57 protein-coding genes (1 of these 57 cut by a window edge) are annotated in these 55,120 nt (G+C 68.7%); 24 read left to right on the top strand and 33 right to left on the bottom strand.

Annotated elements, in window-relative coordinates:
• Positions 1-445: the 5' portion of a hypothetical protein gene (locus ACL9RL_RS19320; protein ID WP_422781919.1), read on the bottom strand. Its footprint begins 836 nt before the window's first position; the window shows 445 of its 1,281 coding nt (coding positions 1-445); the start codon lies at positions 443-445; the stop codon falls past the left edge of the window.
• 228 nt (positions 446-673) lie between these two features.
• Between ACL9RL_RS19320 and ACL9RL_RS19315 the strand changes: the two genes are divergently transcribed.
• On the top strand, positions 674-979 hold the full coding sequence (locus tag ACL9RL_RS19315) for a hypothetical protein (RefSeq protein WP_422781918.1): 306 nt from the start codon (positions 674-676) through the stop codon (positions 977-979).
• Between the two features lie 232 nt (positions 980-1,211).
• Entirely contained in the window at positions 1,212-1,355 is a 144-nt protein-coding gene (locus tag ACL9RL_RS19310) for a hypothetical protein (RefSeq protein WP_422781917.1), read from the top strand.
• A gap of 116 nt (positions 1,356-1,471) precedes the next feature.
• Here the strand turns inward: ACL9RL_RS19310 and ACL9RL_RS19305 are convergent, their stop codons facing one another.
• Positions 1,472-2,341, bottom strand: a complete 870-nt coding sequence (locus tag ACL9RL_RS19305) for a C40 family peptidase (protein WP_422781916.1) — start codon at positions 2,339-2,341, stop codon at positions 1,472-1,474.
• A gap of 321 nt (positions 2,342-2,662) precedes the next feature.
• Entirely contained in the window at positions 2,663-3,535 is an 873-nt protein-coding gene (locus ACL9RL_RS19300; RefSeq protein WP_422781915.1) for a hypothetical protein, read from the bottom strand.
• 152 nt (positions 3,536-3,687) lie between these two features.
• Between ACL9RL_RS19300 and ACL9RL_RS19295 the strand changes: the two genes are divergently transcribed.
• Entirely contained in the window at positions 3,688-4,617 is a 930-nt protein-coding gene (locus tag ACL9RL_RS19295; RefSeq protein ID WP_422781914.1) for an aldo/keto reductase, read from the top strand.
• Positions 4,618-4,654: 37 nt separating this feature from the next.
• On the opposite strand, the gene ACL9RL_RS19290 is transcribed toward ACL9RL_RS19295, so the two are convergent.
• The 3 genes from ACL9RL_RS19290 to ACL9RL_RS19280 all read right to left on the bottom strand — a co-directional run bounded on the left by ACL9RL_RS19290 (position 4,655) and on the right by ACL9RL_RS19280 (position 6,807).
• Positions 4,655-4,939: a PLD nuclease N-terminal domain-containing protein gene (locus ACL9RL_RS19290; RefSeq protein WP_422781913.1), complete on the bottom strand. Its 285-nt coding sequence runs from the start codon at positions 4,937-4,939 to the stop codon at positions 4,655-4,657.
• A 223-nt stretch (positions 4,940-5,162) separates the two neighbouring features.
• A complete protein-coding gene (locus ACL9RL_RS19285) occupies positions 5,163-5,843 on the bottom strand; it encodes a DNA alkylation repair protein (RefSeq protein WP_422781912.1) in 681 nt (226 codons plus the stop codon).
• A gap of 130 nt (positions 5,844-5,973) precedes the next feature.
• On the bottom strand, positions 5,974-6,807 hold the full coding sequence (locus ACL9RL_RS19280) for an alpha/beta fold hydrolase (protein WP_422781911.1): 834 nt from the start codon (positions 6,805-6,807) through the stop codon (positions 5,974-5,976).
• 137 nt (positions 6,808-6,944) lie between these two features.
• On the opposite strand from ACL9RL_RS19280, the gene ACL9RL_RS19275 reads away from it, so the two are divergent.
• Together ACL9RL_RS19275 and ACL9RL_RS19270 are read left to right on the top strand one after the other, a co-directional pair.
• Complete coding sequence (locus tag ACL9RL_RS19275) at positions 6,945-7,538, top strand: TetR/AcrR family transcriptional regulator (protein WP_422781910.1); 594 nt, start codon at positions 6,945-6,947, stop codon at positions 7,536-7,538.
• Between the two features lie 145 nt (positions 7,539-7,683).
• Positions 7,684-8,646, top strand: a complete 963-nt coding sequence (locus ACL9RL_RS19270; RefSeq protein ID WP_422781909.1) for a 2-hydroxyacid dehydrogenase — start codon at positions 7,684-7,686, stop codon at positions 8,644-8,646.
• A 72-nt stretch (positions 8,647-8,718) separates the two neighbouring features.
• On the opposite strand, the gene ACL9RL_RS19265 is transcribed toward ACL9RL_RS19270, so the two are convergent.
• Together ACL9RL_RS19265 and ACL9RL_RS19260 are read right to left on the bottom strand one after the other, a co-directional pair.
• Positions 8,719-9,096 (bottom strand): SgcJ/EcaC family oxidoreductase, encoded by a 378-nt coding sequence (locus ACL9RL_RS19265; protein WP_422781908.1) that lies wholly within the window; start codon positions 9,094-9,096, stop codon positions 8,719-8,721.
• On the bottom strand, positions 9,096-9,803 hold the full coding sequence (locus ACL9RL_RS19260; protein WP_422781907.1) for an SDR family NAD(P)-dependent oxidoreductase: 708 nt from the start codon (positions 9,801-9,803) through the stop codon (positions 9,096-9,098). The genes ACL9RL_RS19265 and ACL9RL_RS19260 overlap by 1 nt, the downstream gene beginning before the upstream one ends.
• A gap of 78 nt (positions 9,804-9,881) precedes the next feature.
• Here ACL9RL_RS19260 and ACL9RL_RS19255 point away from each other — a divergent pair, with 78 nt between their 5' ends.
• From ACL9RL_RS19255 to ACL9RL_RS19245, 3 genes are all read left to right on the top strand, one after another.
• Positions 9,882-10,517, top strand: a complete 636-nt coding sequence (locus tag ACL9RL_RS19255; protein WP_422781906.1) for a TetR/AcrR family transcriptional regulator — start codon at positions 9,882-9,884, stop codon at positions 10,515-10,517.
• 22 nt (positions 10,518-10,539) lie between these two features.
• Positions 10,540-11,118, top strand: coding sequence for a uracil-DNA glycosylase family protein (locus ACL9RL_RS19250; protein ID WP_422781905.1), 579 nt, complete (start codon positions 10,540-10,542; stop codon positions 11,116-11,118).
• Positions 11,119-11,179: 61 nt separating this feature from the next.
• The gene (locus tag ACL9RL_RS19245) at positions 11,180-12,127 is read left to right on the top strand and encodes an amidohydrolase family protein (RefSeq protein ID WP_422781904.1); all 948 of its coding nucleotides are present in this window, start codon (positions 11,180-11,182) and stop codon (positions 12,125-12,127) included.
• Positions 12,128-12,153: 26 nt separating this feature from the next.
• On the opposite strand, the gene ACL9RL_RS19240 is transcribed toward ACL9RL_RS19245, so the two are convergent.
• Positions 12,154-12,858, bottom strand: coding sequence for a GntR family transcriptional regulator (locus tag ACL9RL_RS19240; protein ID WP_422781903.1), 705 nt, complete (start codon positions 12,856-12,858; stop codon positions 12,154-12,156).
• A 91-nt stretch (positions 12,859-12,949) separates the two neighbouring features.
• Here ACL9RL_RS19240 and ACL9RL_RS19235 point away from each other — a divergent pair, with 91 nt between their 5' ends.
• The 3 genes from ACL9RL_RS19235 to ACL9RL_RS19225 all read left to right on the top strand — a co-directional run bounded on the left by ACL9RL_RS19235 (position 12,950) and on the right by ACL9RL_RS19225 (position 16,587).
• The gene (locus ACL9RL_RS19235; protein WP_422781902.1) at positions 12,950-14,173 is read left to right on the top strand and encodes an MFS transporter; all 1,224 of its coding nucleotides are present in this window, start codon (positions 12,950-12,952) and stop codon (positions 14,171-14,173) included.
• Between the two features lie 97 nt (positions 14,174-14,270).
• Positions 14,271-15,107 carry a FadR/GntR family transcriptional regulator gene (locus tag ACL9RL_RS19230; RefSeq protein ID WP_422781901.1) on the top strand — a complete coding sequence of 279 codons (837 nt, stop codon included), beginning with the start codon at positions 14,271-14,273 and terminating at the stop codon, positions 15,105-15,107.
• 61 nt (positions 15,108-15,168) lie between these two features.
• The gene (locus ACL9RL_RS19225) at positions 15,169-16,587 is read left to right on the top strand and encodes an alpha-hydroxy acid oxidase (RefSeq protein WP_422781900.1); all 1,419 of its coding nucleotides are present in this window, start codon (positions 15,169-15,171) and stop codon (positions 16,585-16,587) included.
• A 91-nt stretch (positions 16,588-16,678) separates the two neighbouring features.
• Here the strand turns inward: ACL9RL_RS19225 and ACL9RL_RS19220 are convergent, their stop codons facing one another.
• Positions 16,679-17,047 carry a VOC family protein gene (locus ACL9RL_RS19220; protein WP_422781899.1) on the bottom strand — a complete coding sequence of 123 codons (369 nt, stop codon included), beginning with the start codon at positions 17,045-17,047 and terminating at the stop codon, positions 16,679-16,681.
• Between the two features lie 107 nt (positions 17,048-17,154).
• Here ACL9RL_RS19220 and ACL9RL_RS19215 point away from each other — a divergent pair, with 107 nt between their 5' ends.
• Positions 17,155-17,610, top strand: a complete 456-nt coding sequence (locus ACL9RL_RS19215) for a MarR family winged helix-turn-helix transcriptional regulator (protein WP_422781898.1) — start codon at positions 17,155-17,157, stop codon at positions 17,608-17,610.
• 201 nt (positions 17,611-17,811) lie between these two features.
• The gene (locus ACL9RL_RS19210) at positions 17,812-18,474 is read left to right on the top strand and encodes an NAD(P)-dependent oxidoreductase (RefSeq protein ID WP_422781897.1); all 663 of its coding nucleotides are present in this window, start codon (positions 17,812-17,814) and stop codon (positions 18,472-18,474) included.
• Here ACL9RL_RS19210 and ACL9RL_RS19205 read toward each other — a convergent pair.
• The 5 genes from ACL9RL_RS19205 to ddaH form a co-directional block, all read right to left on the bottom strand.
• Positions 18,471-19,250: a polyprenol monophosphomannose synthase gene (locus tag ACL9RL_RS19205; protein ID WP_422781896.1), complete on the bottom strand. Its 780-nt coding sequence runs from the start codon at positions 19,248-19,250 to the stop codon at positions 18,471-18,473. The two genes, ACL9RL_RS19210 and ACL9RL_RS19205, sit on opposite strands and share 4 nt — an antisense overlap.
• Complete coding sequence (locus ACL9RL_RS19200; protein WP_422781895.1) at positions 19,247-20,884, bottom strand: glycosyltransferase family 39 protein; 1,638 nt, start codon at positions 20,882-20,884, stop codon at positions 19,247-19,249. The genes ACL9RL_RS19205 and ACL9RL_RS19200 overlap by 4 nt, the downstream gene beginning before the upstream one ends.
• Before the next feature lie 346 nt (positions 20,885-21,230).
• Complete coding sequence (locus ACL9RL_RS19195; protein WP_422781894.1) at positions 21,231-23,591, bottom strand: glycoside hydrolase family 3 C-terminal domain-containing protein; 2,361 nt, start codon at positions 23,589-23,591, stop codon at positions 21,231-21,233.
• Positions 23,592-23,721: 130 nt separating this feature from the next.
• A complete protein-coding gene (gene rocD / locus ACL9RL_RS19190) occupies positions 23,722-24,954 on the bottom strand; it encodes an ornithine--oxo-acid transaminase (RefSeq protein ID WP_422781893.1) in 1,233 nt (410 codons plus the stop codon).
• A complete protein-coding gene (gene ddaH, locus ACL9RL_RS19185; protein ID WP_422781928.1) occupies positions 24,951-25,841 on the bottom strand; it encodes a dimethylargininase in 891 nt (296 codons plus the stop codon). Before ddaH ends, rocD begins: the two co-directional genes overlap by 4 nt.
• Before the next feature lie 207 nt (positions 25,842-26,048).
• Between ddaH and ACL9RL_RS19180 the strand changes: the two genes are divergently transcribed.
• A complete protein-coding gene (locus ACL9RL_RS19180) occupies positions 26,049-26,486 on the top strand; it encodes an Lrp/AsnC family transcriptional regulator (RefSeq protein WP_422781892.1) in 438 nt (145 codons plus the stop codon).
• A 55-nt stretch (positions 26,487-26,541) separates the two neighbouring features.
• Positions 26,542-26,904, top strand: coding sequence for a GntR family transcriptional regulator (locus ACL9RL_RS19175; protein WP_422781891.1), 363 nt, complete (start codon positions 26,542-26,544; stop codon positions 26,902-26,904).
• A 57-nt stretch (positions 26,905-26,961) separates the two neighbouring features.
• Here ACL9RL_RS19175 and ACL9RL_RS19170 read toward each other — a convergent pair whose 3' ends face one another.
• From ACL9RL_RS19170 to ACL9RL_RS19125, 10 genes are all read right to left on the bottom strand, one after another.
• Positions 26,962-30,852: a bifunctional proline dehydrogenase/L-glutamate gamma-semialdehyde dehydrogenase gene (locus ACL9RL_RS19170; protein ID WP_422781890.1), complete on the bottom strand. Its 3,891-nt coding sequence runs from the start codon at positions 30,850-30,852 to the stop codon at positions 26,962-26,964.
• Between the two features lie 103 nt (positions 30,853-30,955).
• Positions 30,956-31,903: a DNA-3-methyladenine glycosylase family protein gene (locus tag ACL9RL_RS19165; RefSeq protein ID WP_422781889.1), complete on the bottom strand. Its 948-nt coding sequence runs from the start codon at positions 31,901-31,903 to the stop codon at positions 30,956-30,958.
• Positions 31,904-32,015: 112 nt separating this feature from the next.
• A complete protein-coding gene (locus ACL9RL_RS19160) occupies positions 32,016-32,573 on the bottom strand; it encodes an acyl-CoA thioesterase (protein ID WP_422781888.1) in 558 nt (185 codons plus the stop codon).
• 262 nt (positions 32,574-32,835) lie between these two features.
• Positions 32,836-33,492 carry a GntR family transcriptional regulator gene (locus ACL9RL_RS19155; protein WP_422781887.1) on the bottom strand — a complete coding sequence of 219 codons (657 nt, stop codon included), beginning with the start codon at positions 33,490-33,492 and terminating at the stop codon, positions 32,836-32,838.
• 94 nt (positions 33,493-33,586) lie between these two features.
• On the bottom strand, positions 33,587-34,723 hold the full coding sequence (locus ACL9RL_RS19150; protein WP_422781886.1) for a bifunctional 2-methylcitrate synthase/citrate synthase: 1,137 nt from the start codon (positions 34,721-34,723) through the stop codon (positions 33,587-33,589).
• A 188-nt stretch (positions 34,724-34,911) separates the two neighbouring features.
• Positions 34,912-35,811, bottom strand: coding sequence for a methylisocitrate lyase (gene prpB / locus ACL9RL_RS19145; RefSeq protein WP_422781885.1), 900 nt, complete (start codon positions 35,809-35,811; stop codon positions 34,912-34,914).
• Positions 35,811-37,412, bottom strand: coding sequence for an MmgE/PrpD family protein (locus tag ACL9RL_RS19140; protein ID WP_422781884.1), 1,602 nt, complete (start codon positions 37,410-37,412; stop codon positions 35,811-35,813). Before ACL9RL_RS19140 ends, prpB begins: the two co-directional genes overlap by 1 nt.
• Complete coding sequence (locus ACL9RL_RS19135) at positions 37,409-38,059, bottom strand: GntR family transcriptional regulator (RefSeq protein WP_422781883.1); 651 nt, start codon at positions 38,057-38,059, stop codon at positions 37,409-37,411. The genes ACL9RL_RS19140 and ACL9RL_RS19135 overlap by 4 nt, the downstream gene beginning before the upstream one ends.
• 145 nt (positions 38,060-38,204) lie before the next feature.
• On the bottom strand, positions 38,205-38,588 hold the full coding sequence (locus ACL9RL_RS19130) for a helix-turn-helix domain-containing protein (protein WP_422781882.1): 384 nt from the start codon (positions 38,586-38,588) through the stop codon (positions 38,205-38,207).
• Between the two features lie 165 nt (positions 38,589-38,753).
• Positions 38,754-39,764 (bottom strand): zinc-binding alcohol dehydrogenase family protein, encoded by a 1,011-nt coding sequence (locus ACL9RL_RS19125; protein WP_422781881.1) that lies wholly within the window; start codon positions 39,762-39,764, stop codon positions 38,754-38,756.
• A 74-nt stretch (positions 39,765-39,838) separates the two neighbouring features.
• Here ACL9RL_RS19125 and ACL9RL_RS19120 point away from each other — a divergent pair, with 74 nt between their 5' ends.
• The gene (locus ACL9RL_RS19120) at positions 39,839-40,276 is read left to right on the top strand and encodes a winged helix-turn-helix transcriptional regulator (protein ID WP_422781880.1); all 438 of its coding nucleotides are present in this window, start codon (positions 39,839-39,841) and stop codon (positions 40,274-40,276) included.
• Positions 40,277-40,468: 192 nt separating this feature from the next.
• Positions 40,469-40,798, top strand: coding sequence for a DHCW motif cupin fold protein (locus ACL9RL_RS19115; RefSeq protein WP_422781879.1), 330 nt, complete (start codon positions 40,469-40,471; stop codon positions 40,796-40,798).
• 186 nt (positions 40,799-40,984) lie between these two features.
• On the opposite strand, the gene ACL9RL_RS19110 is transcribed toward ACL9RL_RS19115, so the two are convergent.
• The 5 genes from ACL9RL_RS19110 to ACL9RL_RS19090 form a co-directional block, all read right to left on the bottom strand.
• On the bottom strand, positions 40,985-41,809 hold the full coding sequence (locus tag ACL9RL_RS19110; RefSeq protein WP_422781878.1) for an SDR family oxidoreductase: 825 nt from the start codon (positions 41,807-41,809) through the stop codon (positions 40,985-40,987).
• Complete coding sequence (locus ACL9RL_RS19105; protein ID WP_422781877.1) at positions 41,806-42,723, bottom strand: enoyl-CoA hydratase/isomerase family protein; 918 nt, start codon at positions 42,721-42,723, stop codon at positions 41,806-41,808. The genes ACL9RL_RS19110 and ACL9RL_RS19105 overlap by 4 nt, the downstream gene beginning before the upstream one ends.
• 299 nt (positions 42,724-43,022) lie before the next feature.
• On the bottom strand, positions 43,023-43,802 hold the full coding sequence (locus ACL9RL_RS19100) for an SDR family NAD(P)-dependent oxidoreductase (RefSeq protein WP_422781876.1): 780 nt from the start codon (positions 43,800-43,802) through the stop codon (positions 43,023-43,025).
• 80 nt (positions 43,803-43,882) lie between these two features.
• Positions 43,883-45,064: a thiolase family protein gene (locus tag ACL9RL_RS19095; RefSeq protein ID WP_422781927.1), complete on the bottom strand. Its 1,182-nt coding sequence runs from the start codon at positions 45,062-45,064 to the stop codon at positions 43,883-43,885.
• Between the two features lie 122 nt (positions 45,065-45,186).
• On the bottom strand, positions 45,187-46,671 hold the full coding sequence (locus tag ACL9RL_RS19090; RefSeq protein WP_422781875.1) for a DHA2 family efflux MFS transporter permease subunit: 1,485 nt from the start codon (positions 46,669-46,671) through the stop codon (positions 45,187-45,189).
• 88 nt (positions 46,672-46,759) lie between these two features.
• Between ACL9RL_RS19090 and ACL9RL_RS19085 the strand changes: the two genes are divergently transcribed.
• Together ACL9RL_RS19085 and ACL9RL_RS19080 are read left to right on the top strand one after the other, a co-directional pair.
• Entirely contained in the window at positions 46,760-47,365 is a 606-nt protein-coding gene (locus ACL9RL_RS19085) for a TetR/AcrR family transcriptional regulator (protein WP_422781874.1), read from the top strand.
• Positions 47,366-47,403: 38 nt separating this feature from the next.
• Positions 47,404-49,131 carry a hypothetical protein gene (locus ACL9RL_RS19080; RefSeq protein WP_422781873.1) on the top strand — a complete coding sequence of 576 codons (1,728 nt, stop codon included), beginning with the start codon at positions 47,404-47,406 and terminating at the stop codon, positions 49,129-49,131.
• A gap of 45 nt (positions 49,132-49,176) precedes the next feature.
• Here the strand turns inward: ACL9RL_RS19080 and ACL9RL_RS19075 are convergent, their stop codons facing one another.
• A complete protein-coding gene (locus tag ACL9RL_RS19075; protein WP_422781872.1) occupies positions 49,177-49,722 on the bottom strand; it encodes a YbhB/YbcL family Raf kinase inhibitor-like protein in 546 nt (181 codons plus the stop codon).
• Between the two features lie 150 nt (positions 49,723-49,872).
• On the opposite strand from ACL9RL_RS19075, the gene ACL9RL_RS19070 reads away from it, so the two are divergent.
• The 4 genes from ACL9RL_RS19070 (at position 49,873) to ACL9RL_RS19055 (ending at position 53,602) form a co-directional block, all read left to right on the top strand.
• Positions 49,873-50,871 carry a rhodanese-related sulfurtransferase gene (locus tag ACL9RL_RS19070; RefSeq protein ID WP_422781871.1) on the top strand — a complete coding sequence of 333 codons (999 nt, stop codon included), beginning with the start codon at positions 49,873-49,875 and terminating at the stop codon, positions 50,869-50,871.
• Positions 50,868-51,416, top strand: a complete 549-nt coding sequence (locus ACL9RL_RS19065; protein ID WP_422781870.1) for an SRPBCC family protein — start codon at positions 50,868-50,870, stop codon at positions 51,414-51,416. Before ACL9RL_RS19070 ends, ACL9RL_RS19065 begins: the two co-directional genes overlap by 4 nt.
• A 109-nt stretch (positions 51,417-51,525) precedes the next feature.
• Entirely contained in the window at positions 51,526-52,479 is a 954-nt protein-coding gene (locus ACL9RL_RS19060) for an L-lactate dehydrogenase (protein ID WP_422781869.1), read from the top strand.
• A 121-nt stretch (positions 52,480-52,600) separates the two neighbouring features.
• Positions 52,601-53,602, top strand: coding sequence for an MDR family oxidoreductase (locus tag ACL9RL_RS19055; RefSeq protein WP_422781868.1), 1,002 nt, complete (start codon positions 52,601-52,603; stop codon positions 53,600-53,602).
• Positions 53,603-53,784: 182 nt separating this feature from the next.
• On the opposite strand, the gene ACL9RL_RS19050 is transcribed toward ACL9RL_RS19055, so the two are convergent.
• Positions 53,785-54,093, bottom strand: coding sequence for a hypothetical protein (locus ACL9RL_RS19050; protein ID WP_422781867.1), 309 nt, complete (start codon positions 54,091-54,093; stop codon positions 53,785-53,787).
• A gap of 21 nt (positions 54,094-54,114) precedes the next feature.
• On the opposite strand from ACL9RL_RS19050, the gene ACL9RL_RS19045 reads away from it, so the two are divergent.
• On the top strand, positions 54,115-54,258 hold the full coding sequence (locus ACL9RL_RS19045) for a hypothetical protein (RefSeq protein ID WP_422781866.1): 144 nt from the start codon (positions 54,115-54,117) through the stop codon (positions 54,256-54,258).
• A gap of 139 nt (positions 54,259-54,397) precedes the next feature.
• Here ACL9RL_RS19045 and ACL9RL_RS19040 read toward each other — a convergent pair whose 3' ends face one another.
• On the bottom strand, positions 54,398-54,745 hold the full coding sequence (locus ACL9RL_RS19040) for a hypothetical protein (protein ID WP_422781865.1): 348 nt from the start codon (positions 54,743-54,745) through the stop codon (positions 54,398-54,400).
• Positions 54,746-55,120 lie beyond the last annotated feature (375 nt).

The raw sequence follows: 55,120 nt of genomic DNA, 5'->3' as shown, positions 1-55,120 counted from the left end.
AGTACCGCTCGTCCTGATAATCGCGCCACGCAGCATCCAGTAGCGCGGCGTACGGCCGCAACTCTGGAACAGCTTTCGCGCGCATGAGAGCAAAGCGCATTCGCTCAGCGTCCTGATACTGCTCGATCAGATTCTTCTCAACCTCCTCACCGGAGCCGGTGTCGAGTGCGGTGACGAGACGTTCGAGGTTGAGCGAACCGTGGAACACCCAGTGGCGGTCACCGACCAGCTCGTAAAACCGATCAACAGCACCCACGATCCGATGCATCTCCTTTTTCAAGGCCGACAGTTGCTGCCGAAGTGAAGGACGGAACACAAGCAGGAGCGTCATGGCGCTCATCTGCACCTTCATCTCCTTGAACTGCGGCACATCCCAGGCGCTCGGGTATCCATCCTCGGGCGGCGGATCGAGTTCACCTTGCCCAGGCTTCTTGACACGCGCCATCGGTGTTCCCTTCGTCCTATCCATCGTCGCAGTAACCGCCGACAGGATCAGTACGCAAAGCACCGCAGGTCGTCGTAGCGCGCATGATGGGGTCACTTACGCCGCGCTTTTGGGTGGAGGAACCTCGCGGTGACCTAAGCTTCGCTCATGAAATGTGTCACCGCCGGTGACCAACAGCAGACGCTCAACGAGGAGAACCGCATGCAACTGTCCAACCACGATGAGATCATGGCCGCGATCGAGAATCTGCAAGAGGTGCGTGTCACGTTCCGCTCGAAGGAAGACGGCGGAGCGGTGCTGATCCGGCGATGCGCTCCGATGGACTACGCGCCTGGCAGCCGCGCCCTCGACAAGACACCGCGATACCACTTTTGGGATTGGGAGAGCGACAGCTCTCGTACGCACACGCTGTCGTTGCTCGCGTCGCAGATCCTTTCGGTCGAGGTTCTGGATTCCTCTTTCGATCCGGCCTCGTTCGTCACTTGGACGACGAAGTGGTCCATCCCGCGCAGCACCTGGGGACCGTTCAACTGATCGTAGAAACCTGGGAAAAAAAGAAACAACTCTGCGACGTGGGCCGACTGTCAACCACTCACCTCCACCACCGGAGTTGGACTTGGAGTCCAAGAGGGTTTCCAAAACCCTTTTAGTGCCTGCTACATACTGATACGTCGGTCTGCGCGGCCGGATCGAGGGTAAAGATCAGGTCCGTAACCTTGACAGCGGTCTCGCCCGCTTCGGGCGCAGCTACATCGGAGAGCCCGATGTGATTTCGGCCGAATTGGCTCGGGATGTCGCGGTGCAGGCCGCCGACACGGTGTTGGTCACCGTGCCGAACCAACTCGGCGTCGCATTCAACGCCCGCATCCTGGAGTCGATCCACCGCGACATCCGCGCATCCCTCGGCTGACATCCGCCCCGCTCCGGCTCGCGAGCTGTCAGTCATGGCTGGTCTGGCGGGCTGAGAGCAGCCACGAGTGACAGTTCGCGGGCTGAGGATGGGACGGGGCGGGTGAACGAACGCGACTACGGGATACGGATGTACTCGGGGTCTCCCCAGATGGAGAGACGGTGCTGGACCATCCGGCCCCAGTCCGGCGAGTCGTACATGCCGCCGTTGCCGTCGTAGATGCCGATGTGGCCCTCCGGCCAGTAGAGCAGGTCACCGGCAACCGCCTCGGACGCCGAGATCTGCACACCGGTCCGCGCCTGCGCCCCGGCGCCACGCGGCAGGTTCACGCCGAACGCCTTGAAGACGTACTGCACGTACCCGTCGCAGGAGAAGCTGTCCGACGGATCGTTGCCGTTGCCGTACGGGACGACGCCGACGAACTCCGACGCGTACGCCAGGATCGCGGCACCAGAGCGCGCGACCGCCGGGGCGGCGAACGTCGCAGACGACGCGGTCGAACCCCCGGACGAGGAGGACGATGCGGACTCGGCCGCTGCGGAAGCGGCAGCCGCGGCAGCAGCGTTCGCAGCATCGACGTCGGACTGCGAGGTCGCGGTATACGCGTCACGCTGGATCTGCGGCGAAGCCGTACCTGGCGCGACCTCGTACGAGACGGACGCCATCGTCGCCGCGGACGGGATCGCCCCTCCGGTCGCAGCATCGGGATCGACGGTCGCAGCCGCGGCCGGCAACGACACGGACACCATCAGGCCGGTGGAGATCGCCATCACCCCGAGGATCGCGAGCGGGCGACCGAGCTTGCGAGTGGAGCGGGTGGCCGGACCGGGGCGCTGGGGTCGCGTGCCGGAACGGACCGCGACGGATTTGAGCGCGCTGGCACGCTCGGCGATCGCGTCTTCGGTGAACTCCGCATCGCGTCTGGCCGCCTGCCTCCGCAGTTCTCTGGGAGAGACGGCTGCGTGCCGTCCGGGCTGATGTGGCATGGGGGAACCGCCTCGGGTCTTCTTCGGGTGTGGCCGGAGCTGAGTGCCATCGGTCGTGGGTCGCCGCCCCGGGGCGTCGATGGGGGTCGTTCCCGAGGCGGCGAAGCTGCCACTTTACGTTTGCTTTACTGTGAGGAACCTCCACTTGGAAGAACCCGAGAATCACATGTCCGGAAGCTGAATGCGGCTGGTCACACGAGAAAAGCGCGCACATCGATCCGGGAACTCTGCCCCGGAGGGATGAACGCGCTTCACTGCGGAAGGGGTTCCGACTGCGATGTCCGACCCGTCAGCGTGTGATCACCGACGGGTCGGCGACACTCAGTTGTTGTGGTCGTTGGCGGTCGCGTGCGTGGCGTATCCGCCACAGCCCGCCTCTTCCCAGTGGTAGTCGGCAGCGGTGCCGGTGTTGCCGTAGACCGCCGCCGTGTAGCCGTGATACTGGTCGACGGTCCACCCCACCGCCGCTGCGGCAGCCGCCTCACCGTCGCTCTCGAGCGTCTTGAACAGGGTCTTCTGCTGCGCGCGCGTCAACGGGAATCCGCGGTCCGCAGCGCAGGCGAGCTGGATCGCTTGAAAATTATCCCCGTCCGACCCCAAACCGGCACTCTGGTTCGCCCTGACCGCCTGATCGGAGCACGCGGACGGATCATTCGCGAAGTCCCCCGTCAGTGCGGAGCGGAACGCGGGATACGCATCGGCCGAGACTCCGGCGGCCGCAGCGGCTGCCGCATTCTCCGCGGTCCTCGTCTGCGCATCGGTGAGGGCGTAACCCGCCTGGGCCGATGCTGCGACGGCCGCGAGTTCCGCATTCGCGATCTGGATCCCGAGCGCGTTGGACCAGGTGTAGCCGCGGATCGCCATGCAGTCCGAGGTCGCGATTTCGATGGGCCCTGGCATGAGGTTCAGCGAAGCGGTCCCTGGCGTGCCGGCGCCGACGTTCGCCCCGGTCGGGTTCGTGCCGTTGTCGTTGTTCGCCGTGATGCGCACCGGCACCGGGGTGGCGCTCGGCGTCGCCGTTGCCGATGGAGAAGCCGAGGGTCCCGGGGACGCGCTGGTCCCGACATCGCTCGCGGTCGAGGCGAGACGCGGCGTCGCGGTGACGGCGAACGACGCCGCCCCGATGACGACGGTGAGTGCAACGGCGGCCGCGAAGCCTGCTCCGATGGCGATGGTCGTGGTGCGTCGCTTCATGGTGATTCCCCCGAGAGTCCTGTGGTTGCTCAACTATAGGAAGGTAGCTTCCGGAGCGCAAGCATCGTTTCGATTCCTTCGAAATCCCGGAGATCCGAGACAGGTGATGGCAAACCGTTGACCAGCGCCCCGCGCTCCACCAGGCTTGCAGGATGAAGACCCTCGCACTCCCCCAGACGAACATCGAAGCATCGAACATCATCCTCGGACTCATGCGCATCGGCACCCTCGACGACGAGGCGATCCGCACCCTCATCGGAGCCGCCCGCGACGCCGGCGTCAATGTCTTCGACCACGCCGACATCTACGGCTCGGACCGCCACCAGTGCGAAGAACGCTTCGGCGACGCGATCCGGTTCACGGCCGCCGAACGCGAGCAGGTCGTCATCCAGTCCAAGGTCGGCATCCGGAAGGGCTACTTCGACTTCTCGGCAGAGCACATCCTCACAACGGTCGATGAGTCACTCGCGGCCCTCCGCACCGACTACCTCGACTTCCTCCTCCTCCACCGCCCGGACACGCTCGTCGAGCCGGACGAGGTCGCCACGGCCTTCGACGCGCTCCAGGCCTCCGGGAAGGTCCGCAACTTCGGCGTCTCGAACCACACGCCAGGTCAGGTCCAGCTCCTCAAGCGTTCAGTGACGCAGCCGCTCGCGATCAACCAGGTGCAGCTCAGCATCACGCACGCACCGATCATCGCGTCCGGGATTGCGACGAACATGGCCGGCCTCGACCAGTCGATCGACCGCGACAACGGCATCCTCGACTACAGCCGTCTCAACGACATGACCCTGCAGGCGTGGTCACCGTTCCAGAAGGGCTTCTTCAACGGCGTCTTCCTGGGCGACCGCGAGCACTTCGCGGAGCTCAACGACGTGATCGACGAGCTCGCCGCAGCCTACGATGTGACACCCACGGGCATCGCGACGGCCTGGATCACGCGCCACCCGGCGAACATCCAGGTGGTCCTCGGCACCACGAACCCCGGCCGGGTGCGCGATGCAGCGGCCGGCTCCGACCTGCGTCTCACGCGCGAGGAGTGGTACCGCCTCTTCACGGCGGCCGGGTACATCCTGCCGTAGGGGTCGGCACCGGTCAGGCGCCGGCGCCAGGCGTCGGTCAGGCGTCGCCGTCGCGTCGGGGGTCCTCGAACTCCGCTTCGAGACGCTTCAGCTTGCGGTCCTGCTCGGCGCGCTCGATCTCCCGTTCGAGCGCGGCGAGCTGCTCCTCGGTGCTCCGTTCATCGCGCCGCGGGGTCGACGGCGACGCATACGCGGACGAGGACGGCGACGACGGACGTGATCGTCTGGCCGGCCTCCACGTGGACGTGGAATAGTCGCGCCCGAGCGTGAACCACACGATGACGCCGACGAGGGGGATGAAGACGACGAGCAGTACCCACATGATCTTCGGGAGTCCGCGGAGCTCATCGTCGGCCGCCTGATGATGTCCACCAACGCGGCGATGCTGGCGATCAGCAACAACAGGGACAGCACGGCGAGCATGCGGGCAAGTCTAGGGACCACCGCCCGATCCGGCTAGTCGCCCGGCCCGTCGCTCGCCCGGCCCGTCGCTCAGCCGGCCCACCGTATCGGCGCGTTCGCAACCCAGCAGCGCCCGGCGACGCTCAGCGTGGGAACGGGACGTCCGGCGACCGTTTCGCGAGCGCCGCACGCACGGCGTCGACCGCCTCATCGACGACCGGATCCGTCCCGAACGCGACCACCGCGCGCAGCCGCCGCACCACGCGCGGCCACCCGTCGCCCTCCGCGCCGCTCGCACGCACCATCGGGACACTCGACAGGATGGCCGCACGCCGCAGCCACCGGTCGGGATCCTCGCCCCAACGGTCCACCGCGACGTCGGCGTGCCCACGAGCACCAGGGGCGAGTCGCTCCAGCAGCGGCCCCGTCACATCCGTCGCGAGCGGATCGACGAGCGCACGCAGTCCGGCCGTGCGCACAAATCCCTCGATGCGCGTCAGGTCGGAATTGCGCAGCATCGCGACCCGCGACTGCAGCAGTACAACAGCCGCGAGCCGCCGCTCGAAGACGGGCTCATGCCACAACTCGGACGCGAGTGCCGTGACGTCGTCGTGCGTGAGCTTCGGATACTTGTTGCCGATGTCGCGGATCGCCCCGCGGACCGCGCCGACCGACGCACCGGTGAACCGCAGCTCCGGCGCGGACTGGTGCGGGAACCCGGTCGGCGCCGGCTCACCCACCCGGTCGCGGGTTGCATCGGCCCGGTACCAGTCGCCTTCACGTTCGAGGACGAGGTCCACGTAGTCGGCGGCATCGGTCACCATTCCATTCTCCTCGAACCGATGCGCTCCGACCCACCGCAGCCGACGGGCCCGCCGGCGACCCAGCGGTCGGCGGGGGCGCGGGCCGCCGGGCACGCGGGCGCGAGCGGGTGGGCGCGGGTGGGCGCTGCCGCTACTTCGCGAGGAAGGCGAGCAGCACCTCGTTGACCTCGCGGTGGTGCGTCCAGAGCATGCCGTGAGGGGCGCCGTCGATCTCGACGTATTCCGCAGCCGGCAGCGCCGCGGCGAACACGCGACCCGTCGCATCGATCGGGAGGATCCGGTCGGCCGTGCCGTGCACGATGAGCGCGGGCACGTCGATCGCGGCGACATCGCTCCGGAAATCGGTGAGCCAGCTCGGCTGCGCCCACACGGAGGCGTAGGGCGATGCGTTGTAGGCGAGTTGCTGGTTCGCGCGCAGCGCTTCATCGCTCAGCCTGCTGCCGAGGTTCTCGTCGGTGTTGAAGAAGTTCTCGAAGAAGCCGGTGAAGAAGGCGTAGCGGTCGTCGGTGACGGCGGCGAAGAGCCCGTCGAACACCGCCTGCGGAACGCCCGTCGGGTTGTCGTCGGTCTGGAGGAGGTAGGGCTCGAGCGATCCGAGGAAGACGGCCTTGGCGATGCGGTCGGACCCGTAGCGACCGAGGTAGCGGCCCACTTCACCCGTCCCCATCGAGAAGCCGACGAGCACGACGTCACGGAGGTCGAGCTGGTCGATCACGGCCTTCAGGTCGGCGGCGAAGGTGTCGTAGTCATAGCCGACGGTTGGCTTGCTCGATGCGCCGAAGCCGCGACGGTCGTAGGTGATCACGCGATAGCCGGCATCGAGAAGCGCTGCGGTCTGCTTCTCCCACGACGAGCCGTCGAGCGGGTAGCCGTGGATCAGGATGACGGGCTGTCCGGATCCGTGGTCTTCGACGTACAGCTCGATGGGCGTGCTGTTCTCGGTTCCGACGGTGATGGTGGACATGGTGGATTCCTCTCAAAGGTGATTCCTGTTGGTCCGGTCCAGGTCGCTCGGCCTGGGTCGACCTACGAGAACGATCGTTCTCATCGGTGATCCCCACTCTAGAGAACGATCGTTCCCAATGCAAGTACACTGGTCCCATGAGCACAACACCCGTTGCGGATGAAGTCGCAGTCTCGCCCCTGCGGAACACGATCATCGACGCGGCAGATCGCCTCTACTACGCCCGCGGCATCCAGGCGGTCGGGATGGACGAACTCCGCGCCGCCGCCGGCGTGTCACTCAAGCGCCTCTACGCGGAATTCCCGGGCAAGGAGGAGATCGTGCTCGCCGTGATGCGACGCCGCCACGACCTCTGGACCGCCGGCATCGGGGCGGCCGTGGACGAAGCAGACTCACCGCGCGAGCGCCTGCTCGCGATCTACGACTACCTCTCCGGCTGGTTCAGCGAGGACTCCTTCCGCGGCTGCGGATTCATCAACGCGTTCGGTGAGATGGGGTCCGTCTCCCCCGCGGTCGCGGCAATCACCCGGGAGCACAAGGCGTCGTTCCAGGCGTTCGTCGCCGGGCTCGCGGCCGATGCGGGCGCCGATCCGGAACTCGCGCCGCAATTGTCGATCCTCGCGGAGGGCGCCCAGACGACGGCCGCGATCACCGGAACGCCCGAGGCCGCGACGCAGGCCCGTCGCGCCGCCGAGATCCTCATCGACGCCGCGACCGCCGCCCGCCACTAGCTGCTGTTCGCAACTCAGGAGCGACTCGGCGCGTCGCCCGCGACACGCCGAGGCCCGGCGGCGACACGCCCAGGCCGTCCTGAATTGCGAACACCCGTGTCAGCGCTACGGCGGGAAGACGCGGGCGGAACGGTAGCGTCGTCCCATGGCAGAACCGCAGACCTCGCGCACATCCAGCTCGAATCCGGCCCCGCGTCTGGTGGTGAGCGTGCCGTCCGAAGCGTTGCGCGATGCCGTCGGCACGGTTCCGGACGGCGTCGAACTCCTCGTGTGGGATCTGAGCACCGCGGCCCCGCGCGACGCCATCGACCTCGTCGTCCCGCCGTACATGACGAGCGAGAACCCGCTCGCGAGGCTCGACGGCGTGCGGACCAGGCTCGTGCAGTCGCAGTCGATCGGCTACGACGGCGTCGAACCGCACCTGCCGCGCGGCACGGTGTTCGCGAACGCGGCGACCGTCCATGAGGCGTCGACGGCTGAGCTCACCCTCGCGTTGATCCTCGCCTCCCAGCGCGGCATCGACGACTACGTCCGGGCGGCGGAGACGGGCACCTGGCTGTTCAGCCAACGCCCGAGCCTCGCCGATCGACGCGTCCTCCTCATCGGGTACGGCGGCGTCGGGGCCGCGATCGAGGACCGCCTCCTGCCGTTCGAGGTGGACGTCACCCGCGTCGCCTCCCGCGCCAGGTCCGACGAACGCGGCCCGATCCACGGCATCGACGAGCTGCCCGAGCTACTGCCCGACGCGGAGATCGTGGTCGTCGTCGTCCCACTGACCGAGCACACGAGGGGCCTGATCGACGACGCCTTCCTCACCGCCCTGCCGGACGGCGCACTGGTGGTGAACGTCGCCCGCGGCCCCGTGGCCGACACCGATGCGCTCGTCCGGCACGCGGCATCGGGCCGCATCCGCCTCGCGCTCGACGTGACCGACCCAGAGCCGCTGCCGGCCGACCACCCCCTGTGGAGCCTGCCGAACGTGCTCGTCTCGCCCCACATCGGCGGTGCGACGAGCGCGATGCTGCCGCGGATGGGCCGGCTCGTCAACCGCCAGATCACGGCACTCCTGGCCGGTGAGGAACCGGAGAACATCGTGCTGCGGACGTGACACGGACCCTCCGGATGGCGCATGGACGCCGATGGCGCGCGACGGACGACCCGCGCGCACCATCGGCGATCGTCACCCGATCTTCGACACGTGATAGTGCGCGATGCGCCACTCGGCGCCGTCACGCACGAGCACGACCGTCAGGTGCACGGGGATGACCACACCCTCCGGACGCACGAAATCCACGTCGACGTACGCGATGACCACACCATCCGCGAGTGTGCGGTGGTCTCGGATCTCGAACCGGGGATCCAGCCCGACCGGCTGCTTGTCGTAGTACGCCGCGATGCCTGGGCGGCCGATGCCGTGGGCCGGATCGAAGCCCTGGAACAGCGCATCCTCGGTGAAGGACCGCGCAACGGCTTCTGGATCGTGCGCGCGGATGTCGCGAGCCCAGGCGGCCAGGACCTGCGTGACGACGCGTTCGCGCTCCTGCTCCTGCTCACCCATCAGTGACCCGCGCTCTGGCCGCCGTCGACGTGCAGGAACTCGCCCGTCACGAACCCGGCCTGCTCGAGGTACAGGACGCCGTGCACGACCTCGTCGACCTCGCCGATGCGCCCGACCGGGTGGATCGACGCGAGCGCGCGATACGCCTCCTCCGTCTGGAGCGGCGTGCGGATGATGCCGGGTGAGACGGCGTTCACGCGGATGCCCCGATGCGCGTATTCGATCGCGAGCGATTTGGTCGCGGACGCGATCCCGCCCTTGGTGATCGAGGCGAGCACCGATGGGATCACGGAGTTCGCCTGTTCGACGAGCGTCGTCGTGATGCTCACGATGTGGCCGGCGCCCTGCTCGATCATGTGCGGGATGACGAGGCGCGTCAGCTGGAAGAAGCCGCCGAGGTTGGTGTGCAGCATCGCGGCGAAGTCGTCCTGCGTGTAGTCGGTGAACGGCTTGGCGATGAAGATGCCGGCGTTGTTGACGAGGCTGTCGATGCGACCGAATCGCTCGATGGCGGTGGCCACGATGCGCTCGGCGACGGCCGGATCGCCGATGTCGCCCTGCACGGTGACGAGGTCGGGTTCGGTGCTCGGCGCGATCGATCGCGAGTTGGCGACGACGGCGTATCCGAGTCGTCGATATCCCTCGACGACGCCGGCTCCGATGCCCTGCGAGCCACCGGTGACGATGGCGACCTTGCGTTGTTCCATGTTCAGAATTCCTTACTAGATGATCGGTCTACTACTCGGGGTTCCCAGTTATAGCCGACCGGTCGTATAATTGCAAACATGGGACGGACATCAGACGCTCGCGAACGCATCCTCGAAGCCGGCGCGGAGCTCTTCGGGCAGCGCGCGTACAGCGCCATCGGCGTCTCCGAGATCTGCACGGCGGCCGGTGTGCCGAAGGGCAGCTTCTACTACTTCTTCCCTTCCAAACAGGCACTCGTCCTGGAGGTCGTCAACGTGCACTGGGTCGGACAGCGCAGCGAGTGGACCTCGATGCTGTCCGAACCGATCCCCCTCATCGCGCGACTGCGGAACCTCTTCGAAGCGACCGCGCAGGTGCAGCGTGACGCCCTCGCCGGCGTCGGCTCGGTGACGGGCTGCCTCTTCGGCAACCTCGCACTGGAGGTCGGCGGGCAGGACGTCCCGGTCCGCGAACGCGTGCAGGAGATCTTCGAGGAGCAGATCGACCTGATCGATGCCTCCCTGCGGGCCGCGATCGAGACCGGCGAGCTTCCAGAACACATCGGTGGCGACAGCAGCGACGACGACGGTGGCGGCACCCGGTCGACCGCGAAGGCGATCGTCGCCCAACTGGAGGGGCTCGTCCTGTTCGCCCGGCTCTTCAACGACCCTGCCCAGCTGGATCAGCTCTGGCGGAACAGCCTCAACCTGCTGCGCCTGGAACCCGCGGTCTGAACACCCGGCCGCCGGACATCCGATGACTGACCCGCTTGCCGACATCCGCGCGGAGATGATCGCCGACCCGGACAACGCGTGGGCCCTGGACCTCGGCTATGCCCCGGTCCTCCGGGTGTCCCCGGCCGCGCGAGTGCTCGTCATCGGGCAGGCCCCCGGACAGAAGGCGCAGGCGAGCGGCGCACCGTTCACCGATGCGAGCGGCGACACCCTGCGGTCGTGGATGGGCATCGACGAGACGACTTTCAGGTCGGCCAGTGTCGGCGTCCTCCCCATGGACGCGTTCTATCCGGGCCGTGGAACAACCGGAGATCTCCCGCCACGACCGGAATTCGCAGCGAAATGGCATCCGCGGATCCTCGCCGAGATGCCCCACGTGCGACTCACGCTGCTGGTGGGTCGATACGCGCAGCGACACTACCTCGGGCTTAGATCCTCCGTGTCGCTGACCGAGGCGGTGCGGAGCTACCGAGATCACCTGCCACTGTTCCCGATCGTGCATCCGTCGCCCTTGAACTTCCGCTGGCAGGCGAAGAATCCGTGGTTCCTGAGCGAGGTCGTCCCGGAGCTCCGGGCGCTCGTCGCCGCGGCGCTCACCTGATTCGGGCCGAGCTCCCCAAGCTGCGCACGACAGAGATCGGATGATTCGCTAGCCTGAGGGCATGAGCTTCATCGTCGATGCACACCTGCACGTCTGGGACCCTGAACACCTGCACTACGACTGGCTGCGCGATGTGCCGCCGCTGAACCGTCGGATGGTGTTCGAGGAGCTCGCGGCAGCGCGAGCCACGGAGCGTGCAGGTGCAGATGCCGCCGCAGCCCCAGCCCCGGCCTCAGCCGCAACCCCTGCGCCGGCCGTCGACGGCTACGTCTTCGTGCAGGCCGCCTGCCGCGACGACGAGGCGATGGCGGAGGTCGACTGGGTGACGTCGCTCGCTGCCGACGCCCCCATCCTCGGCATCGTCGCACACGCCCAGCTCGAGGACGGCGATGGCGTCGCATCACAGCTGGACGCACTCCGCGAACGCGAGCTCGTGGTCGGCGTCCGCCGCCTCCTGCAGTCCGAGCCGGTCGGTTTCGGCGCGTCCGCATCGTTCATCGTCGGCGCGCGCGCCCTCGCGGACCGCGGGCTGAGCTTCGACGCGACCGTCGTCCCCTCGCAGCTCGCCGATGTCGTGACGCTCGCCGATGCCGCTCCCGAGCTGCGCATCGTGCTCGATCATCTGGGCAAGCCCGTCATCCATCACGGCGCCACCGGCGCCGCCGACGCCGCACTCGCCGCCTGGCGCACCCAGCTCACCGAGCTCGCCGCCCGCCCGAACACCTGGTGCAAACTCTCCGGGGTGCCTGCGCTCTGGCCCGATGCCGGCTGGACTCCGGCCGACCTCACCCCGTGGCTCGACACCGCACTCGAGGTCTTCGGCGCAGACCGATGCCTGTGGGGCAGCGACTGGCCGGCATCGTCCCTGCAGACCGGGTATGACCGCTGGCTGGCCTTCATCGCCGACTGGACTGCGACGCTCTCCCCCACTGAACGCGACGCGATCCTCGGCGGCAGCGCTGCACGCGTCTACCGGCTGAGCGCAGCCGAGCCCGCTAGCGCCCCCTAGCGCCGCGCCGGATCCGCCATCGCGGATCAGACGACGTCGAGGCGCGGAACCGCCGGGTCGCTCTCGACGATCGCGAAGCCCCGCCCCCGGAGGCGACGACGCTCCTCGGACAGGAACCCCAGGGTGCGCTCCGTGGTTCCGCGGTTGTGGGCGATCACGAGCGCTGCCGCACCGTCGGCATCGCGACGCTGCAGCGCGGCGACGATCGCCCGGTGCTCCTCGTTGGCATGGGCGCGGGAGGCCGGCGTCCGCACCTCGAGCCAGCGGGTGCGCAGCAGTCTCGTCATCACACCGCGGATGGACTCGGCCATAAACGGGTTCCCGGAGAGCTGGGCGAGGATGGCGTGGAAGTCGCTGCCAGAGCGGATCCCCTCCTCCTCGCTCGTGGCCTGACTCGGAGTGTCGAGCGATGCGCCGAGCGCGAGGAGATCGCTGTCGGACGCGCGCTCGACTGCCAGGCGGACGGCTGCGGCCTCGACCGCCTCGCGGTACTCCGACAGGGCGCGGATCTCGGTCAGGTCGATCGGGGAGACGCTCCAGCCCCGTCCCTCCCGTCGGACGAGCCCGTCGGCCTCCAGGCGCAGGAGGGCGGCCCTGATCGGTGTGCGGGAGGCGTCGAGGTCGACCTCCAGGCCGCGCTCGGTGAGTTTCTCACCCGGCACGTAGTCGAGGGACAGGATCGCGGCGCGGAGCCGGTCGTACAACGCGACGCCGGTGACGGGGACCGCCATCGAACACCTCCGGAAGTTTGGGATACCAAGTTGGTACGCGTTATCGTATACCGTTGCGGGATTCGCCATCAAGCGTCGCCGGGAGCCGATCATGGACACCATCACCACCACCCAGACCACCACGGTCATTCCGGCGCGCGCCTGGCGGATGCTGACGCTCGGCGTCGCCGCACAGGCCGCCGGAACCGTCTTCGTGAGCACTCCGGCGTTCCTCATCCCGCTCCTCCACACCGAACGAGGCGTCCCGCTCGCGCAGGCCGGCCTCCTCGCCTCGATGCCCACGATCGGCATGGTGCTCACGCTCGTCGCGTGGGGCGCCCTTGCCGACCGCTTCGGGGAACGGTGGATCATCTCGATCGGGCTGGCACTGACCGCCGCCGCAGCGATCGGCGCCGTCTACGCAGACAACGCGATCGCACTCGGGGTCGCATTCCTGCTGGGCGGAGCGGCATCGGCGAGCACCAATGCGGCCAGTGGCCGCGTCGTCGTCGGCTGGTTCCCCAGGGAGCGTCGAGGCCTGGCGATGGGCATCAGACAGATGTCGCAGCCGCTCGGCGTCACCGTCGCGGCCCTCGCCGTCCCCGGTCTCGCGTCGTCCAGCGGCATCGGCGCGGCCGTCACCCTCTCGCTCGTCCTGAACGCGGTGCTCGCCGTCCTGTGCGCCATCGGCATCGTCAACCCGGCGCGACCGACCGCTGCGCCGGGAACCACTCCGGCCCCGACCGCGAACCCGTACCGGTCGAGCGCATTCCTGTGGCGCATCCACCTCGCCTCGGCACTCCTCGTCGCGCCGCAGTTCGCGCTCTCGATCTTCGGCATCGTGTGGCTCGTCTCGGAGATGCACTGGAACGCGACCGCCGCCGGCGTCCTGATCGGCGTCGCGCAGTTCATCGGGGCGATCGGCCGCATCGGGATCGGTGTGCTGAGCGACCGCGTCGGCAGTCGTGTCAGAGTGCTGCGCTGGGTGACCGCGGCGGGATCGGTCGCGATGCTCGCCGTCGCGGGGACGGACTTCGCCGGCTGGGGCGCCGTCGCGGCGGCGGCATTCATCATCGCCACCACCATCAGCGTCGCCGACAACGGGCTCGCGTTCACCTCCGTCGCGGAAGCGGCCGGGACCAAGTGGTCCGGCAAGGCGCTCGGGATCCAGAACACCGGCCAGTTCATCATGGCGTCGGCCGTCGGGCCGCTCGTCGGCGGGCTCATCACGGTGATCGGCTACCCCCTGACCTTCGCGGCCCTCGCGCTCGCGCCCGCGCTGTCCTCCCCGCTCGTCCCGGCCGAGGACCAGGAGCATCCGCTGCATCGAGGCTGAACCTCCGCGTGAAATCGGGGTTGCGGCCGCGATCAAACAGGATATGATATGTGGTCTGACCACAGGTCGGGCCACGCCAACGACGGAGGGAACCACCATGAACGCGGAACCGCGCGCCTGGGAGACGGTCCTCGCCAGCATCGAATCCGATCTCCTGTCCGGCGCCCTCCGCCCGGGCGACCGCCTGCCGGGCGAACGCCAGCTCGCAGCCGATCTCGGCGTCGGCCGGTCGAGCGTCCGCGAGGCCATCCGCGCGCTCGAAGTCCTCGGCCTCATCCGCACCCACACCGGATCGGGTCCAACGGCGGGCGCCATCATCGTCGCAACACCGTCCGGCGGCATGGCGACGCTTATGCGACTGCAGGTCGCAGCGCAGGGGTTCGCGGTGCGCGACGTCGTCGACACCCGGCTCATCCTGGAGACCGGGGTCGCCCACGCGCTCGCGGCGGCGCATCGGGTCGGGACCGACGGCGCGGACACCGCGGACGACCCAGGCTTCCCCGATGACGAACTCACCGGATCGGCGACGAGCGTCCTCGGCTCCCGCTCCAACGGCGAACTGCCGGACATGACCCGGCCGATGGAGCTCCTCGCCGCCATGGACCAGCCGAATCTCACCGAGGCCGAGTTCCTCGCACTCGACGCCCAGTTCCACGTGTCCCTCGCGGAGGCGGGCGGCAACCAGGTCATCGTCGCGACGATGTCCGGGCTCCGGAACTCGATCGAGAGCTACGTCCTCGACGCCGTCCCCCGCCTCGCCTCCTGGTCCGACGCCGTCGAGCGCCTGCGACGCGAGCACCACGGCATCATCGCTGCGATCGAGGCCGGCGACACCGTCCTCGCCCGTTCCAGCGTCCGAGACCACATCACCGGCTACTACACGGCCGCAAACCTCCCCACCCCAGCCCGCGAGGGGTCGCAAATGGCGGGTTGAGCTCGCTCACACCCGCCATTTGCGACCCCTCGCCGGAATTTATAGAGAGAGTCAGAAGAAGATGAGCGTCGAACGTCGCGTACCGAAGCTGCACGACCTGTTGCCGTTGATGCAATTCAAGAAGCCGGAGTTCAACGCTCGGCGGCGCCGACTGGCGGCCGCCACGACGATCGCGGACCTCCGCACGATCGCGAAGCGGATCACCCCGACGGCGCCGTTCGACTACACCGATGGCGCGGCAGAGGGCGAGATCTCCCTCGCCCGTGCACGCCAGGCGTTCCAGGACATCGAGTTCCACCCGTCGGTGCTCAAGAACGTGGCGCACGTCGACACCGGCTGGGACGTCCTCGGCGAGCGCGTCGAGCTGCCGTTCGGCATCGCCCCGACGGGCTTCACCCGCATGATGCAGACGGAGGGTGAACGCGCCGGTGCGTCCGCGGCTGCCGCAGCCGGCATCCCCTTCACCCTCTCCACGATGGGCACGACCTCGATCGAGGATGTCAAGGCAGCAGCCCCGGGCGGACGCAACTGGTTCCAGCTCTACATGTGGAGCGAGCGCGAGCGATCGATGGCGCTCGTCGACCGTGCAGCGGCCGCCGGCTACGACACGCTCGTCGTCACGGTCGACACCCCCGTCGGCGGCGCACGCCTCCGCGACGTGCGCAACGGCATGACGATCCCGCCGTCGCTCACCCCGAAGACGATCATCGACGCACTCCCCCGCCCGGCCTGGTGGATCAACTTCCTCACCACGGAGCCCCTCGCCTTCGCGAGCCTCGACCGCTGGTCCGGCACCGTCGCCGCCCTCATCGACACGATGTTCGACCCAACGGTGGGACCGGACGAGGTCGCGTACATCCGCGAGCAGTGGAAGGGCAAGCTCATCGTCAAGGGCGTGCAGTCCGTGGCCGACGCGAAGCTCGCCGTCGATCTCGGCGCCGACGCCGTGCAGCTCTCGAACCACGGCGGCCGCCAGCTCGACCGCGCGCCCATCCCGTTCCACCTGCTCCCGCACGTGGTCCGCGAGATTGGCAAGGACGCGGAGGTCCACCTTGACACGGGCATCATGAACGGTGCCGATGTCGTCGCTTCCGTCGCACTCGGCGCCCGCTTCACGTTCATCGGACGCGCGTACCTCTACGGCCTGATGGCCGGCGGCCGCGAAGGCGTCGACCGGACGATCCAGATCCTGTCCTCGGAGATCACGCGCACGATGAAGCTCCTCGGCGTCTCCTCCTTGGAGGAGCTCGAACCGCGTCACGTCACGCAGCTGTCGCGTTTTACGACGCTGCAGCCACTGCCGGAGTCCTCGTCGCTCGCATCGAGCGGTCGTTCGACAGCAGCTGCGCCGAAGACCGCCACACCGAAGGCCGCCGCGAAGCCGAGCGCCGCGAAGCCCGCAGCGGCCAAGACGGCCGCCGCGGCCAAGACGGCCTCCACCCGCAAGGCTCCCGCTCGGACCACGTCGGCGAAGTCCTAGCGATATGCCGCAACCGCACCGGCACCGCAGACGCCTCGGGCCCGACCTCCACGCATCGTGCGCGGCGGTCGGGCCCGAGGTGTATCCGGCGCTACGCGCGGTCGTGGAGCGTGATCCGGTAGCCGTCCGGGTCTGCGAAGGTGAAGGTCCGGCCGAACGGGCCGTCGATCGGTGCTGCGACGATCGTGTGCCCGTCGGCGACGAGTGCGTCGTGGATGGCCTGGACGTCGGTGGCGTGCAGCCAGATCGCGGCGCCGATGCCCGGGTGGGCTGCCGATGCGAGGTCGGTGCCCGGAACGATGTCGCGGAGCGCGAAGGCGATCGGGGTCGTCTCGAAGACCACGGCGTGCGGCGGACCCGCCTGCGATCGGACGAGACCGAGGTACTGCTCGTAGAACGCCTGCGACGCGTCGAGATCGCTGGTCTGGATGGAGATGAAGTCTGGGCCGGTTACGGGCATGGTGGTGCTCCTCAGTGCTGCTGTGACGCTGCTTCCAGCACGCTTCGGCGACGCGTCGATTTCGTGTCAGTTTTCTGACACGCATTAATCTATGTCAGAATACTGACATGAGTCAAGACCGCGCCGGCGTCGATCTCGAAACCTCGCTCGGGTACCTCCTGAAAGAGGCCTCCAGTGCTCTCCGGGCCGCGATGGAGGCGGTCCTGCGCCCGCTCGGGATGACCGTGACGCACTACTCCTGCCTCGAACTGCTCTCCCAGCGCCCCGGCCTGTCGAACTCGGACCTCGCGAGGGGGACCTTCGTCACTCGGCAGTCGATGAACGTGCTGCTCCAGGCCCTCGAACGCGACGGTGCCGTGACCCGCCCATCCGAAGCCGCCGTCGGAAAGATCCTGCCGACCCGGCTCACCCCGCTCGGTCGGGCTCAGCTCGCCGAGGCGACCGCCGCGGTCCGTTCCGTCGAGCTCAGGATGCTCGCCGGCATAACGCCCGAGGAACAGGCCGGCGCGTTCGCGATCCTCCAGCGCATGACCCGGAGCCTGCGGGACGACTCCGGAAACTGACGCGCACGATCGACCGGCCTTACCCGGAAGGCCGGCCTGGACGACTATCCGGACGCAGAAATGGGGCTAGCCCGCACACGCCTGAGGGTTTGCCCCGATGCCGGGAAACCGATGCCACGCGACGATTGAAGCAGTGACGCCGAGTGGCGTCGCGGAACCGAATGTGCCCGTGTTCGCACCGGAAGAACAGGGAGGCAACCTGTGGCACATCTCCTCGTCCTCGGTGGCAGCGGCCGAACCGGACGACTCGTGATCACGGAAGCGCTGCGTCGCGGCCACACGGTGACGGCCCTCGTCCGAGACGCCGATCGTGTCGTCCCAGGCGAACGCCTCACCGTACTGCAGGGCTCCCCCCTCGATCCGGAAGCGGTCGATGCCGCCAGTCGCGGCGCGCAGGCCGTCATCGTCGCGCTCAGCAACTCCGCCCCGGACGTCTCACCGGACCAAGCGGCTGCCGCCGGTCTCGTCAGCTCCGCCGTGCAGACGGTGACGGACACGATGCGCTCCCGCGGCATCCGTCGCATCGTCCTGTTGTCCGCGCTCGGCTCCACGGACTCCATCCGGAGTGTGCCGTGGGCGCTGCGCTGGACGACGCGTGTTCCCAGTCTGCGGCCCGTGTTCCGCGACCTCGGACAGGCCGATGCCGAGCTCAGGCGCTCCGGCCTCGATTGGACGATCGTCCGCCCGACCCTGCTGTCGACGCGGACGAGGCGCCGCCCCGTCTACGCGACCGCTCCCGGCCCGTGGCCGAGGTCGCTCACGATCGGACGCACCGATGTCGCCGATTACATCGTGAACGCCGTCGAGAGCGAGGCGCTCATCGGCGAGGCTCCCGTGATCTCGTCCGGGACCGCTGCCGACTAGTTCAGTTCTTCTGCTGCGCCGCCAGCGGTACCGGCCACAGCCGTCCGCGGCTCGCCCCTGAATCGCGCCGGCAACCCGCGGACGCCCCACCCGGTGACACGGACCATCGCCTCGACGACGATGCCGGTGGACATCTTGGACTCGCCGTGGACGCGCTCAGTGAACGTGATGGGCACCTCGACGATCCGCAGACCCGAGGTGTACGCGTGCCACAGCATGTCCACCTGGAAGCCGTACCCGTGGCTGTGCACGGTGGCGAGGTCGATGCGCTCCAGAGCGTCGGCCGTGAACACGCGGTACCCGCCCGTGATGTCCTTGACCGGCACACCGAGGACGACTCTGGCATAGGCGCTGCCGCAGCGGGAGATGGCCTTGCGGTGCAGGGGCCAGTTGACGACCTCGCCGCCCGGCACCCATCGCGAACCGAGCACCACGTCTGCACGGCCCGAGGCGTCGAGCAGGGCCGGCAGCTGTTCCGGCGCGTGCGAGCCGTCGGCGTCCATCTCGACGAGGCGGACGTAACCGCGTTCGAGTCCCCAGGCGAACCCGGCCTTGTAGGCGGCGCCGAGGCCGTCCTTGCCGGTGCGGTGGAGGACGTGGATGGCGGAGTCGGTCGATGCCAGGTCGTCGGCGATCGCACCGGTGCCGTCCGGCGAGTTGTCGTCCACCACGAGGATGTCGACGTCCGGGGTCGCCCGGCGGACCCGTCCGACGATCGTCGCGATGTTCTCGCGCTCGTTGTAGGTCGGGATGATGACCACGGTTGTACTCGTCATTGCTGTCCTCGTGTCATTTTGTACAGTACCGTCCGGTGCAAGTGGACTTCATCGCTGATGGTGAATCCGGCTTCCTCGAACGCAGGCAGGACCTTAGCCTGCGACTCTGGCGCGTTGGTGAACGACGGGGTCGCCAGGACCACCCAGACCGTGTGGTAGTCGTCGACGAGCGCCGGGGAATCGGCTGCCGGCACCACAACGTCCCAGAGGCCGTCCGTCTCGTCGAACGGCGTGATCAGGCCGACGTCGTCGAGCTTCGTGAACGCCTCGGGGTACAGGCGCAATGCCAGGCGCGGCTTCCTGGACGGGCGGGTGTTGTCGTCGAATACGACGGCCTCGCCCGGCGCAGCACGCTTCTCGATGGCCGCTGCGACCGTCCCCCAGTCCGTCCCGCCGTTCTTCGCGTACGGCCCGCGCTGGCCGTACCAGGTCGGGAGCGATGCTGCGATGACGGCGACGGCGAGGATCGGGACGAGCCACTTCGCCCGGACGGTCCTCGCGATGGCGACGATCCCGATCGCCACGAGGATCACGATCGCTGGCGAGGTGGACGACAGGTAGCGCGGTGAGTACAGCGGGGTCACGCGGTCGCCGATCCAGAGGAGCACGCCCGGGATGAACAGCCACGCCGACGCGACGACGAGGAGCGAGGGCAGACGACGGGCGGCCGGCCGGTACAGCGCGACGAGCTTCGACGGCGTCGTGAGCCCCCGACACTGCCGGACGGTGACGGCGATCCCGATCACGATGCCGGCGACGATGAGCGTCCAGCTGAGGATCGCGAGCGTGAGGTTGTCGAACCACGGGCTCACGAACAGCCCGGTCGGGTTGTTGTTGCTCCGGGAGGCGAGGAACGCGATCTGGTTGCGTTCGAGGTACGAGATGACGATCACGGGGAGCGCGATGACACCGCCGGATCCGAGCGCGATGCCCGCCCGCCAGAGCGTCGGCCGGTCGGCACGCATGTTCCAAGCGATCACGGCGTAGACCAGGACGAACAGGCTCGTGTAGATGAAGAGGACGCACGCGAACGCGAAGAGTGCGCCGAAGGCGACCCACGGCATGACCCGCTTCTCACGTGAGGACGCGAGCGCGATGAACGCGACGGTCAGCCAGACGACGAGCGCGATGGTGAGCGCATACGACCGCGCCTCCTCGCCCATGTAGGTGACGCGGGGCAGCACGATGAACATGGCTGCTGCGATGATGCCGACGGTTCGACCGGCGAGTTTGGTGCCGAGGAGTGCGACGCCGGCGGTGGCGATGCCGATCGCGATGGCGCTCGGCAGGCGCACCGAGAACGTGGAGGCGCCGAAGAGGTCGATCCACACGTGCAAGAGTGCGTAGTAGAGGCCGTGGACGGCGTCGACGGTGCCGAGCATCGGGAGGAGGGACGCCCAGGAGCGTTCAGCCGACATGATGCTGGCGGCTTCATCGCCCCACAGTGACGGGATCCAGGAGCCGATGGCCGATGCGGCGAAGCCGAGCAGCCCGAACAGGGCGAGCACCCGGATCGGCAGGCTGCGGGCGGCGCCCCAGGCCGTTGCCGGGACGCGCGGCGTGCTGGGATCGCCGGCGACCGCTGGTCTGCCCACCACGATGCCCCTCGTGTCGGTGCCTCTCGAATCACTCACAGCTCATCACACGCCATTCATCTGTGCGTTCTCTGTATGAACGCAGTGAAGAAATCGTCGTTCAGGTGACGGCCATCAACACGTCATCGATCGGTTCCCTCTCCGCACCGACGCGCGCATCGAACATCGCGCACAGCATCGGCTGCCGAGGAATCCGACGTCCTGTCGAGTCCACCCCTGAGCTCGACATCGAACCGGAACCCGCCTGCCCGCATCCGACGGTGGTCGGGAGGGCGCAAGTTCCGTCGAGAAGCCTACCAGCGGCTCGCGCACCGCGAGGGGAGGCATGTCGTCGCCCGGCGAGCCACGCGGCGACGACTTGCCTCCCCTCGCGAGCGGCTCTGCCTCAGTTCGCGGCAGCGACGAGCTGGGCGATCGCCTCGTCGGTGATGGGGCTGCCCGGGAACGCCGCCACACGGCCGAGCGGCATCGACGCCATCATCCTCGCGACCGCCGGATCCCCGAACATGCCGGCCTCTCCGCCCTCGCCGGCGACCGACGCCATCGCCTGCCCGAGCACGACGGAACCGATCGGGTGAGCCAGCCACTCGCCGATCGTGGAGTCGGCATCCAACGGGAGGACGGGATCGTCTCCGGCGAGCGCGATGCGCGCGGTGGTCCTGATGTCCCTGGAGGACGCACCGACCTCTACGAGGTACTCGCCGCCCTCGACGACCCACCGGCCGGCGAGCGGGTGGAAGTACGCGATGTCGGCCAGCCGCACCGCGATGTCCACCACCTGCCGCTCCCCAGGGGCCAGCTCGACCGACCGGAATCCCGCGAGCTCATGGACGGGACGGCTCACAGCGGATTCCGGAACTGACACGTACACCTGCACGACCTCGCGCCCTGCGACCGCGCCCGTGTTCTCGACCGGGACCGAGACCCGCAGATCGCCGTCGGCGCCGATCTCCATCGTCGCGTCGCCGTATCCGAACCGCGTATAGGAGAGGCCGTGTCCGAACGGGAAGCTCACCTCCGCACCCTTCGTGTCGTATCCGCGATACCCGACGAGCAACCCCTCGCCGTACCGCACGTGGCCGAACTCCCCCGGGAACGCGCCGAACGCCGTGCTGTCCTCCAACCGCAACGGGATGCTCTCCGCGAGCCGGCCGGACGGATTCACGACCCCGAAGAGCACGTCCGCGATCGCCCCGCCCCCGGCCTGGCCGAGCAGCCAGCCTTCGACGATCGCCGCCACACGGTCCGCCCACCCGGACAGCCGCACGACGCCGCCGTTCGACAGCACCACAACGACCCGGCGGTTCACCTGGAGGATCGCGTCGAGCAGATCGGTCTGCACGGCCGGCAGTTCCAGGTGCTCGCGATCGAAGCCCTCGGACTCCTCCTCCCCCGGCAGACCGAGGAACAGGACGACTACCTCCGCCTCGGCGGCCGTCGTGACCGCTTCGGCCAGGAGCCGAGCCGGTCCGTCGTCGCCGGCGTCGCCCTCCCCGCCGACCGTGTACCCGGGTGCGAAACGCACCTCACGGTGCCCGGCGAGCGCACGGATCTCATCGAGGGCCGCATCGAGTCTCGTCGGATTGATCTGCGAGCTCCCCGCGCCCTGGTACCGCGGGGTCCTGGCGAACTCGCCGATGACCGCGATCGCGCCGGCCCCCTCGACGGCCACTCCCTCGGCGGCCACTCCCTCGGCCGCCGCGCCGCCCTCCAACGGCAGGATCCCGCCGTCGTTGCGGAGCAGGACGATGCCGCGGCCGGCGACCTCCCTCGCGAGCGCGTGGTGCGCGTCGACGTCGTACGAGGCTTCCGCATCGGCACCCGCATCGGCCCGATCGGCCAACGCGATCAGTCGCGCCACGCTCGCATCGAGCACCGACTCGGCCAGCGAACCGTCCCGCGCGGCGGCGACGATCGCCTGGTCCGTCCGGCCCCCGGAGGCCGGCATCTCGAGGTCGAGCCCGGCTTCGAGTGCGGGGACGCGGTTCGCGACGGCGCCCCAGTCGGAGACGACGACCCCGGTAAAGCCCCACTCGCCGCGCAGCACGTCCGTGAGCAGCCATCGGTCCTCTGACGCGTACACGCCGTTGATGCGGTTGTAGGAGCACATGACCGTCCACGGCTGCTCCTCGGTGACGACGCGCTGGAACGCGCGCAGGTAGATCTCGCGCAGCGGCCGCTCATCCACGTCGGCGCTCACCCGCAGGCGGTCGGTCTCCTGGTTGTTCACGGCGAAGTGCTTGAGCGACGCCCCGACACCCCGGCTCTGCAACCCGCGAACGAGTGCGGCGCCCAGCACGCCGCTCACGAGCGGATCCTCCGACAGGTACTCGAAGTTGCGTCCGCACAGCGGCGACCGTTTGATGTTGATGCCCGGCCCGAGCAGGACCGCGACACCCTCCGCCGCGGCCTCCTCGCCGAGCGCAGCGCCCACTCGCTCCACGAGTTCCGGATCCCACGTGGATCCGAGCGCGACCGCCGGCGGGAAGCACGTGGCCGGCACACTGTCGGCGAGCCCCAGGTGGTCGCCGCCGGCGAGCTGTTTGCGGACGCCGTGCGGGCCATCGGTCAGGAAGATGGAGGGGATGCCGACTCGCGCGACTTCTTTGGTCGACCAGAAGTCGGCACCGCTCGTGAGCGAGGCCTTCTCCTCGAGTGTGAGCGACGCGACGCGCTCGTCGAGCCTCCTCGCCGCATCGTCCTGAGTCGTCTGTCTGGCCGCACCGGCCTCATCGCCTGGGTTCATGGCCCGATCGTAGCCGGACCGGCCTCCCCGGGGCACGCGTTCTCCCCGGATACGTCTCAGCAGACGATGCCGAGATCCGTCGTCCCGCCGTGTTCCCGAACGCACTCCTCAGCCGCCCGTCGGGCCTCGATCAGGCGTCGACCAGCACGGCCTCGAGCTGCTCGACGGCCCACACGAGGTCCTCCTCCGACACCACGATGGGCGGCGCCAACCGGATGGTGGACCCGTGCGTGTCCTTCGCGAGCACACCGCGCTCCATCAGGCGTTCGCAGATCTCCCGCCCGGTGCCCTTCACCGGGTCGATGTCGATCCCGGCCCACAGCCCGGCCCCACGGACGGCGACGACACCGTGGCCGATGAGCGCCTCGAGCCGCTCACGCAGCACACCGCCCAGCTCCCGGGCGCGCGCCTGGGGTTCACCGGTGGCGAGCATCGACACGACGGCGCGGCCGACCGCCGCTGCGAGCGGGTTCCCGCCGAACGTCGACCCGTGCTCCCCGGCGTGCAGCACACCGAGCACATCGGCATCCGCAACGACCGCCGACACCGGCACGATGCCGCCGCCGAGCGCTTTGCCGAGCAGGTACACGTCCGGAACGACGTCGACGAGGTCGCACGCGAACGTCGCCCCCGTCCGCCCGAGCCCTGACTGGATCTCATCGGCGATGAAGAGCGCCCGCAACCGCGTGCAGATCTCCCGTACGGCCGGCAGATAGTCGGCGGGCGGCACGATGATGCCGGCCTCGCCCTGGATGGGTTCGAGCAGGACGGCGACCGTGTGGTCGTCGATCGCTGCTTCGAGCGCGGCGGCGTCGCCGTAGGGGACCGTCCGGAAGCCGGGCGTGTACGGACCGAAGTCCGCCCTGGCCGACTCGTCGTCGGAGAAGCTGATGATCGTGGTGGTGCGGCCGTGGAAGTTGCCGGCCATCACCACGATGTTCGCCTCACCGTCCGGGACGCCCTTCACCCGGTAGCCCCAGGCCCTCGCGACCTTGATCGCGGACTCCACGGCCTCGGCGCCGGTGTTCATCGGCAGGACCATGTCCTTGCCGGCCAAGGCTGCCAGCTCGGTGACGAACGGTCCGAGCTGGTCGTTGTGGAACGCCCGGCTCGTGAGGGTGATGCGGTCCAGCTGGGCGCGCGCGGCGTCGAGCAGCACGGGGTTGGAGTGGCCGAAGTTCACGGCCGAGTACGCGGCGAGGCAGTCGAGGTAGCGTTTGCCGTCGACATCGGTCACCCAGGCGCCGTCCCCCGAGGCCACGACGACGGGCAGCGGGTGGTAGTTGTGCGCCGCGTGCCGGTCCTCCTGGGCGATGTATGAGCCGGTCGCCTGGGCGGCCATCGTGTTCCGCACCTCGCTCATGACCGCAGCTCCAAGGTGCAGCACTTCACGCCGCCGCCGCCGAGCAGCAGCTCGGACAGGTCGACGCCGATCGGATGGTATCCGCGTTCCCGCAGTTGGGCGTCGAACCCGACGGCCCGAGCGGCGATGACGACGTTGCGACCATCGGAGATCGAGTTGAGCCCCAGCACCGCTGCGTCCTCGGTGCTCACGCGGATCGCGTCAGGGTAGCGCTGCTCGAGCAGCCGGTTCCCGTCGGCGTCGAAGGCCTCCGGCAGGTACGCGATGTTCGCCGCCGCATCGCCCGAGAGCGGATCGAGGACGGAGATGGCCGTGTCCAGGTGATAGAAGCTCGGGTTCACGAGGGTGAGGCTGAGGACCTCGCGGTCGAACACCCGACGGACCTCGTCGTGGCTGCGCGGGTCGGTGCGGAAGCCGGTGCCGGCGAGGATCGTGTCGCCGACGAGCATGATGTCGCCCTCCCCCTCGTTGACGAACTCCGGCTCGATGACGCGGAAGCCTGCATCGCGGAACCAGTCCATGTACGCGGGACCCTCCGGCGCGCGCTCCGGATGGGTGAACTTCGCGCCGTACGCGATGCCGTCGAGGGTGAACCCGCCGTTCGCGGCGAACACCATGTCCGGGAGTCCGGCGCCTGGCTCGATGAGCTCGATGTCGTGCCCGAGCGCCAGGTAGGCGGCGTGGAGCGATTCCCACTGCTGCACGGCGAGCGAGGTGTCCGTCGGGTCCTCTGGATGCATCCACGGATTGATGCGGTAGCTGACCGTGAAGTGGTCCGGGCGGCACATGAGGTAGCGGCGGGTGTTGCCCTGCCGTTCTCCGGCCGAGCGGAGCGGGGCCGATGCGAGCCCTGCCGTTGTAGGGCCTGCCGATGCGAGCCCTGCCATCCCGGGCTGCGGTGCGGTCTGTTGATCGGTCGTCGATGACACGTCGTCCTCCAAGGAGTGGTGCGCTTCGGCGGACGCTGTCCTCGGGCCCCGTGGGGCACGCCATATTCAGTGTCACACGGTGTTCACCGCGTTCTCAGCTGTCTGTACGCAAGAAAACTGCGTATTTGCCGTGAAGGACGCAAGAAACGTGCGTAGACTGGTGGCATGGACAATCTCGACCGCGGCATCATCGACCTGCTCAGGCAGAACTCACGAGCCGGGTACGGCGACATCGGATCAGTCGTCGGGTTGTCGGCATCGGCCGTGAAACGTCGTGTCGACCGGCTGGTGGCTGACGGAGTGATCCAGTCCTTCACCATCCAGGTCGACCCCACCGTTGACGGGATGCAGACAGAAGCCTACGTCGAACTCTTCTGCCGCGGGACCGTTTCACCGAGCGAGTTGCTGCGAATCCTCTCCGGAGTGCCGGAAGTCGTCGACGCCGGAACCGTCACGGGCAGCGCCGACGCGATCGTGCACATGCGGGCGCGCAACATTCCTGCGCTCGAGGACGCACTCGAAAAGGTGCGGGTGGCGCCCAACGTCGACCACACGCGCAGTGCGATCGTGTTGACGAGGCTCATCCATCGTCACGTCGACTGAAACCGTGGCCGACCGGCGGCTGAACGGCGCGCGCGTCATCCGTTAGCCTCTGGGCATGGAGTTCCGCGTCGATGAAGCGTCAGGTGTCCCCGTGTTCGAGCAGTTGCGGACGCAGGTGATCGACGCCGTCCGCGAGGGGACACTCGCCGCCGGGGCGAAACTCCCGACCGTTCGAGGGCTGGCCGATGAGCTCGGTATCGCCCCGAACACCGTCGCCAAGGCGTACCGGGCACTCGAAACCGACGAGGTCATCGAGACACGGGGCCGGGCCGGGAGCTTCGTCTCAGCCCACGGCGATACCACCGAGCGGCACGCCCAACTGGCCGCCACTGCCTTCGCCGATCGCATCCACCAGCTCGGTGTGCCCGTCGACGACGCCATCGCCCTCGTCACCGCAGCACTCCGAGCCGACCGCTGAGCGCAGCGCACCGCACCGATCGCCATTCCGAGGCGAACCGGCGGCCATGCGGAAGCGTCAGATGACGGCCTGGGACCAGGGGTCTGGCGTCCCGAAGCGATGCGCGGTGATCGAGATCGACTGTTCACGGAGGAACGGCAGGAGTTCGACCCGGCCGGACTGTGTGACCGGCCCGGCGTAGATCGCGATCTCCGGATCGCCACCGAGTGCCTCGCTCAGCCGGAGGGCGAGCGGTTCCGGATCGACCCTGAGCGATGCGGCTGCGCCGACACCGCCCGCAGCTTCAGTCGGCACCTCCGCGCCCTCGTCGATCGCCGGTTCGAACACGGGCTCGCGCCTCGGCCCGACGATCCGCACCCTGGTCGGGAACACCGGCGCCTCCACACCGTCACCGGCGTCGATCGGCGCACGGGCAGCCATCCGGGTGAGCCATTGCTCATCGGTCTCCAGCGAGACGGCGATGTCCAGCTCGGTGAGCCAGTCGCGCACCTCACGGGGCAGTCGTCCGCCAAGGCTCAGCGTGAACGCGGAGCGTGATCGCACGGCCGCGATGAGCACACGAAGCGCATCACCGAGGTCGGCTCCGGCCGCCATCCGCACGGTGACGGGCACGGGCCGGTAGCGGAACAGGTTGCGCTCCACCCCGAGCTTGGAGACGTCCTTGACCTCGCCGAACTCGGTGCCCCACTCGACGGCGTCGCTCAGCGCAGAACGGCGGAGCACGTCGAACGCCTCATAGGTGAGCGACGGCTGGGCTGCCTCGATGAGCTTGGCGATGCGCGTGTCGAGGCCGCGCAGGTGGAGCGTCCGGCTGGACGAACCCGGGTCCGGGATCCAGTCGCCCAACCCGAACAACGCGTTGGGGCCGCCGGCCTTCGCACCGGTGCCGACCGATGACCGCTTCCAGCCGCCGAACGGCTGCCGCTGCACGATGGCGCCAGTGATCCCCCGGTTGACGTACAGGTTGCCGGCTTCGACGTGATCCACCCATTCGGCGAGATCGTCGGCGTCGAGGGTGTGGATGCCGGTGGTGAGCCCGTACGGCGTCGCGTTCTGGAAGCGGATCGCGTCGGCGAGCGTCGGCGCGTGCATCACGCCGAGCACCGGCCCGAAGTACTCGGTCGTGTGGAACGGCGAACCGGCCTGGACGCCCGTCCGCACGCCGGGCGACCACAGGCGTCCGCTCGGGGCATCACCCGTGACGTCGGAGTCGTCGAGGAGCTGCGGCTGCACGAGCCAGTGCTCGCCGAGCCTGAGCGAGGTGAGGCCCTCGAGGAGCTTCTCGCCGGCGGGTTCGATGATCGGCCCCATCCGGGTTCCGGCGTCCGCAGGCCACCCGACCCGCACCGACCGCACGGCGTCCTCCAGCTGTCGGAGGAACCGCTCTGAGCGAGCGACGGAACCGACGAGGATCACGAGCGAGGCGGCCGAGCACTTCTGTCCGGCATGTCCGAACGCGCTCTGCACGATGTCGGCGACCGCGAGATCGAGGTCAGCGCTCGGCGTGACGATGATCGCGTTCTTGCCGCTCGTCTCCGCGAGGAGCGGCAGATCGGCCCGCCAGCTGCGGAACAGCGCGGCCGTTTCGAACGAACCGGTGAGGACGACCCGGTCGACGTCGGGGTGCGTGACGAGGTGCTCCCCCAGCTCGTCCTCCGCCACGTCGACGAGGGCGAGGACGTCACGCGGCACACCGGCGTCCCACAGCGCCTCGACCAGCACGGCGGCCGAGCGTTTCGCCTGCGGCGCCGGCTTGATGACGACCCCGCTCCCTGCTGCGAGCGCGGAGAGCACACCGCCGGCCGGGATCGCGACCGGGAAGTTCCACGGCGGCACCACGAGGGTCACGCGCGACGGCACGAACCGTGCGCCACGCACCTCGTCGAGGCCGCGCGCGTTGGCTGCCGCGTAGTTCGCGAAGTCGATCGCTTCACTGACCTCAGGATCGCCCTCCGCGATGGTCTTGCCCGTCTCGCTCGCCATGACTTCGATGAGCGATGCGCGGCGTGCCGCGAGCATCCGGCCGGCGGCGCGGAGCACGGTGGCACGCGCTGCGGCCGGCCGTGACGCCCATCGTCTGCCGGCCTCGGCGACACCGGCGACGATGCGGTCCAACTCGGCGGCGTCCGTGACCTCGGCCGATGCGATGCGCTCGGTCCCGAGGGTGGACCCCGGCACGCGGGCCAGGATCTCGGCGGCCCACTCGCGGTTCCTCGGCAGCGACGGATCGGTGTCCGGGGTGTTCGTGAAGCTGATCGCGCCGTCGACGATCCCTCCGCGCTCCGAGCGGGAGAACACGGCGGTCTCGACGTAGCCCGTGGTGCTCGGGATCACGCTGTCGGACCGCGACCCGCGTTCAAGGCCGAGCACCTGGTGCGTGAGGCCCTCTTCCGGCCCTGCCGCGTCACGGAAGAGGTCGTCGGTACTCGTGATCTGGACATCGGCCGGGTGGTGATGATCGTCCGGTCCGGTCGACGCCGCAGCAGCGTTCGAGGCAGCAGCTGCAGCGGAAGCGGCCGCGGAAGCTGAGGCAGCAGCGGCTTCCTCGGCCAGGCGGTCCTGCGTCCGGTTCGGGCCGGGGATCTCCCCGTAGGTCTCGCGCAGTTCCTCGGCAGCGTCGAGAAAACGGCGGCGTTCCCGCGCGAACAGCGTTGGCGAACTCGCGAGTTCGAACACTGCGGACATGAAGTTGTCTGCGCTCGCGTTCTCCTCCAGCCGGCGGACGAGATAGGCGATCGCGACGTCGAACTCCTTCGGGTCGACGACGGGTGTGTAGAGGAGGACGTTGCCGACGTCGCCCTTGATGGCCTCCACCTGTCCGGTGGCCATCCCGAGCAGCATCTCGAAATCGATGTGGTCGGCGACGCCTCGGTCGCCGGCGAGCAGGAAGGCATAGGCGATGTCGAACACGTTGTGCCCAGCGACACCGACCTTCACGACCGCCGTGTGCTCGGGCGTGAGCGCCCAGTGCAGGACGCGCTTGTAGTTGGTGTCGGCCTCGCGTTTGGACCCGACGGTCGCGAGGGGCCAACCGTGCAGGGCCGCGTCGACCCGCTCCATCGCGAGGTTGGCGCCCTTCACGAGCCGCACCTTGATGGGTGCGCCACCGGCAGCAACACGCTGCTTGGACCACGCGGTCAGCTGCATCATGGCCGCGAGCGCGTCCGGCAGGTACGCCTGGAGCACGATGCCGGCCTCGGCCCGGAGCAGGTGCGGCTGGTCGAGGATGCGGGTGAAGGCTGCGATCGTGAGATCGAGGTCGCGGTACTCCTCCATGTCGAGGTTGATGAACGTGCCGTTCGCGAGCCCCGTCTCATAGAGCGGGGTGAGCCGTCCGACGATGCGCTCGACGGCTTCGTCGAACGACCACATCGAGAGCTGGCTGGCGATGGAGGACACCTTGACGGACACGTAGTCGACGTCGGGCCGTTCGAGGAGGGTGCGGACGCCGGCGAGGCGCTTCGCCGCTTCGCGTTCGCCGAGGACGGCTTCACCCAGGAGGTTGAGGTTGAGGCGGGAACCGTCGGCGCGCAGCTTGGTGAGGGCTTCTTCGAGGTGCGCCGGCGTGGCGTCGACGACGAGGTGGCCGACCATCCGGCGCAGCACGGAGCGGGCGATCGGGACGACGCCCCAGGGCATCGCGGGCGCGACGGTCCCGCCGACCCGGAGGGCCGTCTTGAGCTGCCAGGGCAGGAAGCCTGGGGTGAGTTTGGCGACGGCTGCGAGGTTGTTGCCGGCGACGACCTGGTCTTCCGGCCGCATCACGCCGTCGACGAAGCCGACGGTGAACGCGAGGCCGTCCGGGTCCCGGAGCACGCCGGCGAGGCGGGCGGCTGCCGGATCGGCCACTGCTGTTGCGCCCTCATCGACCCAACGGCTCGCGAGAGCGATCGCTCGGTGTTCGAGAGCGGTTTGTTCGGGGGACGTCTCGTCCGGAACGTTCACCATGTCCCCAGACTATTCGCTGGAGCCCGAGAGGACCCCGCGACCCTTCGACAACCCGCCCGCGCCGGGTCCCTGAGCCTGTCGAAGGGCCCGGCCCCAACCCCCTTCAATGCCGCCGATGGTCCTGAATCGTCATCTTGGCCCCACGCCGCGGCTTGTGGATGCCGCTGCGCCCGATCAGCCGCAGCACCCGCTGCCGCTGTCCAGCCCAGGGGGTGAGGAGGTCGAGCATCGCGTCGTCGTCGACCGGGCTGCCGGTCAACGCCTGTCCGACGCTCGATGCGAGGTGGTAGTCGCCGACGCTCACCGCGTCGGGGTCGCCGTGCGCGCGGAGGGCGACTTCAGCCGCGGTCCACACCCCGATGCCCGGGAGGCTCTGCAGACGTCGTGCTGCTTCGACGGGTGGCTCGTCGATCGTGCGTTCGATCGCATCGGCCAGTCGAGACGCCCGGACGACGGTCTCCGACCGCTGCGGTCCGACGCCGGCGGTGTGCCACTCCCAGCTGGGGATCATCCGCCAGGCCGCGGCCGCGGGTGCGACGACCATGCCCTCCGGAGCGGGCCCTGGCGCCGGCTCACCGTGCGCGCGGACGAGGTGTCGCCAGGCGCGCCAGGCTTCGAGGGCGGTGACCTTCTGTTCGAGGACGGCCGGTACGAGCATCTCGAACACGAGTCGGTTGCGGCTGAGGCGGAGGCCGGGGTTCCGGCGCAGGACTTCGGTGAGCAACGGGCTGGCCGAGACGTCGAGGCCGCTCCAGTCGTCGTCGGCGCCGAGGAGCGCCGGTACGCCGTCGATGGCCCACTCCGCGCCGGGACCCCAGGCGGTCGCGGCGATCTCCCCTGCGGCCCAGACGCCGACGTGCAGTGTCGCGGCCCCCTCTGGCGTCCGCATCGTCAACCACACCCCCGTCGGGGTCCGGCGGAAGCACGGCCCGTCGCCGCCGCGAGCAATGAGCCCCAGCGTCGAGTGCACATCGATCGGCACGGGCGGCCGATACCGCGTACTCACGCTCGGTACCGGTCGCGCATCCGAATCCATCATCACAGCTGACATCGCCATCACCCTACGTCCCCCCACCGACATCCCATCCCGCGAGGGGTCGCGAATGGCTAGTCCAATGCCCCGTCAACTAGCCATTCGTGACCCCTCGCGGGATGGAGGAGGGCTACCAGTCGGAGGGGGCTGGGGCCTTCGTGGGGGGAAGGGCGACGTCGACGGCCCACTGCTTCTGCCACGCGGGGACGGTGATGTCTGCGGGCGGCGGGCCCGTGATCTCGAGGAGTTCCGCGATGGACACGGTGCCGCCCGACTTCTTCAGGAAGCGGCCCCGCACGGTCGCCTGCGTGTAGATCTCGCCATCGACGATCGCCCGATGCTCGATGAACACGCCCTTGTCGTCATAGCCGACGACCCGTGACTCGACCGTGAACCGCTGCCACAGCTGCAGCGACTTCCGGAACGTGATGCTCTCGCTCGACACCACCGGATACCAGCCTCGGCGATCGAATTCGTCCCACAGGCCGTTCCGGATGAGCAGGTCGAAGCGCCCGAGGTCGAAGATCGACAGGTAGACGCCGTTGTTCATGTGGCGGAGGAAATCGAGGTCGGTCGGCAGGACCCGCACCTGGATCCGGCCGACGTCCCAATTCCCGAGCTTCTCGCCCCGACGCAACCGACGACGGGAGGTGAGGAACAGCAGCAGGGTGCGGAACATCAGATGCATGCGTGGATGCTACCGCCGCTTGTGCACCGTCTACGCATCATCTGTCGGAGTCATACAACGGCTCCCCGGTTCCGGCTGATCGCCTTGCGCGATTTCGACCGATGGCGCGCCGACGACAACGGCCGACGACCACGGAACCCGTGATCGTCGGCCGGATCGATGAATTGCCGGAGTCCCCGAGATCTGCCGGGACTCGCTCACATCCGCTGCAGCCCGGTAAGGCCCTCTGAGCCCCGCTGAGCCCCACCGAGCCCCGCCGGAACTACTCCGCTGCGGGCAGCGGCAGCTGGAACACCGTCTCGATGGCGAGCTCCGCGGCGATCGCGTCGTTCGCCAAGACGGCGTCGCGCAGTGACGGGTAACCGATTTCGAGCGCGTCCCACGCGGTGCTCTCCTCGGTGCGCGTGACCGACAGTCGGTACGCGAGGCCGTCGATGAGGTCGCGGGTCGCCGTCACGAGCACCGAGTTGGGGCATGCCGCGATGAACTCGTCGACGAGCTTCCAGGACAGGTCGCCGTGGCCCTTGGCGTCGCGCTTGCCGACGATGGCGATGACGCCATCGACCGACTTCGCGAGCGTGGTGCGCTGCTGCTTGGAGAGTTCGGGGACAGTCACGCGGACGACGCCGCCGACGAGCGCGCCGAGCGTCTGGAGGATGTAGGTGCGGTCCTCCGGGGTCGGCTGCGCGACACGCGTGTAGCGCTGCGGGGCCATCTCGATGAGGCCGAGGCGGGCGAGGTCATTGAGGGCTTCACGGATGGGGGTGCGTGAAACGCCGAGCCAGTCCTGGAGTTCCTGGTCGTTCAGGTTCTCGCCGGGCTGCAGAGTCCCGTCGAAGATCGCGGCGCGAATCTGCTCCGCTGCGGTCTCGCGCAGGGACTTGCGCTCGAACAGGGGCTGACCGGACGGTACTGGCATGGGAGATTCCCTCTCGTTGAGACGCTGGTGTCTGTGACATCAGCGTACTCCTGTCCACCCATCAGATGGTGGACAGTGACCGGGAATTACCCGCCTAGGACAGCAGGTGTCGTTCCTCGGGTCCGACGTACTCCGACAGCGGGCGGATGAGGGCGTTCGAGGCGAGCTGTTCCGCCACATGAGCCGTCCATCCGACGACACGCGATGCCACGAACAACGGCGTGAACGTGGGTGTGTCGAAGCCGATCAGGTTGTACGCGGGACCGGACGGGTAGTCGAGGTTCGGCTTGATGTTCTTGCGTGAGACCATCGCGTCCTCGAGGGTCGTGTACAGCTCCAGGACCTCCGGGCGGTCGTAGTGCTCGACGAGGCGTTCGAGCGCGGCGTGCATCGTCGGGACCCGCGAGTCGCCGTTCTTGTACACGCGGTGCCCGAAGCCCATGATCTTGCGCTTCTCGGCGAGCGCCGTCTCCAGCCACTCGACCGCATGATCGGCCGTCCCGATCTCGCCGAAGACGTGCATAACGGCTTCGTTCGCGCCGCCGTGGAGCGCGCCCTTGAGTGCACCGACGGCGCCGACGACAGACGAGTACAGGTCGCTGAGGGTCGAGGTGATGACCCGAGCCGTGAACGTCGACGCGTTGAAGGAGTGCTCCGCGTACAGGATCATCGACACGTTGAACGCCTCGACGACCACCGGATCGGCTTCCTCGCCGAACGTCATGAAGAGGAAGTTGGCGCTGTAGTCGAGGTCATCCCGCGGCGGGACGATGTCCTGCCCTCGTCGACGGCGCTGATCGTAGGCGACGATCGCCGGCAGCTTCGCGTACAGGCTCACGGACTTGCGGGCGTTGGACTCCGGGCTGGCGTCCTCGGCATCGGGATCGTTGGCGCCGATGACGCTCACCGCGGTCCGGACGACGTCCATGGGGTGACAGGTGGTCGGCAGGAGATCGATGGCGGCCTTGACGTTGTCATCGAGCGCCCGCTGCCCGCGCTCGTCGGCCTCGAACGCTGCGAGCTGCTCATCGCTCGGCAGTTCGCCGTTCCACAAGAGGTACGCGACCTGCTGGAAGCTGCACTGCGCGGCGAGCTCCTGCACGGGATAGCCGCGATAGAGGAGCGAGTTCGTCTCCGGATTCACCTTCGAGACCGAGGTGACGTCGACGACGACTCCCGCGAGACCCTTCTTGATGTCGATGGTCGCGTTCGTGGTGCCGTTGCCCGTCATGTCTGCTCCTTTGCTGAGTCCGTGCTGGTGGTGCGTGGTGCCGTTGGCCCTTCGACAGGCTCAGGGACCGGGAGGCCGGTCACTGAGCTTGAGCTTCGCGGTCACTGAGCTTGTCGAAGTGTCTCACGTCAACCCTTCGACAAGCTCAGGGACCGGGACGACGAGCTCAGGCACCGGGGACGCCTCGCCTACCGGTTGACCGTGAAGTTGAAGACCGAACCGTCGAACCGGTTGTAGCCCTCGTAGTCGATGAGGTCGTAGAGATCGGCCCGATGCTGCATCTCGCCGAGCTTCGACGTGAGCGATCCCTCCTCGGTCACGGTGTCGAGGGCCCGACCGGCGGCCCCCATCGCGATCCGGAGGAGCGACACCGGCCAGATGACGATGTTGATGCCAACGTCGGCGAGCTGCTGCGAGGTGAACAGCTCGCTCTTACCGAACTCGGTCATGTTGGCGAGGATCGGCACGTCGACCGCTGCGCGCATCGCCGCGAATTCCTCGAGCGACCGCATCGCTTCGGGGAAGATCGCGTCCGCGCCCGCGTCGACGAGCTTCTTGGCGCGGTCGATCGCGACGTCGAGTCCGTCGACGGCGGCGATGTCGGTGCGCGCCATGACGAGGAAGTTCGGGTCCCGGCGCGCGTCGACCGCGGCCCGGATGCGGCCGAGCGCCGTGCCCTCGTCGACGACCTGCTTGCCGTCGAGGTGCCCGCAGCGCTTGGGGTTCACCTGGTCCTCGATGTGCGCGCCCGCGAGGCCGGCGTCTTCGAGTTCCTGGATCGTGCGTGCCACGTTCATCGGCTCGCCGAAGCCGGTGTCGGCGTCGACGATCGCGGGCAGCTCGGTCATGCGGGCGATCTGCTTCGCGCGGCCGGCGACCTCGGTGAGCGTCGTCAGCCCGATGTCGGGGAGCCCGAGGTCCGCGGCGAGCACGGCGCCCGAGATGTACACGCCGTCGAAGCCCTTCTGCTCGATGAGGCGCGCGGACAGCGGGTTGAACGCGCCGGGGAAGCGCAGCAGCTCGCCGGTCGCGAGTCGCTCACGGAAGGCGCGACGCTTGTCGGCCGGTGTCGTCTGCGAGTACAGCATCAGAAGAGTCCCGTCGGGTGGGGTGCGGCGGCCAGCACACCGGGTGCGGCCTGGATGGTGAGGGCGGCGACCTCGTCGGCCGTCAGCTCGGGGAGGCGCTCGGCGAGGCCCAGGAAGCGCTCGATCTCCGCGGGTTCGAGGACGTCCTCGGCGAGGGCGCGGAACTTGGCGATGTAGTCGGCGCGGGCGAAGGGGCGCGCGCCGAGCGGATGCGCATCGGCCACCGCGATCTCGTCGACGATCGTCGTGCCGTCGGTCAGCGTGATCTCCACACGACCGCCGAACGCCTTCTCTGCCGGGTCGTTCGAGTGGTAACGGCGCGTCCACTCCGGGTCCTCCGCGGTCGTGATGCTGTGCCACAGCGCGACCGTGTCCGGACGGCCGGCGCGCTCCGGTGTGTAGGAGTCGACGTGGTGCCACGCGCCGTCCTGCAGCGCCACGGCGAAGATGTACGGGATCGAGTGGTCGAGCGTCTCACGTGACGCCGTCGGGTCGTACTTCTGCGGGTCGTTCGCCCCGGAGCCGATGACGTAGTGCGTGTGGTGCGAGGTGTGGAGGACGATGCTCTGGATCGCCGGTGCGTCCGTCCCCTGAGCCGCATCCGCACCCGGTCCAGTCCCCTGGGCAGCATCCGCACCCGGTCCCTGAGCCTGTCGAAGGGCCACCAACTCCGGATACTCGTTGTGCAGCTTCCGCGCGAGGTCGATCCACGCCTGCGCCTGGTACTCGGCCGAGTGCTCCTTCGTGTAGCTGTCGAGGATCGCGAGCTTCGCTTCGCCCTCCCCGGGCAGCGGCACCTCGTAGGAGGCGTCGGGGCCATCGAGCAGCCAGGCGATGACGCCGTCCTCGCCCTCGTAGATCGGCGACGGGCTCGTCTCGCCGCGCATCGCCCGGTCGACGGCCTCGACCGCCATCTTGCCTGCGAACGCTGGGGCGTGCGCCTTCCACGTCGAGATCGCGCCCTTGCGGGACTGTCGCGTCGCGGTGGTCGTGTGGAGGGCCTGGCCGATGGCCTGGTAGATCGTGTCCTGGTCGAGGTGCAGCATCGTGCCGATCCCCGCGGCGGCCGACGGGCCGAGGTGTGCGACGTGGTCGATCTTGTGCGCATGGAGGCTGATGGCCTTCACGAGGTCGATCTGGATCTCGTAGCCGGTCGCGATGCCGCGCACGAGGTCCGCGCCCGTCGATCCGACGTGCTGGGCGACCGCGACGATGGGCGGGATGTTGTCGCCCGGGTGCGAGTACTCGGCCGCGAGGAAGGTGTCGTGGTAGTCGAGTTCGCGGACCGCGACGCCGTTCGCCCACGCCGCCCACTCCGGCGAGACCTTGCGCGCCGGGTCCGGGCCGAAGACCGTCGAGCCGTTGCCGCCGGTGCTCACGGGATGCGCGAGCACTTGGGCGCGGGCCGAGGAGACGGGCTTCCTGGTGAGCGATGCCGCGGCGACGGCCGCGTTGTCGATCACCCGGTTGATGATCATGTCGACGACCTCCGGGGTCACGTCGACGGTGTCGGTCGCGACGCGCGCGAGCTGCCACGCGAGCTGCCCCTCCTTGGCGAGGTTCTCGTCGCTCCGGTGGACGCGCAGGTGGTGCTGGATCATGGGGTTCCTTTCGCCGCTCGCGCGGCATGGATGCTGCGCAAGCTGAGGTGGAGGTGGACGTGCGTGGCGTGGGCGGCGAGTTCTTCGTCACCGGCGGCGATCGCCTCCGCGATGAGGCGATGCTCGGCAGCAGCGGCGAGCAACCGGTCCGGACGGTCCTTCGAGAGGCGGCGGACCCGATCAAGGTGGGTGCGGAGGTTCCCGAGCGCTTGCGTCAGATACGGGTTGTCCGCTGCGGCGGCGATCTCGGCGTCGAACCGCGCAACGAGATCGTAGTACGCGCGCTTCGCCTCATCGCCCTGTTCGAGCAGGGTGCCCGCGTCAGCGAATTCGGCGGCGATGGCAGTGAAGCGTGCCGGATCGCCGTGTTGCGCTGCGAGTCTGGCCGCCTGCTCCTCGAGTGCACGGCGGACGCGGAAGAGGTCATCGATGCGGTCGGTCGAGACCTCGGTGACGACGAGTCCTCGGCCGGGCGTCGAGCCGACGAGTCCGTCCGCCGAGAGTCGTGAGAGCGCTTCGCGGAGTGGTGTGCGTGAGATGCCGAGTCTCGTAGATTGCTCGACCTCGGCGAGGACCATACCCGGGCGGAGGATGCCCTCGAGGATCTCCTCGCGGAGGCTGCGGTAGGCGCGATCGCTGACGCGCATCTGGGCCTCCTTCGTCACCATCGGACCCATCCAGTGTATACAGATCACGACGAAATGACTTCAGGTGCGCGAAAATAGCCCCATTTTGTATACAGAAACGATACTTCGGCGCAAGCGCCCCTTCTAGACGGCTCCCGTCCGTGAACTACGCCGCGAGGAGCGCCGCGTTCTGCGTCGGCAGTTCGGCAAGCTCAGCAGACTCGGCATCGCCCGGCGACACCGCCACCGACGGCAGCATCACGAGATGACCACGCGCAGCCTCTGCGCCGGCCGCCTCGCCCGTCAGGACGCCGGAACCCGTTCCGGACTCGATGCGATCGGCGATTTCGAACATCACGAGGTCGAGGCGGGTGCGGAGTGCAGCGGCGATGGTCGCGAGCACTTCGGAGGAGGCGTCCTTGCGGCCGCGTTCCAACTCGGAGAGGTAGGGCGTGGACACGTTCGCGTCCGTGGCGACATCGTTGAGCGTGCGTCCCTGATCGGTCCGGAGCGAGCGCAGCACGTCTCCCAGAGCTTCCCGCACCAACATCCCGATCCCCTTCCCGCGCCAACGGGACCCGTCGTTCGGAACCGGGTCCGTGCTGATCGTCTTCACCCTAACCCCGCCCCCGGACACCCGGACGATGCGACATTCTGCTCGTGGCGGACACATCACGCCGGCCTCGCGCACCATCGCCCTCTCGGGCGGCAGCCATCACGCTCGCGCAACCACGACCTTGCCGACCGTGCGACCCGATTCGACGAGCCGATGCGCTTCCCGCAGGTTCGCGGCGTCGAGACCGTGCAGAGTCGTGCTGAGCGTCGTGCGGAACCGTCCGGCGTCGACGAGCTCTGCGACGCGGTCGAGGAGCCGATGCTGCTCGATCATGTCGTCCGTCCCGTACAGCGGTCGCGTGAACATGAGCTCCCAGTGCCAGGTGATGCTCTTCGACTTGAGCGGGCGGATGTCCAGGCCGTCCGGTTCGTCGATCGCGGTGATCTCGCCGCCCGGTGCGACGATCGCGGCGAACGTGTCGATCATCCCGGCGGAGAACGGCGTGAAGACGTAGCGGACGCCCTTCGGTGCGATCTCGGCGAGCTGGGCGACGAGGTCCCCGTGGTGGTCGACGATGTGGTGCGCTCCGAGCTCGCGGACCCAGGCTGCGGATTCCGGCCTCGACGCCGTCGCGATGATCGTGACGTTCGTCAGTTCCCGCGCGAGCTGGATCATCGCGGAACCGACGCCGCCGGCGCCTCCGAGGACGAGGAGTGCGTCGTCGCTGTCCGCAGTGAGCCGGAAGCGGTCGAAGAGGGCTTCCCACGCCGTGATGCTCGTGAGCGGGAGGGCGGCGGCCTCCGCGAACCCGAGCGATGCGGGCATGTGCCCGACGATGCGTTCGTCGACCGTGTGGAGATCCGCATCGGTGCCCTGCCGATCGATGGATCCCGCCGAGTAGACCCGGTCGCCGACCGCGAAGAGGGTGACGGCGTCGCCGATCGCCTCGACCGTTCCGGCCTGGTCGTACCCGAGCACGCGCCAGTCGCCGCCGGGGTCGGAGCCCGCCCTCTGCTTGACGTCGACGGGGTTCACCGAGACGGCCTCGACGCGCACGAGGAGGTCGTGCGGACGGAGTGTCGGGACGGGGAGCTCGACGTCCGCGAGGCTCGCTGGATCGGTGATGGGGAGGTTCTTCCGGTACGCGACGGCGTGCATCTGTTCGGTCATGTCGCGAGCGTACGCCGGGGGTGGTGGTTACCCGCAAGGGGGCCTGGTTCCCTTCGGGTACCATGGCGGCTAGCATGGCGATCGTGACGGACCAGGCCTCGACCGATACCCACGCAGCCCACTGCGATCGCAACGACGTCTACGCCGCCGCCTGCCCGTGCCGCGACATGCTCGATCTCATCGCCAACAAGTGGACGGCGCTCGCGATCGGCGCCCTCGAGGACGGCACGCTGCGATTCGGCGAGGTCAAGCGACGCCTGGAGGGCGTGAGCCCGAAGGTCCTGACGAGCACACTGCGGAAGCTCGAGGAGAGCGGCCTCATCGAACGGACCGTCATCCCCGGTGTACCGCTGCACGTCGAGTACGCGCTGACCGATCTCGGCCGCAGCGCGACCGCCCCACTCGCGCACATCCGGTCCTGGGTCGAGCAGAACATCCATCAGGTGCCGGCCTACTCCGGCCACCCCGAGCAGTCCGGCCGCACCGGAGTCGAGCTGACTCCCGGTCCCTGAGCCGAGCTGCTCCGGCCCCTGAGCCGGGCCGCTTCGACCCCCTGAGCCGAGCCGCACCGATCCCTGAGCCCGTCGAAGGGCGGCCCCGGTTCACAACTCAGGACCGCTCCGGCGTGTCGCCTCCGGAATGCGCGGTCTTGGCCGACACGCCGAGGGGTCTCCTGAGTTGTGAACAGCACATACGCTAGCGACATGCATATCGCTGAGCACGCATTCTCGACCACGGACTGGGCCGCCGTCGAGCCGACCGTCCACGCCGGATTCACCGGGGAGGCCCGATGGCGCACCCAGGAGATCGGCGACCTCCGCATCCGCATGGTCGACTACTCCGCCGGCTACCTCGCCGACCACTGGTGCTCGCGCGGGCATGTGCTCCTCGTCCTCGACGGCGAGCTCATGACCGAACTCGACGACGGCCGCACCGTTTCGCTCACGGCGGGGCAGACCTACCAGGTGAGCTCCGGGATGGAGGCGCACCGGTCGAGCACGGCCACCGGTGCGCGCCTGTTCGTGGTCGACTGACGCGACGGGCTGACGGCTCGATCCGTTCGGAAACGGTTCACAACTCAGGAGCGCTCCGGCGTGTCGCCTCCGGAATGCGCGGTCTTGGCCGACACGCCGAGGGGTCTCCTGAGTTGTGAACGGGCCCTTCGACAAGCTCAGGGACCGGGGTTGCAGCTCAGGGACCGGGGCGAAGCGCAGCGTCGCTCACAGGAAGATGTCGGGGAAGAGCTCGGACTCGTCGACTCCGGGCGAATACTTCGACAGGTCGGTGACGCCCGATGCCGCGAGCACGTCCTCGACGAGCAGCGACTGACCGGTGAACTCGCGCGACGGCCGCACGAGCACCTCGTAGGCGGCATCGGCGTAGATCTCCGGCGTCCGACTCTTCGCGAGCATCGCCTCGCCGCCGAGGATGTTGCCGACCGCCGCCGTCTTGATCGTCGTCTTCGGCCACAGCGTGTTCGCCGCGATCCCGTCGCGTGCGAACTCCGCCGCGATCCCGAGCGTCGCCAGCGTCATCCCGTACTTCGCCATCGTGTACGCCGTGTGACCGCCCAGCCACTTCGGGTCGAGGTTGATGGGCGGCGAGAGCGACAGGATGTGCGGATTCGCGGATTCCTTCAGCTGCGGGATCGCCGCCCGCGAAAGCATGAACGTCCCGCGCACGTTCACGTCCTGCATGAGGTCGTACCGCTTCACGTCGAGGTCGAGCGTCCGCGAGAGGTTCAGCACGCTCGCATTGTTGACCACGATGTCGATGCCGCCGAACTCGCCCACCGTCTCGAACACCGCGCGCTGGATGTCGTCATCGTTGCGGACGTCACCGACGATCGCCAGCGCCTGGCCGCCAGCAGCACGGATGGCGTCGGCCGCGGTGTGGATCGTGCCGTCGAGCCGCGGATCCGGGGTGTCCGTCTTCGCGAGGAGCGCGATGTTCGCGCCGTCCTGCGCTGCGCGGATCGCGATCGCGAGACCGATGCCGCGGCTGCCGCCGGACATCAGGATGGTCTTGCCGGCGAGGGTCGTCATACGTGCTCCTTGTGGCTCGGAATGGATGCCGGGGACGGATGTGGTTTCACACGCTCCGGCTGCGGAGGTCGCTGCTGTTGTTGCTGCTGCTGCTTCGACGCGGCGGCGAACGCACCGATGCGCGCCTCGGCATCGGGCGTCTCGATGGCTGTGCCGATCGTGCGGGCCTCGTCATCGAGCGCATCCTGGAAGCTGCGTCCGACGCCTCCGCGCAGCAGCCGCCTGGCCTGACCGAACGCACCCGTCGCACCCTGGATCCACGATGCGGCGATCTCACGCGCGCGATCGGCGAGCGCCTCGGACGGCACGACCTCGGTCACCAGACCCCAGTCGAGCGCCTCAGCTGCGGAGAGCGTCCGCGGGGTGAGGACGAGTTCGAGCGCCCGACGCATCCCGATCGCCTCCGGGAGCAGCGTGCTGACGCCGCAGTCCGGGGTGAGGCCGATGTCCGCGTACTTGCTCACGAACTTCGCACGATCGGAGGCGATGATGACATCCGCCACGAGCATAAAACCCAGCCCGCCGCCAGCGACGGCTCCCTGGACGGCTGCGACGATCGGCTTGCCGGCCTCCTGCAGGAGCCGATGACCCTCGTGGATGGTGTCGGCGAGGTCTCGGACCATCGCACCGCGGCCGGGGGAGGCAGTACCGGCACCGGCACCATCACCATCAGCCTCACCGTCAGCCTGACGGCCACCGAGTCCGGCCATCTCGAGCACGTCGCCGCCGGCGCAGAACGCCGGACCGTTGGCATCGAACAGGACGGCGCCGATGTCGTCCCGGCGCGCGATCTCTGCGGCGATGTCACGCCACCTGGTCGCGGCGTCCGGGTTGATCGCGTTCAGCCTCGCCGGGCGATTGAGGGTGACGTGCGCCACTCCCCCGTCGACCTCGAACAGGATGCTGTCACTCATGCGGTTCCTCTCGTGCGGTTGGTTCGGGTGGTGTTGTGCCTCTGGCCCTTCGACAAGCTCAGGGACCGGGACGTGTTGCTGTGCCTGGCCCTTCGACAGGCTCAGGGACCGGGGGTTGCGATCTTGGTGATGGGGCGGTGCATTTCGACAGGCTCAATGACCGCGGTCCCTGAGCTTGTCGAAGGGCCCGACCGACGCGCGGTCCCTGAGCTTGTCGAAGGGCCCGAAGCGCGCGCGGTCCCTGAGCTCGTCGAAGGGCCCGAAGCGCGCGCGGTCCCTGAGCTCGTCGAAGGGCCTGCTCACTTCGGGGCCATCCGGATCGCCCCGTCGAGCCGGATCGTCTCGCCGTTCAGGTACCCGTTCTCGACGATGTGCAGCACCAGCCCCGCGTACTCGTCCGGTCGGCCGAGACGTGCCGGATGCGGCACCTGCTGACCGAGCGACAGCTGCGCTGCCTCCGGAAGCCCGGCCAGCATCGGCGTCTCCATGATCCCCGGTGCGATGGTGACCACCCGGATCCCGAACCGCGCCAGCTCACGGGCGATCGGCAGGGTCATCGCGTGCACCCCGCCCTTCGAAGCCGCGTACGCCGGCTGCCCGATCTGCCCGTCGAAGGCCGCAACGGATGCCGTGTTCACGATGACGCCGCGGTCGGCCCCTGCCCCGTGTTCGTCGCCGGCGGGGTCGTTGTGCTGCATCGCGTCCGCGGCGAGCCGGATGACGTTGAACGTGCCGACGAGGTTGATCCGGATGACCCGTTCGAACGCGGCGAGGTCCGCCGGGCCGTCTCTGCCGAGGACCTTCGCGGGCGGCGCGATCCCGGCGCAGTTGACCACAACGCGCAGCGGCCCCCGCTCGACGGCGGCGTCGACCGCGGCCTGCACCTGCGGACCGTCCGTCACATCGGCCGGAACGAACGTCGCGAAGCCGCCCAGCTCGTCGGCGCGCTCGGCCCCAGCTGAACCCGGCAGGTCCACGATGACGACCCGCGCGCCCGCGCCCGCCAGTCGGATCGCGGTCGCGTACCCGAGGCCGGACGCCCCGCCCGTGACGATCGCCGATGCCCCCGTGATGTCCATGTCGCTCCTGTCGCTCCTGTCGCTTCCGTCGCCCAGATGGTCAAGTGGTCGAGTGAGGCAGCGCCCTCACAGCCGCACCCTCACAACCGCTCGATGATCGTCGCGTTGGCCATGCCGCCGCCCTCGCACATTGTCTGGAGGCCGTAGCGGCCGCCCGTCGCTTCGAGTTGCCCGAGGAGGGTCGCGAGGAGTTTCGTCCCCGATGCTCCGAGCGGGTGTCCGAGGGCGATCGCACCGCCGCGCGGGTTGAGCCACGCATCGTCTACCCCGAACTCCTGCTGCCAGGCGAGTGGGACGGAGGCGAACGCCTCGTTGACTTCGAACGCGTCGATGTCGTCGATGGTCAGACCGCTGCGATCGAGGATCCGACGGGTGGCGGGAATGACGCCCGTGAGCATCTCGATCGGGTCGCTTCCGACGACCGCGAACGACACGAACCGCGCGCGCGGGGTGAGCCCCAATTGCGCCGCTCGTTCCTCGCTCATGATGAGCGCGGCCGAGCCGCCGTCGGTCAGCGGAGAGGAATTGCCCGGCGTGATGCGCCAGCCGATCTCGGGGAAGCGGTCGGCGAGCGCATCCGAGAAGAACGCGGCAGGCAGCCCGGCGAGGCCTTCGACGGTCGTCCCTGACCGCACCGTCTCGTCGGCGGCGATGATCGACCCGTCCGGCGTCGTCACCGGGATGACCTCCCGGTCGAATCCGCCGGCCGCCCACGTCGCTGCTGCGCGCTTGTGCGAGCGCGCCGCGTACGCGTCGAGGGCGTCGCGGTCGATCCCCCACCTGGCCGCGATCAGCTCGGCCGACACGCCCTGGTTGACGAGGCCGATCGGGTACCGTTCGTGCAGCATCGTGCCGAATGGGTCCTGACCGCCCGCTGCGGCGCCGATGGGGAGGCGACTCATCGACTCGACGCCGCACGCGATGACGACGTCGTGCGTTCCGGCGATGATGCTCTGCGCCGCGAACGTCGCCGCCTGCTGGCTGGAACCGCACTGGCGGTCGATCGTGGTCCCTGGGACCGATTCGGGGAAGCCTGCTCCGAGGATCGCGTTCCGTGCGATGTTCGCCGACTGCTGCCCGCCCTGGGTGACGCAGCCGGCGATCACGTCGTCGATGATCCCGGGGTCGAGATCGTTGCGTTCGACGATGGCTCTCAGGGTGTGGGAGAGGAGGTCGGCCGGGTGGAACCCGTTCAGTGCGCCGCCCGGTTTGCCCCGGCCGGACGGCGTCCTGATCGCATCGACGATCACCGCGGTGGTCATGCCTGTTGTGCCCGTCATGCCGATCGCCCTCTCCCTCGAAGTCTCCTTCCACAGTAGGCCAGCGCACTCGGATGCGGCAGGGCGTTGTAGCTTTCCTCAGAAGTGGGACACCGGGCGGCCGATCATGGCGCGGGAGTCAACGTCGCGCGGTCGGCGGCGGGGTCGCGCAGCCGCCCGTCGGCACTCGCATCGGCCTGGCCGCCGTCTCGCCCGGACGATACGGCAGGTGCGTCCGTCCGTGCTCTGCCGGCCGGCAGGAACATCGCGATGACTGCGGCGAGCACCACAACGGCGGCACCGACGAAGACGGCCGGGATGGCTGCGTCGACGTAGCCGGTCGGCGTCAGCTGTCCGCCGGCACCCGTGAACACCGCGGCGAGCACCGCCGTTCCGAGCGCAACGCCGATCTCGCGCAGCGTCGAGTTGGTGCCGGACGCCTTGGCCCGGTCGGCCGCCCGGACGTTGGCGAGCACCGCGGTCGAGCTGGGGGCGAACACGAGTCCCATGCCGAGCCCCGCGAGCAGGAAGCCGGGCAGCATGGTCGTGAACGCGGCGTCCGCGGTCATCGTGGATGCGAGCCAGCCGAGCCCAGCCGCGAGCGACAGCAGGCCGGTGACGATGAGTGCACGCGTCCCGACGCGTGGGGCGACGAGTCCGGCCAGCGGCGCCACGATCATCGGCAGTCCGGTCCACGGCAGGGTCATGAGCCCGGCTTCGAGCGGCGTCTTCCCCTGCACGATCTGGAGGAACTGGATGAGGATGAACGTCGATCCGAACGCACCGAAGCTGAAGGTGAACCCGACGACGTTGGCCACTGAGAAGCTGCGGTCCGCGAACAGCCGCAACGGCAGCAGCGGCGCACTGGCCGCACGCTGGCGCAGGATGAAGGCGACGAGCAGGACACCGCCGCCGATGAGCGCCGTGAGGACCTCTGCGCTCGTCCAGCCTGCGTCGTTGCCCCTGACGACCCCGTAGACGATGCCGAACACGGCGACACCGGCGAGGACCGTTCCGATGATGTCGGGCCGCACCTTGGCTCCGAAGCTCTCGCCGAGCGCGAAGTGGACGAGCGGGATCGCGATGATGCCGAGCGGCACGTTGATCCAGAAGATCGTCTGCCAGTTCCACCCGTCGATGATCGCGCCGCCGATCACGGGGCCGAGTGCGACGCCGAGGCCGGAGACGCCGCCCCAGACGCCGATCGCGAGGCTGCGGAGGCGATCGGGGACCGCGCCGATGAGGAGTGGGAGCGACAGCGGGAGGAGGGCGGCCGCTCCGAGGCCCTGAACGGCCCTGGCGATGATCAGCTGCAGCGGATCCGAGCTCAGGGCTGCGGCTGCCGAGGAGAGGATGAAGACGGTGATGCCGACCTGGAAGGTGCGGCGGCGGCCGAAGCGGTCGCCGAAGGTGACGGCCAGCAGCATAAACGTCGCGAAGCTGAGCGTGTACGCGTTCACGAACCACTGCAGCTGGTCGATGCCTGCACCGAGGTCTTCATGCAGGACTGGGAGGGCGCTCGTGACAACGAGGTTGTCGAGCGAGGCCATGAACATGGGGAGTGACGTCGCGAGGATGGCGAGCCATACAGGGACTGATCGTCTGGTCACGAGGGGATTCTTTCGTTGTCGTCGCAGTGCGGCCGAGATGTGGTTATTGAATGATTACTTGAAGTAATCAGCTGATACTATGACACACATGGCCGAACAGCAAGCACGTCGCATCCCCGCAGCAGAACGACGCGAACTCGTCCTCCAGGCGGCCGGCGTCGAGTTCGGTCGGACCGGCTATGCGGGCACCACGACCGACCAGGTCGCCAAGGCGGCCGGCATCAGTCAGCCCTACGTCGTGCGGATGTTCGGCACGAAGGAACAGCTGTTCCTGGAGACGCTCGAACGCGCACTCGCGTCACTCCTCGGGGAGTTCCGCGCCGAGATCGCTGCCCACGCGGCATCGGGAGAGCCGGCGGACACCCTGCCTGGACGGCTCGGACGCGCGTACGTGCAGCTCGCGAGCGACCGCGGCATCCACCTCGTCATCATGCAGGGCAACATGATGGGCGACGAGCCGGTCATCGGCCCGTGCGCCCGCAAGGGGTTCCTGCGCGTCTACACGTTCTTCCGCGAGGAGGTCGGGTTCAGCCCGGAGGAGGCGACGACCTTCCTCGCCCACGGCATGCTCTTCAACACCCTGCTCGCCGTCGGGATGCCCGACATCCGCGATGAGGACGCCGTCGCCGCCGAGTTCATCGAGGCAGCCTTCGGCGCGAAGCTCGACGTGCTCGTGCGGGCCGCCGGCTCCTGACGCAGGATTTTTTCGGTCCTGCTCGCTATGCTCGCGCGGTGGCCCCTGAGCAGACCTCGACGCCGTCCCCGGCTCCGTCCTCGACGACCCGTCCTGCCCGGATCGTCGCCCGCATCGGACTCGAAGTCCTCGGCGTCCTGGTCGTCGCGGCGCTCGCGCTCATCGCCGTCGCCCACGTCCTGTCCACCGAACGGGCCGCCGTCTTCCTCTCCGACGGCGACAGCGTCATCCTGCCGATCATGCTCCGCTCCTTCACCTCGGGTGAAGCACAACTGTGGTCGATGTCTGCCGTCTTCTTCGCGTTCCCGGAGATACCCCTCTATCTGCTGTCACGGCTGATCGGGCACACCCCGCAGCTCGCGTTCGTCGTCAACGGTGTGCTCAACGTCCTCGCGGTGTACGCGGCGCTCCGCCTGATCGTGCGCGCCGTCGCCCTCCGCACCACCCCGACCCTCGCCCCCGCCCTCCGCATCGCGGCCGCCATCGTCCCGATCAGCTGGCTCGTCCTGCTCGTCCTCCTCGAACACACGATGCTCCGCGACAGCTTCGAACTCGCCTCCCTCTTCCTCACCACCACGTACTACTCCGGCTCGACGCTCGGGCTGCTGTTCACGATCGGGCTGCTCGGGATGACCCTGGGGCACGGGGGTGCGGCAGGCCGGGACCGGATCGGTTGGTTGATCGCGCTCGGCGTCCTGACCGCGTTGTGCATCTTCTCCAATCCGCTGTACGGGGTGTGGGCGGTCGCGCCGGCGGCTGCGACCGCATTCGTGGTCGCGGTGGTGCGCATCGTGCCGTGGCGACGGTCCCTCTGGGCGGTCGGTGTGCTGTCGGTCGGCACGCTCGCAGGGCTCGTGTTGCGGATGCCGTTCGCTCGCTACATTTCCGCCAACCTCGACGGGTACATCCGTCAGAACGGCTGGACGGTCTCGTCCGAGTACTACGGCGCGCGCATCGCGGACACGACCACCACCGCGGCCGGTGTCGTCGAGATCGTCCTCGTCATCATCGCCGCGGTCGTGACGGTCGGTGCGGCGGCACTCGCGATGATGCGCCGCTGGCACCCGGCGACCGTCACGGTCCTGCTCGCCTCCGGCATCACGATCGTCACGACGTTCTTCGCGATGATGCTCCTCGGCACCGAGGCCGCCCGGTACTTCGCGCCGCTGTGGTTCGCACCGATCGTGGCGCTCACGGTGGCGACCGCGTACGCCGGGGTCGCGGTGCAACGATGGTGGGGCGCAGCGGCAGCAGCCGAGCGACGCCGTCGTGACACCCGCGTCACGGTGGCCGCGGCCATCGCCGTCGTCGCTCTTGTGGGCGGGGTGCTCGCCGGCGGCGCGGTCTCCGTTTCACGGATCGGCGCGGACCCGGACGTGCACCGGTTCGCCGGCGCCGAGTGCCTCGCGGACTGGGTCGGCGATCAGGATCTGACCGGCGCCGGCGAGTTCTGGACCGTCCGCGGGTTGCAGGCCTACGGCGAGCGCAACACGCACCTGCTGCAGATCGACGCGAATTACCACCCGTACCTGTGGATCACGAACGCCGCGGACTTCACCGGACAGGACGTGTCCTATCTCGTGGTCGACTCGCAGTCGGCGTGGTTCCACTCCCCCGACGAGGAACTCGGGCAACCGGCGGCGCGGATCGCGTGCGGGCGGTTCACGATCCTCGACTACCGCGGCACACCCGGCGAGCAGCGTTTGACGTCGCTCATCAGTGATTCAGCGACGCAGCAACGAGCCGAGCGCGGCCTGGACCGCTGAGGCCCGCAGGCCACCGCCGCCCTCTTCAGGAACGGGCCGGCGGAATCAGACCGCGCCGAACGCGCCCGTCGCAGCCAGCACCGCACGCCCGAGCGTGTGGAAGTGCAGGTTGAAGCCGAGTACGGCAGGGGTCGACTGCGGATCGAGGTCGAACGCCGGGACGTCGACGGCGTGGACCACGAAGATGTAGCGGTGCACGCCGGTGCCCTCCGGCGGTCCGGCTCCGACGAACTGCGCCAGGCGCAACTCGTTCGGCAGCGTCAGCGCACTCGCGGGCAGCGCCTCAGACCCGGGCGATCCGGCAGGTGCGCCCGCCCCGGCAGCCAGCTCCGTGACATCGGCAGGGATGTTGGTCACGGCCCAGTGCCAGAACCCGCTGCCCGTCGGAGCATCCGGGTCGAAGCACGTCACGGCGAAGCTCTTGGTGCCCTCCGGGAACCCGCTCCACCGCAGATGCGGGGACCGATCCTCGCCTCCGGCATCTGCACCGTACTGTGCGCGCGGCAGCGGCGCACCATCGGCGATGTCGTCGCTCTCCACGGTGAAGGCCGGCACCTGGTCGAGCAGCGTATAGGGATCGTAGGCGAACATGGACGCTCCGTTCTCTCTCGCTCCACCCTAGGGACCCAAGCTAAACATCCGGGGCAGGGGTCGAGATCGCGGCGACTGCGGCGATCGCGGAGATCGCGGAGGCTGCAGCGATCGCGGAGCGCACGGACCGGTGCGCCGTACGATTGAGCGGTGGCTGTCCCGAAGATCCTCCTGTACTACGCGTTCACCCCGCTCGCCGACCCAGAGGCGATCCGGCTGTGGCAACGCGACCTGTGCGAATCGCTCGGGCTGCGCGGTCGCATCCTGATCTCCAAGGACGGCATCAACGGGACGGTCGGCGGAGAGGTCGACGCCTGCAAGCTCTACGTGCGGAAGACGAAGGAGCACCCGGCGTTCGCCGGCATGGACATCAAGTGGAGCGATGGCAGCGGCTTCGACGAGGACGACCCGGTCCGCACCGACAAGCACCGTCCGGCGCCGTGGCGTCGCAGTGCGGACTTCCCGCGGCTGAGCGTGAAGGTGCGCGATGAGGTCGTCTCCTTCGGCGCACCGGGTGAGCTGCGGGTCGACGAGCACGGTGTCGTCGGCGGCGGGACGCACCTGCAACCGGCCGAACTGCACACGCTCGTCGAGGAACGCGGGGACGAACTCGTGTTCTTCGACGGCCGGAACGCGTTCGAGGCGGAGATCGGCCGATTCAAGAACGCGATCGTGCCCGACGTCGAGACGACGCGCGATTTCGTCGCGGAACTCGACAGCGGCCGATACGACCACCTCAAGGGCAAGCCCGTCGTCACCTACTGCACGGGCGGGATCCGCTGCGAGGTGCTGTCCGAACTAATGGTGTCGCGCGGTTTCGGCGAGGTGTACCAGCTCGACGGCGGCATCGTCCGATACGCGGAGACGTTCGGCGACGACGGCCTGTGGGAGGGGTCGTTGTACGTGTTCGACAAACGCGGATCGTTGGACTTCAGCGACCACACGGCCGTCATCGGCCACTGCATGGTGTGCGACGCCAGCACCAAGCACATGCAGAACTGCGCCGATCCCAGCTGCGGGGCGCAACTCGTGGTGTGCGACGAGCACACGGCCTCCGCGCCGAGGTGTCCGGTGCACGCCGGGGGCGGCGAGGTGGTGTCGGGTGCGGCGGGCACGGCGGTTTCGGGGCCGGCGGTTTCGTCGGCGTGACCGTCCATTTCGTCTGTCGCACCGAGCTGCCGGTTGCACCGGAGCTGGCGTTCGAACTGTCGCGATCGATCGATGCGCACCTCGGCTCGATGGCCGACTCGGGTGAGCGGGCGGTCGGCGGCGTCACGACGGGACTGATCGGCGATGGCGAGCAGGTGACGTGGCGGGCGCGTCATTTCGGGATCGTGTGGACGATGACGAGTCGGATCACGGCGTTCGATGCGCCGCACACGTTCACGGACGAGCAGGTGCGCGGACCGTTCAGCGCTTTCCGGCATGTGCACACCTTCGAGCCGATCGCGGCGCGCTTCGACAAGCTCAGCGACCGGGCTTCAGCCCCGGTACCGGTCCCTGAGCCTGTCGAAGGACCGCCGGTCCCTGAGCCTGTCGAAGGGCCACCCCACACCCTCATGACCGACGCCGTCACCTTCACCGCTCCGTTCGGCCCGCTGGGGCTCATCGCGGAACGCATCGCCCTCCGGCGCCACCTCGTGCGGCTCATCGAGTCCCGCAACGAGTGGCTGCGACACGAACTCACCCGCTGACTCGCCGATTCCGCAGATCCCGCCCCGCCGCGCCCCGCCCCGCGTGATCCTGCACCGATGTGCGGCGACCCCGCAGGATGCGCAGCCGTCGGGATGCCAGGATGGGTGCATGAGCGTGCGTGCGAACTCCAAGCTGGCCATCGTCGGTGCCGGGAGCGTCGGCGCTTCCCTCGCCTATGCGGCGCTCATCCGCGGCAGCGCCAGGCAGGTCGCGCTCTACGACATCGATGCGAAGCGTGCGGCTGCTGAGGTCCTCGATCTCGCGCACGGCACCCAGTTCATCGGTTCCAGCACGATCACGGGCGGCGACGACATCGCCGTCGTCGCCGATGCCGACGTCATCGTCATCACGGCGGGGGCCAAGCAACTGCCCGGCCAGACCAGACTCGAGCTCGCCGGCACGAACATCGGCATCCTGGAGCAGGTCCTCCCGAAGCTCATGGAGCACGCGCCGAACGCCGTCTACATGCTCGTGACCAACCCGTGCGACGTCCTCACGGTCGCCGCCCAGCGCATCACGGGGCTGCCGTCATCGCGTGTGTTCTCCTCTGGCACGGTCCTCGACACCTCGCGTCTGCGCTGGCTGCTGGGAGAGCGCGCCGGGGTGTCGACGTCGGCGGTGCACGCGCTCATCGTGGGTGAGCACGGCGACAGCGAACTGCCGCTGTGGTCTTCCGCCACGATCGGTCCCGTCCCCATCACCGACTGGATCCTGCCGGACGGCACCCGATTCACGGAGCAGCAGCTTGATGAGATCGCGGTCGATGTGCGGACGGCCGCGTACCGGGTGATCGAGGGCAAGGGCGCCACGAACTATGCGATCGGCATCTCGGGCGCCCGCATCGTGGAGGCGATCCTGGGCGATGAGAACGCGATCCTGCCGGTCAGCACGGTCCTCGACGGCTATCTGGGCGTGAGCGGCGTCGCACTGTCCGTCCCGAGCATCGTGAACCGGCACGGGGTGTCGAGCATCATCGATGTGGCGCTGTCCGAGCGCGAGCAGCGCGAGTTCGCCCACTCGGCGGACACGGTGCGTGAGGCGCTCGCGTCCCTCGGTTTCTGACGCTCCCGGCCCCTTCCCCAGTCTCCCAGTCTCCTCGCGGGCCGGTGCTGGCGGGGTTAGCCTGGGATGACCATGCAGGAGCGCGCAGGGATTGCGCGCGAGCAGCGTCGAACGGAGCAGCATGCCACGCGCATACGTCATCGAGCAGGCCGAGCAGCCGGACGGGAAACGCGTCCGCACGGCCCGGCTGCGTGAGGTCGGCGACGAGTTCCTGCCGGATGAGGCCGTGACGGTCGACGTCGAGTATTCGAGCGTCAACTACAAGGATGCGCTCGCGCTCACCGGGCGGCCCGGGGTGGTGCGATCGTTCCCGATGATCGCCGGGATCGACCTCGCCGGCACGGTGACGGCGTCGGGCGATGCGAAGTGGTCACCCGGCGATCGGGTCGCCCTGTTCGGCGACGGGCTGAGCGAGACGCGGTTCGGCGGACTCGCCGAACGGGCGCGGGTCCGGCCTGATGCGCTCGTGCGGATCCCGCACGAGCTGTCGACCGCGCAGGCCGCCGCCATCGGAACGGCCGGGTTCACGGCCCAGTTGTGTGTGCTCGCGCTGGAGCGCAACGGCGTCGTCCCCGGCGGTCTGCCTGTCCTCGTGACCGGCGCGGGCGGCGGTGTCGGGTCCATCGCGATCTCCCTGCTCGCCTCGGCCGGCTACGAGGTGACGGCATCGACCGGCCGTGTCGACGAGCTCGGCGATGAGCTCCGCCGACTCGGCGCGACGGATGTCGTCGACCGCGCGCAGTTCGGGGAGGCCGGAAAGCCGCTCGACACGCAGCGCTGGGCCGGTGCCGTCGATTCGGTCGGCGGGCAGACGCTCGCGACGGTGCTCTCGCAGATCGAGTACGGCGGCGCCGTGGCATCGTGCGGCCTCGCCGGTGGTGCGGAACTGCCCGCGACGGTGATGCCGTTCATCCTGCGTGGGATCACGCTCGCCGGGGTCAATTCGGTCGATGCGCCGCGGGAACTCCGGGACGAGGCGTGGCTGCGCGTGTCGACGGGTGTTGATCTCGGGATCCTCGACTCGCTCACCGAGATCGTGCCGTTGGACGGTGCGATCGATGCCGCCCAGCGGGTGCTCGCGGGTGGGGTGCACGGTCGCATCGTGGTGGACGTGCGCGCGTAGCTTGCTCGCCGCGTTCAGGGCTTGCTCGCTGTGTTGAGGGCTTGCTCGCCGTGTCCGGGGCTGACTCGCCGCTTCCAGGGCGGTCAGTCTGCATCCGGGTACAGCTGCGGGCCGGCTGCACGATGCAGCCGGCCCGCAGTTCTCACTGAGAACGGTGTACGTCTCCCGAGGGAGCGCGACCGCTAGTAGGTGGTGGTGACGCCGTTCGAGATGAGTGCGGCTGCGGCGATGCCCCAGAAGATCGCACCGATGATGCCGAGCGCGGTCAGGATCGCACCGATGATGATGCCGACCTTCGCGAGCTGGTTCGGGAAGCCGGCCTTCTTCGACTGCGAGTTCGCGACGAGGCTCAGGATGAGGCCGACGAGCGGCAGCAGGATGGACAGGATGAGGCCGACGAGCCCGAGCGTCTTGCCCGGGAAGTCTGCGGGCGCTGCCGCGTACTGCTGAGGCTGCTGGTACTGCGGGTCCTGGGGTGCGGGAGTGGTCATGATGCTGTTCCTCTCGAAGCGATGAATGACGTGGATGAAGCCGATGCGATGCCGCGCCAGGCGACAGAAGCAGTCTCTCGGCGCATCCGGTCTGAGGAGTCCAGCTGCGGACTCCCCAAGTCCGGCTCGATCGAGTCGACCAGGGTCGAACTCGACGGGAGCTGACCCAGACTAGCGAAATATCAGCATCTTGCAATATCCCCCATCGCCGATGGGGAGGGGGTGGACTGCGACAGGACCTTCACGCAATACTGGTCGGTCAGGTGTTGCGGGTGGGTCGTCGTGCGTCGACGACGCGCCCGCCCTAGGACAGTTTGAGCGCCTCGATGAGGTCCGCCGCGTGTCGTGTGGTGACGATGAGACGCGAGAATTCGGTGTCTTCGAGGTCGATCACGACGGATGGCTTTGTGCCCTTGATCACCAGGAAGTCCTTGCCGCCGTGGAACTTCCATTGGCCGATGGCGAGGGTCAACGGGATGGCGGCGCCCGGTGCGCGGATGCCGCGGACCCAGATCCACGGGTCTTCGGTGATGGTGGCCGAACGGATGCTGTCACGCGGGACCACCACGTTGTCCTTGCGGAGCGCGAGCGCTTTCTCCGCGGTGGTCAGCTTGATCTCCAGACGGTCGGGGTGCACGTGCAGAGAGGCCATGCTCCTAGTCTGCCGCTCCCCACTGACGTTCAGCTGGACCGAATCTCACAAACCGGTAACTCCTCGGTTGTATCCAGTCGCACAGCGCCCCGCCTGCCGCCCTCGTCCGTCGAGCCCCGGCTCTCGCTCCGTCGAGTCCCGGTTCCTGAGCTTGTCGAAGGGTCCACCCGTGCCGCGCGCCGTCCCGGTCCGCCCGCCGCCGGTCCCTGACCTCGTCGAAGGGCCGCCCGCAAGTCGTCGCCACCCCGGTCCCTGAGCTTGTCGAAGGGTCCACCCCGCTGCCCCGGTCCGCCCGCCGCCGGTCCCTGAGCTTGTCGAAGGGTCCACCCCGTGTGCCCGTCACCCGTCGCCTCTGTTCCCCGGTTCCACCCCACA

It is taken from the genome of Plantibacter sp. Mn2098, assembly GCF_049319745.1.
In the GTDB taxonomy this organism is placed as follows: domain Bacteria; phylum Actinomycetota; class Actinomycetes; order Actinomycetales; family Microbacteriaceae; genus Plantibacter.
Note: the sequence above shows the minus strand (reverse complement) of the source record. Positions and strands in the feature narration are given on the sequence as shown.

Coding starts and splice junctions, on each gene's coding strand:
- ACL9RL_RS19180 (WP_422781892.1), top strand. CDS start 26,049: ATGGACAATCTCGACCGCGGCATCATCGACCTGCTCAGGCAGAACTCA.
- ACL9RL_RS19230 (WP_422781901.1), top strand. CDS start 14,271: ATGAACGCGGAACCGCGCGCCTGGGAGACGGTCCTCGCCAGCATCGAA.
- ACL9RL_RS19235 (WP_422781902.1), top strand. CDS start 12,950: ATGGACACCATCACCACCACCCAGACCACCACGGTCATTCCGGCGCGC.
- ACL9RL_RS19225 (WP_422781900.1), top strand. CDS start 15,169: ATGAGCGTCGAACGTCGCGTACCGAAGCTGCACGACCTGTTGCCGTTG.
- ACL9RL_RS19095 (WP_422781927.1), bottom strand. CDS start 45,064: ATGACCACCGCGGTGATCGTCGATGCGATCAGGACGCCGTCCGGCCGG.
- ACL9RL_RS19135 (WP_422781883.1), bottom strand. CDS start 38,059: ATGCGCGTCAGCGATCGCGCCTACCGCAGCCTCCGCGAGGAGATCCTC.
- prpB (WP_422781885.1), bottom strand. CDS start 35,811: ATGCTGTACTCGCAGACGACACCGGCCGACAAGCGTCGCGCCTTCCGT.
- ACL9RL_RS19160 (WP_422781888.1), bottom strand. CDS start 32,573: ATGCATCTGATGTTCCGCACCCTGCTGCTGTTCCTCACCTCCCGTCGT.
- ACL9RL_RS19290 (WP_422781913.1), bottom strand. CDS start 4,939: ATGTGGGTACTGCTCGTCGTCTTCATCCCCCTCGTCGGCGTCATCGTG.
- ACL9RL_RS19215 (WP_422781898.1), top strand. CDS start 17,155: ATGAGTCAAGACCGCGCCGGCGTCGATCTCGAAACCTCGCTCGGGTAC.
- ACL9RL_RS19240 (WP_422781903.1), bottom strand. CDS start 12,858: ATGGCGGTCCCCGTCACCGGCGTCGCGTTGTACGACCGGCTCCGCGCC.
- ACL9RL_RS19165 (WP_422781889.1), bottom strand. CDS start 31,903: ATGTCAGCTGTGATGATGGATTCGGATGCGCGACCGGTACCGAGCGTG.
- ACL9RL_RS19100 (WP_422781876.1), bottom strand. CDS start 43,802: ATGGACATCACGGGGGCATCGGCGATCGTCACGGGCGGGGCGTCCGGC.
- ACL9RL_RS19305 (WP_422781916.1), bottom strand. CDS start 2,341: ATGCCACATCAGCCCGGACGGCACGCAGCCGTCTCTCCCAGAGAACTG.
- ddaH (WP_422781928.1), bottom strand. CDS start 25,841: ATGGCAGGGCTCGCATCGGCAGGCCCTACAACGGCAGGGCTCGCATCG.
- ACL9RL_RS19140 (WP_422781884.1), bottom strand. CDS start 37,412: ATGATCCAGCACCACCTGCGCGTCCACCGGAGCGACGAGAACCTCGCC.
- ACL9RL_RS19040 (WP_422781865.1), bottom strand. CDS start 54,745: ATGGCCTCTCTGCACGTGCACCCCGACCGTCTGGAGATCAAGCTGACC.
- ACL9RL_RS19075 (WP_422781872.1), bottom strand. CDS start 49,722: ATGTTCGCCTACGATCCCTATACGCTGCTCGACCAGGTGCCGGCCTTC.
- ACL9RL_RS19260 (WP_422781907.1), bottom strand. CDS start 9,803: ATGGAACAACGCAAGGTCGCCATCGTCACCGGTGGCTCGCAGGGCATC.
- ACL9RL_RS19055 (WP_422781868.1), top strand. CDS start 52,601: ATGCCACGCGCATACGTCATCGAGCAGGCCGAGCAGCCGGACGGGAAA.
- ACL9RL_RS19170 (WP_422781890.1), bottom strand. CDS start 30,852: ATGGTGAACGTTCCGGACGAGACGTCCCCCGAACAAACCGCTCTCGAA.
- ACL9RL_RS19085 (WP_422781874.1), top strand. CDS start 46,760: ATGGCCGAACAGCAAGCACGTCGCATCCCCGCAGCAGAACGACGCGAA.
- ACL9RL_RS19245 (WP_422781904.1), top strand. CDS start 11,180: ATGAGCTTCATCGTCGATGCACACCTGCACGTCTGGGACCCTGAACAC.
- ACL9RL_RS19195 (WP_422781894.1), bottom strand. CDS start 23,591: ATGAACCCAGGCGATGAGGCCGGTGCGGCCAGACAGACGACTCAGGAC.
- rocD (WP_422781893.1), bottom strand. CDS start 24,954: ATGAGCGAGGTGCGGAACACGATGGCCGCCCAGGCGACCGGCTCATAC.
- ACL9RL_RS19255 (WP_422781906.1), top strand. CDS start 9,882: ATGGGACGGACATCAGACGCTCGCGAACGCATCCTCGAAGCCGGCGCG.
- ACL9RL_RS19295 (WP_422781914.1), top strand. CDS start 3,688: ATGAAGACCCTCGCACTCCCCCAGACGAACATCGAAGCATCGAACATC.
- ACL9RL_RS19285 (WP_422781912.1), bottom strand. CDS start 5,843: ATGGTGACCGATGCCGCCGACTACGTGGACCTCGTCCTCGAACGTGAA.
- ACL9RL_RS19315 (WP_422781918.1), top strand. CDS start 674: ATGGCCGCGATCGAGAATCTGCAAGAGGTGCGTGTCACGTTCCGCTCG.
- ACL9RL_RS19220 (WP_422781899.1), bottom strand. CDS start 17,047: ATGCCCGTAACCGGCCCAGACTTCATCTCCATCCAGACCAGCGATCTC.
- ACL9RL_RS19205 (WP_422781896.1), bottom strand. CDS start 19,250: ATGACGAGTACAACCGTGGTCATCATCCCGACCTACAACGAGCGCGAG.
- ACL9RL_RS19105 (WP_422781877.1), bottom strand. CDS start 42,723: ATGAGTGACAGCATCCTGTTCGAGGTCGACGGGGGAGTGGCGCACGTC.
- ACL9RL_RS19265 (WP_422781908.1), bottom strand. CDS start 9,096: ATGGGTGAGCAGGAGCAGGAGCGCGAACGCGTCGTCACGCAGGTCCTG.
- ACL9RL_RS19045 (WP_422781866.1), top strand. CDS start 54,115: ATGAATGACGTGGATGAAGCCGATGCGATGCCGCGCCAGGCGACAGAA.
- ACL9RL_RS19275 (WP_422781910.1), top strand. CDS start 6,945: ATGAGCACAACACCCGTTGCGGATGAAGTCGCAGTCTCGCCCCTGCGG.
- ACL9RL_RS19300 (WP_422781915.1), bottom strand. CDS start 3,535: ATGAAGCGACGCACCACGACCATCGCCATCGGAGCAGGCTTCGCGGCC.
- ACL9RL_RS19060 (WP_422781869.1), top strand. CDS start 51,526: ATGAGCGTGCGTGCGAACTCCAAGCTGGCCATCGTCGGTGCCGGGAGC.
- ACL9RL_RS19175 (WP_422781891.1), top strand. CDS start 26,542: ATGGAGTTCCGCGTCGATGAAGCGTCAGGTGTCCCCGTGTTCGAGCAG.
- ACL9RL_RS19150 (WP_422781886.1), bottom strand. CDS start 34,723: ATGACGGGCAACGGCACCACGAACGCGACCATCGACATCAAGAAGGGT.
- ACL9RL_RS19280 (WP_422781911.1), bottom strand. CDS start 6,807: ATGTCCACCATCACCGTCGGAACCGAGAACAGCACGCCCATCGAGCTG.
- ACL9RL_RS19130 (WP_422781882.1), bottom strand. CDS start 38,588: ATGTTGGTGCGGGAAGCTCTGGGAGACGTGCTGCGCTCGCTCCGGACC.
- ACL9RL_RS19120 (WP_422781880.1), top strand. CDS start 39,839: ATGGCGATCGTGACGGACCAGGCCTCGACCGATACCCACGCAGCCCAC.
- ACL9RL_RS19270 (WP_422781909.1), top strand. CDS start 7,684: ATGGCAGAACCGCAGACCTCGCGCACATCCAGCTCGAATCCGGCCCCG.
- ACL9RL_RS19115 (WP_422781879.1), top strand. CDS start 40,469: ATGCATATCGCTGAGCACGCATTCTCGACCACGGACTGGGCCGCCGTC.
- ACL9RL_RS19125 (WP_422781881.1), bottom strand. CDS start 39,764: ATGACCGAACAGATGCACGCCGTCGCGTACCGGAAGAACCTCCCCATC.
- ACL9RL_RS19050 (WP_422781867.1), bottom strand. CDS start 54,093: ATGACCACTCCCGCACCCCAGGACCCGCAGTACCAGCAGCCTCAGCAG.
- ACL9RL_RS19110 (WP_422781878.1), bottom strand. CDS start 41,809: ATGACGACCCTCGCCGGCAAGACCATCCTGATGTCCGGCGGCAGCCGC.
- ACL9RL_RS19250 (WP_422781905.1), top strand. CDS start 10,540: ATGACTGACCCGCTTGCCGACATCCGCGCGGAGATGATCGCCGACCCG.
- ACL9RL_RS19155 (WP_422781887.1), bottom strand. CDS start 33,492: ATGCCAGTACCGTCCGGTCAGCCCCTGTTCGAGCGCAAGTCCCTGCGC.